The sequence below is a fragment of the Pigmentiphaga sp. genome (assembly GCF_033795525.1).
Lineage (GTDB): Bacteria > Pseudomonadota > Gammaproteobacteria > Burkholderiales > Burkholderiaceae_B > Pigmentiphaga.
Window position 1 is genome coordinate 1 of sequence record NZ_JARYGM010000009.1, and the last position, 55,853, is coordinate 55,853.

54 protein-coding genes (1 of these 54 running past the window's edge) are annotated in these 55,853 nt (G+C 65.4%); 23 read left to right on the forward strand and 31 right to left on the reverse strand.

Annotated elements, in window-relative coordinates; all coding sequences use genetic code 11:
- Positions 1-331, reverse strand: a 331-nt coding sequence (locus tag QHC78_RS16950) for a hypothetical protein (protein WP_319746616.1), incomplete at its 3' end; no start/stop codon positions are given.
- Between QHC78_RS16950 and QHC78_RS21165 the strand changes: the two genes are divergently transcribed.
- The gene (locus QHC78_RS21165; protein ID WP_413816484.1) at positions 321-722 is read left to right on the forward strand and encodes an HNH endonuclease; all 402 of its coding nucleotides are present in this window, start codon (positions 321-323) and stop codon (positions 720-722) included. The genes QHC78_RS16950 and QHC78_RS21165 overlap by 11 nt on opposite strands.
- Positions 723-1,139: 417 nt before the next feature.
- Here the strand turns inward: QHC78_RS21165 and QHC78_RS16955 are convergent, their stop codons facing one another.
- Together QHC78_RS16955 and QHC78_RS16960 are read right to left on the reverse strand one after the other, a co-directional pair.
- A complete protein-coding gene (locus QHC78_RS16955; protein WP_319746618.1) occupies positions 1,140-2,540 on the reverse strand; it encodes a tyrosine-type recombinase/integrase in 1,401 nt (466 codons plus the stop codon).
- A 297-nt stretch (positions 2,541-2,837) separates the two neighbouring features.
- Positions 2,838-3,977, reverse strand: a complete 1,140-nt coding sequence (locus QHC78_RS16960; RefSeq protein WP_319746620.1) for a mechanosensitive ion channel family protein — start codon at positions 3,975-3,977, stop codon at positions 2,838-2,840.
- Positions 3,978-4,206: 229 nt separating this feature from the next.
- Between QHC78_RS16960 and QHC78_RS16965 the strand changes: the two genes are divergently transcribed.
- The gene (locus QHC78_RS16965) at positions 4,207-5,064 is read left to right on the forward strand and encodes a class I SAM-dependent methyltransferase (protein ID WP_319746622.1); all 858 of its coding nucleotides are present in this window, start codon (positions 4,207-4,209) and stop codon (positions 5,062-5,064) included.
- Between the two features lie 31 nt (positions 5,065-5,095).
- Here the strand turns inward: QHC78_RS16965 and QHC78_RS16970 are convergent, their stop codons facing one another.
- A complete protein-coding gene (locus QHC78_RS16970) occupies positions 5,096-5,983 on the reverse strand; it encodes a LysR substrate-binding domain-containing protein (RefSeq protein ID WP_319746624.1) in 888 nt (295 codons plus the stop codon).
- Positions 5,984-6,114: 131 nt separating this feature from the next.
- Between QHC78_RS16970 and QHC78_RS16975 the strand changes: the two genes are divergently transcribed.
- The 3 genes from QHC78_RS16975 to QHC78_RS16985 are packed head-to-tail and all read left to right on the forward strand — an operon-like array spanning position 6,115 to position 9,567.
- On the forward strand, positions 6,115-7,116 hold the full coding sequence (locus QHC78_RS16975; RefSeq protein ID WP_319746626.1) for a Bug family tripartite tricarboxylate transporter substrate binding protein: 1,002 nt from the start codon (positions 6,115-6,117) through the stop codon (positions 7,114-7,116).
- 13 nt (positions 7,117-7,129) lie between these two features.
- On the forward strand, positions 7,130-8,350 hold the full coding sequence (locus tag QHC78_RS16980) for a dipeptidase (RefSeq protein ID WP_319746628.1): 1,221 nt from the start codon (positions 7,130-7,132) through the stop codon (positions 8,348-8,350).
- Complete coding sequence (locus tag QHC78_RS16985) at positions 8,341-9,567, forward strand: NAD(P)/FAD-dependent oxidoreductase (RefSeq protein ID WP_319746630.1); 1,227 nt, start codon at positions 8,341-8,343, stop codon at positions 9,565-9,567. Before QHC78_RS16980 ends, QHC78_RS16985 begins: the two co-directional genes overlap by 10 nt.
- Here QHC78_RS16985 and QHC78_RS16990 read toward each other — a convergent pair.
- The 5 genes from QHC78_RS16990 to QHC78_RS17010 form a co-directional block, all read right to left on the reverse strand.
- Positions 9,564-9,989: a hypothetical protein gene (locus QHC78_RS16990; protein ID WP_319746632.1), complete on the reverse strand. Its 426-nt coding sequence runs from the start codon at positions 9,987-9,989 to the stop codon at positions 9,564-9,566. The genes QHC78_RS16985 and QHC78_RS16990 overlap by 4 nt on opposite strands.
- Positions 9,990-10,038: 49 nt before the next feature.
- On the reverse strand, positions 10,039-11,196 hold the full coding sequence (locus tag QHC78_RS16995; protein WP_319746634.1) for a DUF1501 domain-containing protein: 1,158 nt from the start codon (positions 11,194-11,196) through the stop codon (positions 10,039-10,041).
- Between the two features lie 2 nt (positions 11,197-11,198).
- Entirely contained in the window at positions 11,199-12,605 is a 1,407-nt protein-coding gene (locus QHC78_RS17000; protein WP_319746636.1) for a DUF1800 domain-containing protein, read from the reverse strand.
- A 167-nt stretch (positions 12,606-12,772) separates the two neighbouring features.
- Entirely contained in the window at positions 12,773-13,540 is a 768-nt protein-coding gene (locus QHC78_RS17005) for a citryl-CoA lyase (protein ID WP_319746637.1), read from the reverse strand.
- Positions 13,541-13,574: 34 nt separating this feature from the next.
- Complete coding sequence (locus tag QHC78_RS17010) at positions 13,575-15,167, reverse strand: class I adenylate-forming enzyme family protein (RefSeq protein ID WP_319746639.1); 1,593 nt, start codon at positions 15,165-15,167, stop codon at positions 13,575-13,577.
- 149 nt (positions 15,168-15,316) lie between these two features.
- On the opposite strand from QHC78_RS17010, the gene QHC78_RS17015 reads away from it, so the two are divergent.
- Positions 15,317-16,294 (forward strand): Bug family tripartite tricarboxylate transporter substrate binding protein, encoded by a 978-nt coding sequence (locus QHC78_RS17015; protein WP_319746641.1) that lies wholly within the window; start codon positions 15,317-15,319, stop codon positions 16,292-16,294.
- Positions 16,295-16,304: 10 nt separating this feature from the next.
- On the opposite strand, the gene QHC78_RS17020 is transcribed toward QHC78_RS17015, so the two are convergent.
- From QHC78_RS17020 to QHC78_RS17040, 5 genes are all read right to left on the reverse strand, one after another.
- Entirely contained in the window at positions 16,305-17,276 is a 972-nt protein-coding gene (locus QHC78_RS17020; RefSeq protein ID WP_319746643.1) for a Bug family tripartite tricarboxylate transporter substrate binding protein, read from the reverse strand.
- 41 nt (positions 17,277-17,317) lie between these two features.
- Positions 17,318-18,256 (reverse strand): SMP-30/gluconolactonase/LRE family protein, encoded by a 939-nt coding sequence (locus QHC78_RS17025; protein ID WP_319746826.1) that lies wholly within the window; start codon positions 18,254-18,256, stop codon positions 17,318-17,320.
- The gene (locus QHC78_RS17030; protein WP_319746644.1) at positions 18,249-19,049 is read right to left on the reverse strand and encodes an SDR family NAD(P)-dependent oxidoreductase; all 801 of its coding nucleotides are present in this window, start codon (positions 19,047-19,049) and stop codon (positions 18,249-18,251) included. Before QHC78_RS17030 ends, QHC78_RS17025 begins: the two co-directional genes overlap by 8 nt.
- 38 nt (positions 19,050-19,087) lie before the next feature.
- A complete protein-coding gene (locus QHC78_RS17035) occupies positions 19,088-19,639 on the reverse strand; it encodes a carboxymuconolactone decarboxylase family protein (protein ID WP_319746646.1) in 552 nt (183 codons plus the stop codon).
- A 62-nt stretch (positions 19,640-19,701) separates the two neighbouring features.
- Positions 19,702-20,571, reverse strand: coding sequence for an amidohydrolase family protein (locus QHC78_RS17040; RefSeq protein ID WP_319746648.1), 870 nt, complete (start codon positions 20,569-20,571; stop codon positions 19,702-19,704).
- 107 nt (positions 20,572-20,678) lie between these two features.
- Between QHC78_RS17040 and QHC78_RS17045 the strand changes: the two genes are divergently transcribed.
- Positions 20,679-21,578: a LysR family transcriptional regulator gene (locus tag QHC78_RS17045; RefSeq protein ID WP_319746651.1), complete on the forward strand. Its 900-nt coding sequence runs from the start codon at positions 20,679-20,681 to the stop codon at positions 21,576-21,578.
- A 21-nt stretch (positions 21,579-21,599) separates the two neighbouring features.
- On the opposite strand, the gene hmpA is transcribed toward QHC78_RS17045, so the two are convergent.
- Positions 21,600-22,778: an NO-inducible flavohemoprotein gene (gene hmpA, locus QHC78_RS17050; RefSeq protein WP_319746653.1), complete on the reverse strand. Its 1,179-nt coding sequence runs from the start codon at positions 22,776-22,778 to the stop codon at positions 21,600-21,602.
- Between the two features lie 155 nt (positions 22,779-22,933).
- Here hmpA and norR point away from each other — a divergent pair, with 155 nt between their 5' ends.
- The gene (gene norR / locus QHC78_RS17055) at positions 22,934-24,502 is read left to right on the forward strand and encodes a nitric oxide reductase transcriptional regulator NorR (RefSeq protein WP_319746655.1); all 1,569 of its coding nucleotides are present in this window, start codon (positions 22,934-22,936) and stop codon (positions 24,500-24,502) included.
- Positions 24,503-24,523: 21 nt separating this feature from the next.
- On the opposite strand, the gene QHC78_RS17060 is transcribed toward norR, so the two are convergent.
- Positions 24,524-25,252 (reverse strand): hypothetical protein, encoded by a 729-nt coding sequence (locus tag QHC78_RS17060; protein WP_319746657.1) that lies wholly within the window; start codon positions 25,250-25,252, stop codon positions 24,524-24,526.
- Positions 25,253-25,422: 170 nt separating this feature from the next.
- On the opposite strand from QHC78_RS17060, the gene QHC78_RS17065 reads away from it, so the two are divergent.
- Together QHC78_RS17065 and QHC78_RS17070 are read left to right on the forward strand one after the other, a co-directional pair.
- Complete coding sequence (locus QHC78_RS17065; protein ID WP_319746659.1) at positions 25,423-26,424, forward strand: Bug family tripartite tricarboxylate transporter substrate binding protein; 1,002 nt, start codon at positions 25,423-25,425, stop codon at positions 26,422-26,424.
- A 149-nt stretch (positions 26,425-26,573) separates the two neighbouring features.
- Positions 26,574-27,449, forward strand: coding sequence for a LysR family transcriptional regulator (locus QHC78_RS17070; protein WP_319746661.1), 876 nt, complete (start codon positions 26,574-26,576; stop codon positions 27,447-27,449).
- A gap of 20 nt (positions 27,450-27,469) precedes the next feature.
- Here QHC78_RS17070 and QHC78_RS17075 read toward each other — a convergent pair whose 3' ends face one another.
- The 5 genes from QHC78_RS17075 to QHC78_RS17095 all read right to left on the reverse strand — a co-directional run bounded on the left by QHC78_RS17075 (position 27,470) and on the right by QHC78_RS17095 (position 32,278).
- The gene (locus QHC78_RS17075) at positions 27,470-28,174 is read right to left on the reverse strand and encodes an SDR family oxidoreductase (protein ID WP_319746828.1); all 705 of its coding nucleotides are present in this window, start codon (positions 28,172-28,174) and stop codon (positions 27,470-27,472) included.
- A gap of 2 nt (positions 28,175-28,176) precedes the next feature.
- Positions 28,177-28,983 carry an SDR family NAD(P)-dependent oxidoreductase gene (locus tag QHC78_RS17080; RefSeq protein WP_319746664.1) on the reverse strand — a complete coding sequence of 269 codons (807 nt, stop codon included), beginning with the start codon at positions 28,981-28,983 and terminating at the stop codon, positions 28,177-28,179.
- A 19-nt stretch (positions 28,984-29,002) separates the two neighbouring features.
- The gene (locus QHC78_RS17085; protein ID WP_319746666.1) at positions 29,003-30,010 is read right to left on the reverse strand and encodes a tripartite tricarboxylate transporter substrate binding protein; all 1,008 of its coding nucleotides are present in this window, start codon (positions 30,008-30,010) and stop codon (positions 29,003-29,005) included.
- Positions 30,011-30,164: 154 nt separating this feature from the next.
- Entirely contained in the window at positions 30,165-31,277 is a 1,113-nt protein-coding gene (locus tag QHC78_RS17090; RefSeq protein WP_319746668.1) for a mandelate racemase/muconate lactonizing enzyme family protein, read from the reverse strand.
- Between the two features lie 23 nt (positions 31,278-31,300).
- On the reverse strand, positions 31,301-32,278 hold the full coding sequence (locus QHC78_RS17095) for a Bug family tripartite tricarboxylate transporter substrate binding protein (protein WP_319746670.1): 978 nt from the start codon (positions 32,276-32,278) through the stop codon (positions 31,301-31,303).
- Positions 32,279-32,410: 132 nt separating this feature from the next.
- On the opposite strand from QHC78_RS17095, the gene QHC78_RS17100 reads away from it, so the two are divergent.
- Together QHC78_RS17100 and QHC78_RS17105 are read left to right on the forward strand one after the other, a co-directional pair.
- On the forward strand, positions 32,411-33,352 hold the full coding sequence (locus QHC78_RS17100; RefSeq protein ID WP_319746673.1) for a LysR family transcriptional regulator: 942 nt from the start codon (positions 32,411-32,413) through the stop codon (positions 33,350-33,352).
- Between the two features lie 145 nt (positions 33,353-33,497).
- On the forward strand, positions 33,498-34,355 hold the full coding sequence (locus QHC78_RS17105; protein WP_319746675.1) for a universal stress protein: 858 nt from the start codon (positions 33,498-33,500) through the stop codon (positions 34,353-34,355).
- A gap of 19 nt (positions 34,356-34,374) precedes the next feature.
- On the opposite strand, the gene QHC78_RS17110 is transcribed toward QHC78_RS17105, so the two are convergent.
- The 5 genes from QHC78_RS17110 to QHC78_RS17130 are packed head-to-tail and all read right to left on the reverse strand — an operon-like array spanning position 34,375 to position 38,593.
- Positions 34,375-34,785 carry a RidA family protein gene (locus QHC78_RS17110; RefSeq protein ID WP_319746677.1) on the reverse strand — a complete coding sequence of 137 codons (411 nt, stop codon included), beginning with the start codon at positions 34,783-34,785 and terminating at the stop codon, positions 34,375-34,377.
- Positions 34,786-34,815: 30 nt separating this feature from the next.
- On the reverse strand, positions 34,816-35,349 hold the full coding sequence (locus tag QHC78_RS17115) for an aromatic-ring-hydroxylating dioxygenase subunit beta (RefSeq protein WP_319746678.1): 534 nt from the start codon (positions 35,347-35,349) through the stop codon (positions 34,816-34,818).
- Positions 35,346-36,695, reverse strand: a complete 1,350-nt coding sequence (locus QHC78_RS17120; protein ID WP_319746680.1) for an aromatic ring-hydroxylating oxygenase subunit alpha — start codon at positions 36,693-36,695, stop codon at positions 35,346-35,348. Before QHC78_RS17120 ends, QHC78_RS17115 begins: the two co-directional genes overlap by 4 nt.
- 25 nt (positions 36,696-36,720) lie before the next feature.
- On the reverse strand, positions 36,721-37,689 hold the full coding sequence (locus QHC78_RS17125; RefSeq protein ID WP_319746682.1) for a tripartite tricarboxylate transporter substrate binding protein: 969 nt from the start codon (positions 37,687-37,689) through the stop codon (positions 36,721-36,723).
- 58 nt (positions 37,690-37,747) lie between these two features.
- A complete protein-coding gene (locus QHC78_RS17130) occupies positions 37,748-38,593 on the reverse strand; it encodes an alpha/beta fold hydrolase (RefSeq protein WP_319746684.1) in 846 nt (281 codons plus the stop codon).
- Positions 38,594-38,811: 218 nt separating this feature from the next.
- Between QHC78_RS17130 and QHC78_RS17135 the strand changes: the two genes are divergently transcribed.
- From QHC78_RS17135 to QHC78_RS17170, 8 genes are all read left to right on the forward strand, one after another.
- Complete coding sequence (locus QHC78_RS17135; RefSeq protein WP_319746686.1) at positions 38,812-39,774, forward strand: VOC family protein; 963 nt, start codon at positions 38,812-38,814, stop codon at positions 39,772-39,774.
- A gap of 54 nt (positions 39,775-39,828) precedes the next feature.
- Positions 39,829-40,521 carry a GntR family transcriptional regulator gene (locus QHC78_RS17140; RefSeq protein ID WP_319746688.1) on the forward strand — a complete coding sequence of 231 codons (693 nt, stop codon included), beginning with the start codon at positions 39,829-39,831 and terminating at the stop codon, positions 40,519-40,521.
- Entirely contained in the window at positions 40,515-41,204 is a 690-nt protein-coding gene (locus QHC78_RS17145; protein ID WP_319746690.1) for a GntR family transcriptional regulator, read from the forward strand. Before QHC78_RS17140 ends, QHC78_RS17145 begins: the two co-directional genes overlap by 7 nt.
- Before the next feature lie 18 nt (positions 41,205-41,222).
- A complete protein-coding gene (locus tag QHC78_RS17150; protein WP_319746692.1) occupies positions 41,223-42,122 on the forward strand; it encodes a LysR family transcriptional regulator in 900 nt (299 codons plus the stop codon).
- A gap of 135 nt (positions 42,123-42,257) precedes the next feature.
- Entirely contained in the window at positions 42,258-43,139 is an 882-nt protein-coding gene (locus tag QHC78_RS17155) for a TauD/TfdA dioxygenase family protein (RefSeq protein WP_319746694.1), read from the forward strand.
- 62 nt (positions 43,140-43,201) lie between these two features.
- Positions 43,202-44,242 (forward strand): ABC transporter substrate-binding protein, encoded by a 1,041-nt coding sequence (locus QHC78_RS17160; protein WP_319746695.1) that lies wholly within the window; start codon positions 43,202-43,204, stop codon positions 44,240-44,242.
- A 2-nt stretch (positions 44,243-44,244) separates the two neighbouring features.
- Entirely contained in the window at positions 44,245-45,024 is a 780-nt protein-coding gene (locus tag QHC78_RS17165) for an ABC transporter ATP-binding protein (RefSeq protein ID WP_319746697.1), read from the forward strand.
- A gap of 3 nt (positions 45,025-45,027) precedes the next feature.
- Positions 45,028-45,804: an ABC transporter permease gene (locus QHC78_RS17170; protein WP_319746698.1), complete on the forward strand. Its 777-nt coding sequence runs from the start codon at positions 45,028-45,030 to the stop codon at positions 45,802-45,804.
- A 43-nt stretch (positions 45,805-45,847) separates the two neighbouring features.
- Here the strand turns inward: QHC78_RS17170 and thpR are convergent, their stop codons facing one another.
- Positions 45,848-46,405 carry an RNA 2',3'-cyclic phosphodiesterase gene (gene thpR, locus QHC78_RS17175; protein WP_319746700.1) on the reverse strand — a complete coding sequence of 186 codons (558 nt, stop codon included), beginning with the start codon at positions 46,403-46,405 and terminating at the stop codon, positions 45,848-45,850.
- Between the two features lie 121 nt (positions 46,406-46,526).
- Here thpR and QHC78_RS17180 point away from each other — a divergent pair, with 121 nt between their 5' ends.
- Complete coding sequence (locus QHC78_RS17180; RefSeq protein ID WP_319746702.1) at positions 46,527-47,327, forward strand: hydroxypyruvate isomerase family protein; 801 nt, start codon at positions 46,527-46,529, stop codon at positions 47,325-47,327.
- Here QHC78_RS17180 and cobA read toward each other — a convergent pair.
- Genes cobA through nirB form a run of 4 tightly spaced genes read right to left on the reverse strand, consistent with a single transcriptional unit; the run spans position 47,299 to position 53,562 of the window.
- Positions 47,299-48,045: a uroporphyrinogen-III C-methyltransferase gene (gene cobA / locus QHC78_RS17185; RefSeq protein ID WP_319746704.1), complete on the reverse strand. Its 747-nt coding sequence runs from the start codon at positions 48,043-48,045 to the stop codon at positions 47,299-47,301. The two genes, QHC78_RS17180 and cobA, sit on opposite strands and share 29 nt — an antisense overlap.
- Positions 48,046-48,070: 25 nt before the next feature.
- A complete protein-coding gene (locus tag QHC78_RS17190; protein WP_319746706.1) occupies positions 48,071-50,779 on the reverse strand; it encodes a nitrate reductase in 2,709 nt (902 codons plus the stop codon).
- Positions 50,780-50,794: 15 nt separating this feature from the next.
- A complete protein-coding gene (gene nirD / locus QHC78_RS17195) occupies positions 50,795-51,121 on the reverse strand; it encodes a nitrite reductase small subunit NirD (RefSeq protein WP_319746708.1) in 327 nt (108 codons plus the stop codon).
- The gene (gene nirB, locus QHC78_RS17200) at positions 51,118-53,562 is read right to left on the reverse strand and encodes a nitrite reductase large subunit NirB (RefSeq protein ID WP_319746830.1); all 2,445 of its coding nucleotides are present in this window, start codon (positions 53,560-53,562) and stop codon (positions 51,118-51,120) included. Before nirB ends, nirD begins: the two co-directional genes overlap by 4 nt.
- A 500-nt stretch (positions 53,563-54,062) precedes the next feature.
- Here nirB and QHC78_RS17205 point away from each other — a divergent pair, with 500 nt between their 5' ends.
- Together QHC78_RS17205 and QHC78_RS17210 are read left to right on the forward strand one after the other, a co-directional pair.
- Positions 54,063-55,034, forward strand: a complete 972-nt coding sequence (locus QHC78_RS17205; protein ID WP_319746710.1) for a Bug family tripartite tricarboxylate transporter substrate binding protein — start codon at positions 54,063-54,065, stop codon at positions 55,032-55,034.
- A gap of 163 nt (positions 55,035-55,197) precedes the next feature.
- Positions 55,198-55,853, forward strand: the 5' portion of a protein-coding gene (locus tag QHC78_RS17210; protein ID WP_319746833.1) for a LysR family transcriptional regulator. It continues 271 nt past the right edge of the window; 656 of the gene's 927 nt are visible here — the first part of the coding sequence; it begins with the start codon at positions 55,198-55,200; the stop codon falls past the right edge of the window.

Genomic DNA, 55,853 nt, shown 5'->3' on the forward strand with positions numbered 1-55,853 from the left:
GGCCTGGTGACCGCTTGAATGACAGTCTCGGCGTTCGGAAGCTGTGGCTCTTGGCGGCATGAAACGCACAAATAACCGCTGAAATGAATATTTCAGGGACGACTAAGTAGGCCAGTTCCGAGTATGACACATCGGAGGCACTTTGACATGGTCTGAGCTTCCCCTGAAATATCGCCTTCCATCGGTCGCGTATAAACTCGACGTAAAGGAAGAGAATCACAACCAACCCCAGTCCCTCGGCAACACGGCCGATGCTGTCGACCTCGTCAGCTCGCTTGACGGCCTGCTCCTTGAACTCAGCCGTGTACTCCTGTTTCGGGATGCGCTTCACGTTGTTCTTCCTCTCGTTGTGTCGATCCTACGACGACTACGTTGGAAGACGAAATTCGTGGGGCAGCTCAGTCACCGGCTTGACCCTCGCTGAGGTGCTACGCGCGTCGCATATCAAGCCCTGGGCGGAATGCGAGACCGATGAGGAGCGACTCGACGTATTTAACGGCTTGTTGCTTGCTCCCCATCTCGATGCGCTCTTCGACAAGGGGTTGATCACATTTTCTGACGATGGCCGAATGATCTATTCCAGGCAGTTGGAATATGAGCATAGGCAGCGGTTGGGGCTCGATGACCGGCTACTACGTAATGTTCCATTGTCCGACAGGCATCTCAAGTATCTCGCGTGGCATCGGTCGAAAGTGTTTCGGGGTGACGTCCAGACAGAGTGAGGTCACCGCTCTGTAAGCGGGATCGCCACATCATTGATCTTCTTGTCGTACCCGATCGATTCTAGGGCCTTGAGAAGTACGGGGTTTGACGGGCTCCTGACCCTCACTACCTGGCGAGTATTTTCTGTACGTCGTCCGATGGCCACATCAATCGCCGATTCGGCATCTTTACCGGCCGAATCCCGTTCCAGTTGCCGTTTCGACAATGTGCCGCGACCAGGGATTCCGGCTTAAGGCCAAAAAGCCAGGCGACCTCGGCGGTCGTGAGCCACTTACGGGGAAGTTCAAGCGGGGAATGCGTGGCGGGTGCTTGGTCTGTGTGCTGGACGGAAGTGCGCAACATAGGTACCTCATTCAAGAGGTTCTACGTCTTGCACTCCTGCGCAAGGTAGAACAACGGGTGAATCGTCGCTGCAGCTAGGCGGCAGCTGTTAAGTGTAAGGGAGTCGCCTGATTCTTGGGTGCCTCAGTCTGGGTAGCGGGAGGGTAGATGCCTGCCTCCGTCAGGATCCAGGTTTCGATCTTCGTGTGCCATTGTCGAAGCAGGTCGAGAGGACGACGACGGTAGTGTTTCTCCGCGATGGCGCTGGGTTTGTGCCCTTGAATTTGGGCGATTACACCAGCGGGGGCCTCGACCCATTCGGCGAGGGTACCGAAACTGCGCCGGAGGCCATGCAGCGAAATTGCCGGCAGCCCGCCGATCTTGAGAGCGCGACTATGTGCGTTGCGTGGTTCTTGGATGAACCCACTTGCGGCCGTGCGGCTGGCGAAGACCCACGGCGAGGGCTTCCAGTTTTGCAGGTCATTTTGGATACGCTTGCCGTGGAGAATCCTCCATTCTGGTGGAGGGGTGTCGTTGATCCGCTTGAGCTCTCGGAAAAGCTGGGCAACATAGGGCGTCAGCGGGATTGTGCGCTCGCCTTCCACCTTGTCCCGCAGCGTCAGTCGATTCCATTTGAAATCCACGTCTTCCCAGCGCAGGCTCGCGAGCTCATTCCTACGAGCCCCTGTCAGCAGCAGGGCTTGTAAGTAGGCCGAAATCACGAAGTTGCTGAGCGAGCGAACTGCACTGAACCAATTTGCGAGTTGTTCTCGTTCCAAACAGTCGGTACGGGCCTTGCCTCTGGGTAACGCGCGGGTCAATCCGGTACAGGCGTTTGCGTGTACCTGGTCCTGGTACGCCGGCCGATCCGCGCACCAGGCGATGAACGCTTGCAGCATGGCGAGAGCGCGCTTGGTTGCCTCAGCCCTGATTGCCGCGTTGGCATCCAACCAACGGATCACTTTATCCCGACGGATTTCATTTAACGGCTGCGACAGCAGCTCATGCAGGATGCCGGGCTGGGTCTTGGAGCCCATTCCTGGCCGTCGGCCACGAGTGATCGGTGTCCCGCCGGGGCTTACGGCCCGCCTGTGGTCTTCTGTGTAGCGGGCGGTCCAGTGTGGGGCCCGGGTCTGTACATACTCGTCCCAGGCGACAAGCGCTAGCTGTCGCGCCTGAACTGTCTGTCGGTAGGCCTTTTGTTCGGCGGCGATGCGTTCTGCCTTTTCCTGTCGAGGATCGCGCCCAGCATCTATGATGGCCTTGAGACGACGTGCCTCTTTACGCGCTTCTTCAACGGTCCAGGTCTTGGGGTCGCCGATGCTCATGCGCACGACTTCGCCTGCGAGCTTGCCTTGGAATATGAAGGTCTTGCTGCCGGCGGTCGCGCGCAGTCCGAGTCCTGGCTGTTCCGAGTCTCGTAGGAAGGCCTGTTGTTTGCCGGGCGGACAGGTGAAATCGTCGATACGTTTGGGGGTGAGTCGAACGCGGGACATGGTTCTGTGTACCCTCTGTGTACCCCTAATGTACCCCAAATTGTCCCATTTCGTTCATGTTCGATCAATGTCGATGATGCGGTGTTGCAAATATAAGTCATTGATAAATAACTAATTTATCGATATTTTTCAACGGTCATCAACACCAATCAACGTTCTTATTCTGCCACTTGTAATGAGAAGGTCGAGGGTTCGATTCCTTTCACCGGCACCATGGACCCAAGCACGAAGGCCAGCCCTCAAAAGCTGGCCTTTGTTTTTGCCGGCAGCTGTACGAGTCTGTCGCTGCCTGGCCCTTTATGCGCTCGCCGCCGGCGCCGCTTCCGCGCCCGGCCGCGGGACGGCCGGCAGGGCCGCCGCTTCTGGCAGCGACGCCACGTACAGTGTGCGCGACGGGAAGGCGAACGAGACGCCCAGCTCGTCAAAAGCCTCCATCATGGCAAGATTGATGGCTTGCTGGATGTCCATGTAGAGGTTGTAGCCCGGATCGAGCACGATATAGACGACTTCGAAGTCCAGCGAGCTTTCGCCGAAGCCCTTGAAGTGGGCACGATCGAATCGAGTCTGGTCTTGCTCGCGGATGATCTTCTCGACGATGCCAGGCACTTGCCGCAGCTGCTCGGGCGTGGAGTCGTAGGTCAGGCGGAACTGGAACACGATGCGGCGTTCGCGCAGCCGTTTGTAGTTCTGGATTGTGGCATCGAGCATGCCGGTGTTCGACATGACGATCTGCTCGCCGCTCAGGGCCCGTATGCGCGTGGTTTTCAGGCCGACGTGCTCGACGGTGCCGGCCATGGAGCCGACCACGATGAAATCGCCGACTTCGAAGGGTTTGTCGACCGCGATGGACAGCGATGCGAACAAGTCGCCCAGGATGTTCTGCACGGCCAGGGCGACGGCGATGCCACCCACGCCGAGGCTCGCGACGAAGGCGGTGATGTTGACGCCCATGTTCGAGAGCATCGCCAGCAGCACGATGGTCCAGAGCACCACCTTCGCGGCCCATATCGACAGCGAGGCCATCGCGGTCATCTGCGTGGCTTGGCTGGTGGTGTGCCGGCGGAAGTACGCGCGCAGGCCATGGGTGATCCCGCGATGCGCCCACAATGCCACCTGCAGGATGGCGACGACGAACCAGAGGCTGCTGACGCGACCGCTCCAGCGTTCGGGCAGGTCGAGCACCGTCGCCCCGATGAGCAGCGCGGCCAGGGCGAGCAGGACGTTGCTGGTGGCCGAGACGATATCGGCGATGAGCGCGCTTATGCTGGTGTCCTGCATCTGGGTCAGGGCTTGCAGGCGTCGCCTGACGAAGCGGATGGCCAGGCGCGCCACCACGAACACGACAACGGCGACGATTGCCGCCAGTACCCAATTGGCCAGCGGGATGCCGAGAAACCGGATTTCGCCGAAGAAAGCGCCGAAGGGCGTGTCGGACATGCAGATCCTCCTTTTGGTATAGCCATAGGTAGACAGGCCGCGCGCCGCCGAGTAGCCGAGGCCTCTTTATAGGGTAACAGCCGTTCCTGTAGGCTGTAGCCCCGTTAACGTAACAACCGCGTATTTCAGCGGTTCGGCAAGTGCCGCGGGGCGCTACACTGAAGCGTCGCGGCAGGGCCCGGAGCGCCCGTTATGGCGCGCCCGCGGCGCCGAAGAGGAGGGGAAGAGGGTGGACCAGACGACAGGACAGCCAGACAGTACGGCCATACGCGTGGCCTTGTGGCGTGCCTTGCATCTCAAAGTCGACCGGCCGCCGCATGTGCTGGCCGACGACGTGGGCGTGAAGCTGGTGGCTCCGGAGCCCGGCTGGCAAAGCCGTCCCGATATGCACCCTGAAGGGACGCGGCTGTTTCGCGCGTCTATTCTCGCTCGCGCCCGTTTCGTCGAGGATCTGGTCATTGAGCAGACGGCACGCGGTGTGGATCAATACGTACTTCTCGGCGCCGGCCTGGACAGCTTCGCCCAACGCCGGCCGGAGATGGCGGGACGACTCACGGTATTCGAGGTCGACCAGCCGGGCCCGCAGGCATGGAAGCGCGAACGGCTGCAGGCGCTCGGCCTGGGTATCCCGGATTGGCTGCGCTTCGCGCCGGTCGATTTCGAGAAAGGGGGCTCCTGGCGGGAGGCGTTGCTGGCCGCCGGTTTCGACGCCCGCAAGCCGGCGGTGATCGCCTCGACCGGCGTCAGCATGTACTTGACCCGGGGTGCGGTATTGGCCATGTTGCGCGACGCGGCGAGCCTGGCGCCCGGCTCCACCTTGGCCATGACTTTCCTGCTTCCGCTCGAATTGGCAGACCCCGAGGTGCGGCCCGGATTCGAGATGGCCGCACGGGGCGCGCGCGCCAGCGGGACGCCTTTCCTGAGTTTCTTTACGGCGGCGGAAATGCTCGCCGCGGCACGGGACGCCGGTTTCAAGGATGCCCGGCACGTCTCCGGCGAGGACCTCGCCCGGCGTTATTTCGCGGGCAGGACGGACGGCTTGCGCCCGCCCAGGAGCGGCGAGGAATTACTGGTCGCTTCCAACTGACGCCTTCCCGGCCCCCGATTTGGGCAGGGCGCTAGTCGTAGTCCTTCAGAAACTTGGCAACTAGGCGCACGAACGCCTGCGTGACGAGCGAGCGCGGTTTGCCCGCCGGAAACAGCATGGCGAAATCATTGAAGAACGCTGGCTCGAACCGGCGTGCGACCAGGCCGCGGCCGGAGAAGTCATGGGCCGTGACGGGATCGACAATGCTGTAGCCCACGCCTTCGGTCACGAACGCACACATCGACGCGAACAGCGGCGTCTCGACCTTGATGGACAGGGTGGCGCCGTTTTCGGCGAACAACTCTTGCAGGCGCTGCGTACGGATGTGGTCGCGCGGCGCGGTCACGATGGGCTGTCCGCTCAAATCGGCCGGACGTATCACCTCGTTGCGAGCCAGCGGATGCTGCGCCGGCACGACGCAGACGCAGCGCAGGCGCAGCTTTTCGGCGTCCACCCAGCCAGGATCGTACGCCGTCTCGGAAAATCCGATGTCGAACTGCTGCGTGGTGACCAGGGTCACCACCGTGGGCGAGCTGCGTGCCTGCAACGTGACGTGGACATCGGGATAGTCCCGTATGAAATGCGCAGCGACGCGCGGCAGGAACTCGAGCGCCAACATCGGGAGCGCGGCGATCCGCAGGCTGCCCGCCTTTGCATCGCGGATGTCGGCCGCGAGCTGCTCTATGCTGCCCAGCCCCTGTAGCCCGGCCACTACCGCGCCGTGGAGATACTTGGCCTCATCGGTGGGCTGCAGGCGGCTCTTCTCGCGTACGAACAGGCTGAAGCCGAGGTCGGACTCCAGCCCCGCGATCAGGGTGCTGATAGCGGGCTGCGACAGCCCGAGCCGGACGGCAGCACCTGTCACGGTCCCCGCGACCATTACTGCGTGGAAAGCCTCGAGCTGACGCACTTTGAACATGGCGGGATGGGTATATGAGATTTTTATAGGTTCAGAAAAAAACAGGATTGGATCGGGTATCTCGGCGTCGGTATGCTGGGGACAGCAGCGCATCCACGGAAATGATAGTGCTCGAAACCGGGGGAAGGATCATGAAACATGCAACAGCGTGGAGCTTGAAGTTCTCTCTGGAGGTATCGATGGCCGCTGTCCTGGCGGGCGGGCTGGCCTTCGCGCCCGGCGCGGGCGCGGTCGACGACTACCCCAGCCGGCCGATCCGCATGTTGGTCGGATTCTCCGCCGGCGGCGCCACAGACCTGTCCGCGCGCATGATCGCCCAGCACTTGTCCGAGCGACTCGGGCAATCGGTCATCGTGGAGAACCGTCCCGGCGCCGGTGGCAGCATCGCGGCCAGTGCCGTGGCCAAGGCGCCCGCCGACGGCTACACCATCCTGTACACCTCGGCGGCCCATGCTATCAACGCTGCGCTCTACAAGTCTCTGCCCTTCGATCCCGTGGCCGACTTCCAGCCCATCACCACGGTGACCACCACGCTCAACGCGCTGATCGTCCACCCATCCCTGCCCGTGCGTGGCGCAGCTGAGTTCATCGCGTACGCAAAGGCGAACCCGGGAGGGGTCACCATGGCTTCGACCGGCATCGGTTCGTCCAGCCATATGGCGCAGGTCTTGTTCACCAGCATGGCGGGCATCAAGGTGAATCACGTGCCCTACAAGGGTACGGGCGAAGCCATTCGCGATATCGCTTCGGGAGAGGTCAAAGCGTCCATCGACGCGGTTACCGCCTACCTGCCCTACCTGAGAAACGGCAATCTCAAGGTGGTCTGCCTGGGCGACGTCCGGCACAGCGCGCTGCTGCCCGATGCGCCGACCTGCGACGAAACGGGTCTGCCAGGCTACGCGGTCAGGAGCTGGCAAGGCGTGCTCACGACGGCCGATGTCCCGCGCAGTATCGTGGATCGGCTCAACCGCGAGATCAACGCGATCCTGAAATCTCCCGAGACGATCCGGCAGATGCAGGCAGCGGGCGCCCGTCCGCTGGGCGGCACGCCGGAGGAGTACGCGGCGATCATCAAGCAGGACATCACGAAGCTGAAGGAGCTGGTTTCCTTGGCCGGCATCCAACCGCAATGACACGGGGGCACCCATGAACAGACCGACTCCCACGGCGGCGCAGGCAGAGGAGACCGCCCGCCGCATTCACGCCGAACACATCGTCATCGATTCGCTTGCGCCCAGCTTCGTTGACGAATGGGCGCTGACGCCTGCCATGCTCGAGGTCGGCAAGGCCGTGCAGGCTCAGGGCGGCTCGCGCCCCGCGATCAAGAAGGCCATGGCCGAACACCTCATCGCCCAGTGCGCGCACGATGCGGAAACACGCGAAACCTATCTTTCGTACTGGCGGCGCTCGGGTGTCACGGCATGCAACTACACTCTCTACGCATCGGGTCCGCCCGACACCGCCCTGGATGCGACCATCGCCAGCGCGCGGCGCGCCGAAACCCTCATGGCCGCGCTGGGCGGACAGGTGACGCTGGCCACCGATGCCTCGCAACTCGAGGCCGCGCATCGCGACGGCCGCCACGCGGTCATGTACAACCTGCAGAATGCCGAACCGGTCGGGGCCGACCTCGACCGGGTGGAAGTCCTGCACGGACTGGGCGTGCGTAGCATGCAGCTCACCTACAACCTGCGTACACGCTTCGGCGATGGCTGCCTGGAGACGAACGACGGCGGTCTCAGCCGCTTCGGCGCAGCGCTGATCGAAAAGATGAATGCGCAGCGCATGATGGTCGACCTCTCGCACGCCAGCGCGAACACCGCACGCGATGCCGTTGCCGCGTCCAAGGCGCCGGTCGTGGCTACCCATACCGCCGCCCGCGCGCTGAGCGGACATCCCCGCGGTCTGCCCGACGATGTCCTGAAGGGCATTGCCGATAGCGGAGGCTACGCCGGCGTGGTGACGCTGCCGGCCTTCATCTTGCCTGCCGAGGGCGACGGCCGCGCCGAGAAGTACGGCAAGCCGCCCACCTGGGCCACGCTCGACACCGTCGTCGACCACCTCCAGCACCTGGTCGACGTGATGGGCGAAGACCATGTCGGCATCGGCACCGATTGGGGCAAGCCCTACTACAACGCGCTGGCCTGGACGCCGTCGATGATCAGGCCCGAGAGCGGCAGTTTCAACTGGGTGGGTTGGCGTCCGCAGGACCGCTTCGACCCGAACGCCCAGACCCTGGACATGGAAACCTGGGACAAGTGGCCTAACCTGACCGCGGCCATGCTGCGCCGGGGTATGGCTGAATCCACCGTCGTCAAGATCGTCGGCGCGAACTACTTGCGCGTGTTCCGCGAGATATGCGGATAGCAGCTGCCGCATCGCCTGGCCCGGAACAGCGCATCGCGGTGGTAGGTGCCGGCATCGTCGGCGCTTGTATCGCTTATGCCTTGCGCCGTCGTGGCGCCGACGTCGTGCTGATCGACCGTGACGAACCGGGCCGCGGCTGCAGCTTCGGCAACCTGGGCGCGATCAGCATGAGCTCTGTCGCCCCGCTGGCCATGCCCGGCGTTCTGGCTTCGCTACCGAGCATGCTGCGCGATCCCGAAAGCCCGCTCTTCCTGCCTCTTGCCTACCTGCCTCGTGCACTACCCTGGCTGCTCCGGTTCCTGGCGTCGGCCCGCGCCGCGAAGATCGCGGAAGCGTCGTGCACGCTGGCGCGCCTGCACGCTGGCGCCGTCAGGGCGCACCAAGCCCTTGCTCGCGAGGTCGGTGTCCCGGAGCTTATTCTGCAGCGTGGCCAGCTGCATCTCTACCCTGACAGCCGTGCCCATGCCAAGGATGATGCCGCGTGGCGGTTGCGTGCTTCGCACGGCCTCCCCTTCACGCTGCTCGACCGCCCGGGCATCCTGGAACTGGAACCGCATGTGGGTGAGCGCTATAAGGTCGGCGTGTTTTTGCCCAACGATGGCACCATCCTCAATCCGCTGCGCTACGTCCAAGCCATCGTGCGCGCGTTCGCCACCTGCGGTGGCGAGGTCCGGCGCGACGAGGTGCGCATGCTCAAGCGCGGGGGGGAAGGCTGGGAGCTGATTTCCGGGCGCGGCAGCGAACGGTTTTCCAGGATAGTGGTGGCGGCCGGCGCGTGGTCGGCACGCCTGCTGGATCCGCTCGGGGTACGGCTGCCGCTGGAGAGCCAGCGCGGCTACCATGCGCAGTTCACGGGCTGCGCCGGATTGGTATCCCGTTCAGTGGTTCTGGCCGACCGGAAGATATTCCTCGCTCCCATGGAGGACGGGCTGCGAGTGGGCGGCACGGTGGAAATCGCGGGCCTCGAGCGCCCCCCGGATATGCGCCGCGCCAGCCTGCTCGAACACATAGTTCGTGCAAGCTTCGACGGGCTGCATGCCGCGACGGCGACGTACTGGATGGGCCATCGGCCCTGCATGCCCGACTCGATACCCGTCATCGGACCGGCAGCTGTGCCGGGACTTTGGCTGGCTGTCGGCCACGGCCATCTCGGCATGACCGACTCGGCCAATACCGCGCAGCGGATCGCGGATGGCATGCTGGGCCCGCTCGCCTAGACACGGGGGCGATTGTTTGACCGGCCCGTCGCGCGCGGCTTGGGCTCTACGCCCACGCGCGGATCGCCGGCCAGCACGAGTTCCGCCACCCGGGCCGCGATCGTTTCGAATGCCGCGTCGTCCTGGGGCAGGTAGAGCCACTTGGGCAGCACGGGGTGGGGCCGCAGGGCCGGCATTTCCTGCCTCAGCGATGCGTGGTGGTCGTGGGACGTACATACCAGCAGGCCATTCCACGGGTCGCCCCGGTCGGCTGCCACCAGGCACAGCCGCCCTTCTAGATACGCTGCCTGGCAGCCGAACATGGGCTTGAGCAGGTAGCTCGGGTTCCGCTCCAGGGGATCGAAGATCCACAGGAGCGTATTGCGCCTGGATGCGGCTTGCCTCTTGGGCGGCGCGAAGGGCATGGAGCGGTCGTTCGGCATGGCAGGAATCCGGGCGGAAGATCCCGATTCTATCCTTCGGCATACCGGCTCACGCTTTCAGCAGCCGGGGAAGCCGGTCTTCCGCCGCTATTCCGGGGAAAAGCGTGCGCGAGGCTTGCTGCGCCTCCAGGCCATAGCATTCGGCGGCTGCGTGAGCGATCAGCGTATGCAGGCCGAGGGTGGGGCGCAGGTCCCTGGCCTCGCGAAGATTTGCCTTGTCCAGTCCCGGCCAATCGGCGATGATCCGGCCCCCTTGTACCGCGCCGCCTATCAGCATGGCAGCCGAGCCCGTGCCATGGTCGGTGCCGCCGGTTCCGTTCGCGGCCGCGGTGCGGCCGAATTCGGTCGCCACCAGGATGACGGTCTGGTTCCATGCCGCGCCGAGATGCTCCTTCAACGCCGCGATCAGCGTATCGAGATTTTTCAGTTGCGCCGCGAGGCGGGCGTTCTGCCCGGCATGCGTATCCCAGCCTCCCGTCTCTATCATCGCAACGCGGGGTCCGTCGGGACGCGCAAGGAAAGTGGCGGCGAGCTTGCCGAGTTCGGCCGGGTTCTGGCGTGCCTTGGTCTCGCCGGCCATGTCGCGCGCCTGCATGGCGGCGGTCCATAGCTTGTGCAGTTGCGTGTCCGACTCGTATAGCGCCTCTACGCGCAGCAACAGGTCATCGGGAGGTGGCGGCAGGGCCGAGGGCGCGTAGGATGCGACCCGGCCCTGGCCGCGCAGCGCGAGGGGAACGGTTGGCGCCAGGGCGACCGCTTCGGCATCCTGTTTGGGAAGCAGGCCAAGCAGCCGGTTCAACCATCCGTCCTTGCGCTGGTAGGGGCGGCTGCCTCCGGTTTCCAGCACATTCTGCCCGTCGAAATGGGAACGTTCGCGGTAGGGAGACGCCACGGCATGCACGAACAGCGCTTCACCGCTCTGGTAGAGGCCGGCAGTCGAAGCCAGCGAGGCGTGCAACGCAAAGGTGCCGTCCAGCTTGGTGGCGGAATCCGCCGCGATCGCCAGTTCACGGCGTAGCGAGGCATAGGCCGGGTCGGCATAGGGGATGACCGTGTTCAAGCCATCTGCCGCGCCGCGTTGGATGATGAAGATGAAACGCCGGTCGGTCTGCGCCCGCGCGAAGACCATGCGCGGCGCGAGCAGGGCGGCCGCGGCGCCCAAGGACGCCTGTTGCAGCCAGCGGCGCCGGGAATATACGAAGGTCATTCCTACCTCCTGAGGAAGTCGGGGGATACGAGCAGCAGCGCCATGGCCGTCGTCCCGGATTCGGCGCGTCCCAGTGCCGTGGCGGTTGCTTCGCTCAGCGTGCCGGGAAGCAGCTGCGGAGCCAGGCGGCGGGCGTCGATACCGGTTTCCGCCTGGCTGGCCAATCGTCCGGCAAGCTCTACCCGGCGCATGAGCGCATCGGGCGCGGCCCAGCTGGCGGCAATGTCGTCGTAGCCGGCCGGCGAGCCCGGCCGCCACAGCGGCTGGCCCAACTGTTGCATCAAAGCCGGCATCCTCAGGCCATGCAGGTCGGTCCTGCCCAGCCCGCGCAGCGAAGAAATCATCCATTCCCAAGGCGTCTTGAACTTGGCGGCCTCCGGGCGCCAGGCCTCGGGCGATTCGACCAGTGCCCGATAGACGGGGACCAGTTCCCCATCATGGTCCAGATAGGCCCGGGCCAGGCGTTCCACCATCGCGGGTGGCGGATTGTCGCCGGCAAAGTGCCGGGCCAGTTTGGTGGCCACGTGGCGGGCCGTGGCGGGCGAGCGGGCCAGGTCCTGGAGGACGGCGGCTGCCTGCCGTTGACCCGCTTGGTCGTAACGGCGGCCCATGATTTTCCGGCTGCCGGGCTCGTGGCGGTCGGCATGGAAGGCGTAGCCCGTGTCTTCGTTCAGCGCCACCCCCGGCTTTGCGGTGTCAGGCGCGCCCATGCCGGCCACCGACCACCCGGTCAGGGCCCGCGCGAGTTCCGTGACGTCGGCCTGGCTGTAGCCGCTGCGCACGCCCAGCGTGTGCAGCTCCATGATTTCACGGGCGAGGTTCTCGTTCAGCCCGCGCTGCTGCCCGGGGTTGCGGCGGGCGTTCCTGGCCGCCACCTTGCTATTCGGACCCATAGAGGTATTCTGGTTCAGGAACAGCAACATTGCCGGATGGCGTTCCACGGCCAGCAGCATATCCTCGAAACGGCCCAGGACATGGGGCCGGATGGCATCGGCTTCGAAGCTGCCGGCCAGCATCGATACGGCCGGGTTATCGGCCGAGATGGCGAAGTGGTTGGACCAGAAGTGCACCAGCCGCTCGACAAAAGGCGCACGCGCCTCCAGGGCTGATAACGTCCGCATGTCTATGGCGTCCAGATAGCGCTGGCGCTGCGCTTTGCGCAAGGCTTCGCGCGCCGCGGGCTGAGCGTCCTGGCTGGTAGTCCGGAGTTCCCGTTGCCGGGGAACGTATTCGCCGATGATGCGGCCGCTGGGCGGCTGCGCCCTCCAGGGGCCGGGACGCGCGTCATACTGATCGAATTGCGCGAACAGCCAGTCTTTCGAGGCGGCAGGCGGCGGCTCGGACGGCCGCGCGCCCAAGCCAAAACGATTCAAGGCGATGCCGGGCATCGCGGCGTCATGCGAAGCCATGCTTACTCCTGTTGCTTGGCTTATTAGACCCGCGGCAAGGCAAACTTTCCGCTACGGCACGCGGCAGGCTGTAAGCGCGTGTAAGGCTGCCTCCCGCCTCCCGTTAGTGCGGACGGCCGGGCGGCAGGCGTGCGACCGGCCGCTTGCTCCGCTCGCCAACGGTGCGCTCAGCGCAGGTGCGCGGTTGCCTGCTCTTCCACCATGGCTTTGATGTCGCGCGCCATGGGGTTGCGGAGTTCTTCCAGCACGTGCGCCACCAGCCCGATCGCGCGCGACATCACGCCTATGCCGCGGACGACTTTCCAGGGGATGCCCAGCTCGCTGGCCACGGCGGCGATGGCACCGGTTGCGTTCACAGGCAGGTTCTTGCCCAGCCTCGCGGTCGCGGTATCGGCCACGGCTTTCATCAGGGCGACGTAGGGGCCGTCGTAGCCATTCTCGGCAGCGATCTCGAATAGGCGCGGCGCACGCGGGTCCTGCGGCTTGTGGATGTGGTGGCCGATGCCGGGAATTGTGCGCTTGGCGTGGTCGTCGACGATGCGGTCGGCCAGGGCCTGGATGTCGCCAGGGGAGGACGGATCCGGAATGGCTTCCTGCAGGATGCGCGCGGCGTTTTCCATGCTGCCGACGAAGACGCTGCCCAGCCCGCTCAGGCCCGCGGCGACGGCGGCCTGCATGGCTTCGGGGGCGCCGGACAGGGTCATGCGGGTGACGATGGCGCTGGGCGTCATGCCATGTTCGACCAGGATGACCGCCAGGGCATTGAAGACTCGCGATTCGCGCTCGTTGGGCAGGCGGTCGGTCAGTTCCAGGAAGGCCATGTCGCCGAGCGAGACCTTGCCCATGACGTCCTGGCACAGGTCCAGGCCCTTGATGGTGATCGTCTTCTCGGTGCTCCAGCAGATGTCGGTCCTGAGGGGTTTGCGTGCGGCCATGGCGGTGTTCTCCGGATATCGTTGCGTCGATCGTTCAAGCCTGCAGGTCGATCGTGGCGGCCTTGACGCGCGGGTCGTCCCGCAGCAGGTTCTTGGCGATCTTGTGCGTGGGGGTGTGGGGCAGTTCGGGTATCAGGGCCACGTAGCGCGGCACCTTGATCGCGGCCAGCCGCTCGCGGCACCAGCCGGCGATGTCGGCGGCGGCCAATGCGGCGCCCGGGCGCGGCGCGACCACGACCAGGATTTCGTCTTCGCCCAGTTCGGAGGGCACGGCCAGCGCGGCGCTTTCGAACACCGACGGGTGTTCGTTGATTACCATTTCCAGTTCGGCGGCGGCGATGTTTTCGCCGCGCCTGCGGATGATGTCTTTCTTGCGCGAGATATGGAAGAAAAAGCCGTCGGCATCGCGCCGCACCAGGTCGCCGGTCTTGAGCCATTCGCCTTCGAACGCCTGGGCGGTCTGTTCGGGGTCGCGGAAATAGCCTTGCATGACGATGGGCGTGGCGACCCAGAGTTCCCCGACTTCATCCACGCCCACATCGTTGCCGGCATCGTCGACCACGCGGCATCGCGCCCATGGACGCGATGGATCCGGATGCGAGGCGACCACGCCCATGCTGCCGACCTTGTCGGGGCCATCGTAGGGATTGCAGGTCACGCCAGGGATCTCGGTCATGCCGAAGCCGGAGAACAGATGGGCAATGCCGAATTCCTCGCGGAACACCGGCGCGGACTTCTTGCGTATGCCGTAGACCACGCGCAACCGGTGGTCCGGCCGGTACTCGCTGCGGTCGCGGGCCACCAGGATGGTGCCGATGGCCTCGATGATGTTGACCACGGTAGCGCCATGGTCCGCCGCCGTATGCCAGAAGGAGGAGGCGGAAAACCGCGGCACGACGATCAGGCTGGCGCCCGAGGCCAGCGCACCGCCCACGGAGTAGAACAGGGCGTTCATGTGGAAAAAAGGCAGGATGACCATGATGCGGTCCTGCGGCTGCAGATGGACACGTTCGACGTTGGCTTCGCCCGCCGTCACCAGGTTGAACTGGCTATGCATGACGCCCTTGGGAAAACCCGTGGTGCCCGAGGTATAGATGATGACGCAGGTATCGGCCGGACTGCCGGGCGCGGGCAATGCCTGCAGGGCCGCCGCCGCCATGGCCGCGATCATGGATGCGGGATCATCGGCAGGGCCATCGGTGGTCATCACCCAGGCCGGAGCGGGAAGCGTTGCGGCGATCGGCTCGACACGGTCCTTCAGCTGCTGTGCGACCAATACGCCGTGTACCTCGGCATGCCGCAGCGCATAGTCCATTTCGCGCGGGCCGAATTCGGGGTTGACCGGCACCATGATGGCGCCTAGACGGGACAGGGCGAACAAGGCGAGCACGTGCGCCTTGTCGTTGCGGCCCACCACCGCCACGCGCATGCCGTGGCCTATTCCGCGCGCGGCCAGGGCGCGCGCCAGCCGTTCGTAGCGCACGCCGAACTCGCGCCAGGTCCAGCGCGTGCCGTCCTGCACCAGGAACAGCTCTTCCGCGCGCACTTCGCAGCGGCTTTGGAAAGCATCGTGCAAAGTCCCGTCGTGGGGCCGATAGCTGTTCAAAACCTCGAGCGGAGCTTTCATGATTGCGCTATTTACTTGCCGGGTCTGGTGGCGCACAATTGTGCCCAGGAAAAGTTGTTTTCGTCCACTATTTGGATGTAATCGTCCACTATTTTGGATTTTTTGGCTTTTCAATCGAGGCGGCAGGCAGCCGCTCACCAGGAGACGAGATGAAAACCCTCATTGCCGCGGCGTGCCTGGCCGGGTTGGCGTGGCCGCTTCACGCCGCACCGGCCGACAACTATCCCGATCGCCCCATACGCATCGTGGTGCCCTTTGCCGCCGGCGGCGGAGGCGATTTCATTGCCCGTGCGTTTGCCGACAAGCTTTCGGCCACGCTCAAGCAGCCCGTCATCATCGACAACCGGGGCGGCGGCAATACCGTTACCGGCACCGAGGCGGTGGCCAAGGCGGACCCGGACGGCTACACATTGTTGATCGCCAGTCCGGCGCTGGCCACCAACCCCACGCTGCTGCCCAGCCTGCCCTACAAGACGCCCGACGATTTTGCGCCGGTGGGTTTGGTCATCACTTATGCGATGGGGCTGGCGGCGCGATCGTCGCTGCCGGTCAACGACATTCCCCAATTGCTCGAGCTGGCGCGCAAGCAGCCGGGAAAGGTGAGCATTGCCACGTCGGGGGAAGGGTCCGCCACGCATTTGGCGATGGTGTTGTTTCGCGAGGCGACGCAGGCAAACCTGCTCGAGGTTCCCTATCGCGGCGCGGGTCCGGCGATGCTGGCGGTGGCCAGTGGACAGGTCGATCTCGCTTTCACCGGGTTGTCGCAAATAAAGCCGCATCTGGACAGCGGCCGCGCCAAGCTGGTGGCGACGTCGGGCTTGCGGCGACTGCAGTCGGCGCCGGACGTCAAGACCATCGACGAGCAAGGGGTGAAGAATTTCGAGGCGGTGGTCTGGTGGGGCGTTCTCGCACCGGCCGGTACGCCCCGGCCTATCATTGACAAGATCAATGGCGCATTGCGCACCAGCTTGGCTGATCCGGAAGTAGCCAAGCGGCTCGAGGTCATCGATGGCGAAGTGCGGGTGTCGTCTCCGGAAGAATTCGACAATTTTCTCCGCGAAGAGATCACCCGCTGGAGCAAGCTGCTCAAGCCTTCGGCCTCGAATGCCCGAAGCGGTCCGGCCTGAGGCTTGCCGATTACTCGTTTGCCGTAATCCCTTCGGCGCGTATCAGGTCGCCCCACTTCTTGGTGTCCTCGGCGATCATGTCGCCGAACTCCTGCGGCGTCGTGGGGGAGAGTTCCACGCCGCTCGCATCGGCATAGGCCTTGAGTTCGGGCGAAGACATCACCTTTTGCACCGCGGCGTTCAGCGAGGCGATCTTGTCGGCAGGTGTGTTCTTCGGGGCGAACAGGCCATACCAGTTGTTGGCATAGACGTTGGGCACGCCCAGTTCGTCGAAGGTCGGCACGTCGGGCAGCAGCCTCGAGCGCTTGGGCGCGGCGATGGCCAGCGCCTTGACCTTGCCCGCCTTGATGTTGGACATCAGGCCCGATATGTCGCCGATGAAACCGTCCACCTGTCCACCGATGGTATCGGTGATGGCGGGCGCGGCGCCCTTGTAGGGAACGTGCAGGACATTGGCCTGGGTGGACAGCTTCAGTTGCACGATGGCCATGTGCGGCATGCTGCCCACGCCGGACGAAGCCATGGTGACGCCCTTCTGGGACTTGGCACGCGCGACGAAGTCCTTGGCCGTCTTGCTGGGGCTGCCCGGTCCGACGATCAGCACTTCGGGTGTGGAGACCAGCAGCGACACCGGGGCGAAGTCCTTGGCGGGGTCGTAGATCAGCTTGGGGTAAAGGGCCGGGTTGATCGAGATCGCGCCTACGGAGCTGAGGAACAGCGTCTGCCCATCGGGGCGGGCGCGGGCGACCTGGCTGGCCGCGATGGCGCCGTTGCCGCCGGGCTTGTTCTCGACGACCACGGTCTGCTTGAGCTCCTTCTCCAGCTGCGTAGCCACGACGCGCGCCAGCGAGTCGGCCGGCCCGCCCGGCGGGAAGGCGACGACGAGGCTGGTGACGGACTGGGCCTGAGCGCCAAACGCGGCCAGGCCGAGGAGGGCCGCCGCGAGCGGGCCCATGATGCGGAATCGGTTCGGATGGAACATGGTGTTCTCCTTTATCGTTTTGAAGATCCGGGCACCGGCGTTCAACCGCCGGCCGCGCCCTGGGTATTGACGAACAATGAATAAATCGACGTGCACGACGCCATGAACAGGCGGTTGCGGTGCTTGCCGCCGAAGCAGAGGTTGGCGCAGCGTTCGGGCAGCGCGATGCGGCCCAGCAGCTCGCCATGGGGTGAATAGATACGCACGCCGTCGAGTTCGGGCGTGCCCATGCCCCAGCCGCACCACAGGTTGCCTTCCACGTCGACACGGAAGCCATCGGGTGTGCCTTCGCCGGCATCGAACAGCACGCGCTGGGGGCCCAGGCTGCGGCCTTCATCGGCCACGTCGAATACCAGCACATTGCGCGGGCGGGAGCGCGATTCGATGACGTAGAGGCGTTTTTCGTCGGGCGAGAATGCCAGGCCGTTGGGACCATTGACGGTGTCGCACACCAGTGCGATTTCGCCGCTGTCCGGATCGATCCGGTAGATGGCGGCCGGCAGTTCCTGTTCCGCCTTTTCGCCCTGGTAGTAGCCGATGATGCCGAAGGGCGGGTCGGTGAACCAGATCGAGCCGTCGGACTTGACCACCACGTCGTTGGGAGAGTTCAGGCGTTTGCCGCGGTAGCGCTCGGCCAGCACGGTAATGCGGCCGTCGTGCTCGGTGCGGGTCACCCGGCGCCCCTGGTGTTCGCAGGTAATCAGCCGCCCCTGGCGATCGCGGGTATTGCCGTTCGCGTGTCCCGACACGGGCCGCCAGACATGGGTCTGGCCGGTGATTTCGTCCCAGCGCATGATGCGGTCGTTGGGCACGTCGCTCCAGAGCAGGTAGCGGCCATCGCCGAACCATACCGGGCCTTCGGCCCAGCGGCATCCGGTCGCCAGGCGTTCGACCGCCGCCAGCGGCAGCACGAGCTTTTCGAAGCGCGGGTCCAGCGCGATGACGGCGGGATCCGGGTAGCGGGTAGGTGCGTCAGTCACAGCGAGCACTCATGCCTCCATCGACGACGATCTCGGCCGCGGTGATGAACCGGGCCTCGTTCGATGCCAGGAACAGCGCGGCGTTGGCCGTATCGATGCCGTCGCCCATGAAGGGCAGCGGGATGCGTGCCTGGCGCTGCGCCAGGAGTTTATCGACGTCGCCGCCTGCGCGCTGGCCGGCCAGCCGCACCTCGACCATAGGCGTGTGCATCTGGCCGGGGATGACGGTATTGCAGCGGATGTTCTTCTTGGCGTATTCGAGCGCGACCACGCGCGACAACTGGATCACGCCGGCCTTGGCACTGGAATAGCCGACCTGGGCCGAGCCGGTCCAGCGTATGCCCGAGGTCGAGGCGATGTTGACGATCGCGCCGCCTCCCTGTTCCTCCATCACCGGCAGCACATGGCGGCAGCACAGGTAGACGCTCTTGAGGTTGAAGTCGATTTGCGCGTCCCAGGCCGCCTCGTCCAGGTCGACCGGGCCGCCCTTGCGGGAGCCGCCCACGTTGTTGACCAGGATGTCCACGCCGCCCCAGGTATCGACGCATGCGCGCACCATGTCGCGCACGGCGTCCGAAGACGTCACGTCCGCGCGCCAGATGGCGATTTCCCCGCCGATCTCGCGCACGCGCGACACGGTTTCTTCCATGGCGGCCGGGTCCAGGTCCACGGCGAAAACCCGCGCGCCTTCCTGGGCGAACCGGTACGCGATCGCGCGGCCGTTGCCCCAGCCGGGGCCCACGCTCCCGGCACCGGTCACGATTGCAATCTTGCCTTCCAATCGGCCTGTCATAGTCTGTCCTTCGCGTCTCGTCGTTGTATGGGAGGGGTTCAGCGGCCGAACTCGACGGTGCTGCCGTCGGGCGGCGGAATCTCGAACACGCTGAGCGTCATCGATATCAGCGTGTAGTAGCCCGCCATGCCGACCAGGTCGACGACGCTGTCCGTGCCCAGCACCTCGACGGCTTCCTGGTACAGCGCGTCCGATACCTGGCGCGTTTCCACCAGCTCATGCACGAAGCGGTACACGACCGATTCGTCGCGCTGCGAGAACACGGGCGTGATGCCGGCCCGGATCTGTTCGGCGATGGCGGGGTCCAGTCCGGCTTTCAGCGCGATCGGATGGTGCGCCCACCACTCGAAGGGCGCGCGCCACAGCGCGGCCATGGTGAGGATGGCCAACTCGGACAGCCGCGGCGGCAGGCTGGAGTCGTAGCGGCAGTACTGGCCCAACGCCTGCGCGTGTTCAGCGAGGCCGGGTCGATGCAGCCAGATCGCCAGCGGTCCGCGCACCTTGCCACGCGGGCCCGACGCGATTGCGTCGTAGACGCGGCGCTGGTGGTCGGACATCTGCTCGAGCTCGGGCGGGTGGAGTCGGGACATTCAGGTCTCCTGTTTATCTGTGCCACGCGGAACAGGGTCCGCTGGGCAAGTGGTGAATTCGTTCAGGGCGCGAAACGGTAGAGCCGGTCGGGGTTGTCGACCAGGACTTGCCGTTGCATGGCCGGATCCGGGCAAAGCCGCAGAAAGGTGTTGAGCAATTCGCCGTCGTCCGGCATGTCGCCGCGCACGTTGGGGTGAGGCCAATCGGTGCCCCACAGCAGGCGGTCGGGCATGGTCTCGAGCAAGGCCGCCATCAGCGGTTCGGCGTCGCGGAAGGGGCGCGCACCGGTGCTGGAGGCCCGGTCCAGACCCGATATCTTGATCCAGGCGCCGGGATGGCCGCGCAAGGCCAGCAGCGCACGAAAGGCTTCGCCGCCGGTGCCTTCGGCTGCCGCTACCCGTCCCATATGGTCGATCACGAACGGGACCGGCAAGGTGCGCAGGCGAGGCAGCAGGCCCAGCAGCGAGGCCTGATCCGAATGGATGCATACATGCCAGCCGAAGGGCGCGATACGCGGCGCGATCCGTTCGAGTTCATCCCAACCGGCATTGGCCAGGTGGGCCACGAAATTGAAGCGCACGGCGCGTACGCCACGGCGATCGAGCTCGGCGATCCGGGCTTCGTCGACATCGGGCTCGAGCAGGGCCACGGCCCGGTATTGGCCCTCGCCGCGGTCCAGCGCATCCAGCGTGACCGACATGTCGTAGCCATGGCAACCGGGGTGCACGATTACCCCGCGGCGGAATCCGAGGCGCTGATGCAAAGCGCGCAGTTGTTCGAACGGCGCATCGGGCGGGGTATACGGGCGGTCGTCGGCATACGGGAAGACGGCCGCGGGCCCGAAGACGTGGAAGTGGCTATCGCACGCATTCGCCGGCAGGGCTTGGCTCGGCGGCGTGATCTGGGCAAGCGGAGGTGCGCAATCAGGCATGGGCGGAGAACGAGAGCTCTTGAACCCGGCATCATGCGCAAGCGGTGCCTTGCGTGCAATGCGGCTGTGCTGACTTCTGATATAGAAAAAACGTATACCATTGGCGCATGGATCTCAGGCAAATCCGGTACTTCATCGTGGTATGCGAAATGCGCAGCCTCTCCCGGGCGGGAGAGGTGCTCGGCGTTTCTCAGCCCTCGCTCAGCCGCCAGATCCAATTGCTCGAAGGCGAATTGCGCCACCACCTGCTGGTGCGAACCGGGCGGGGCGTCGAACCGACCGAGGCCGGGCTACGCTTCCTGGAACATGCCAAGGCCATCGATGCGCTGGCCCAGCACGCCAGGCAGGACATGCGCGCGTTTCGTGCGCCGTTGCAGAACAAGGTGCGGCTGGGCATGCCGCACCGCGTGGCGCGCAGGATGGCGCCGCACATCGTGCAGGCGTTCCGCCGCCAGCATGCCGACGCCGCCTTGACGCTGGCCGAAGGCCTCAGTTCGGAAATGAACGAATGGCTGGTCAAGGATAGGGTGGACCTGGCCCTGCTGTACGACCCGCCGCCTTCCACCCTGGTGCGGTATGAGTCGATTTATCGGGAGGACCTGGTCCTCGCCTATGGAAAAGCCTGCCGGCCGGTCCCGCCGCCCCACGTCCGCGCGGGGGACCTCGGCGCCTACCCGCTGGTGCTGCCGAGTGCGCCCAATACGATACGGGCGTTGGTGGACCGGACCTGCCGCGCACTGAACGTGACCCTGAACATCGTGGCCGAGGTCGACGTCGTCCACACCATCCTCGAAACCATGACCGAGGAAAGCATGTTCACCATCATCCCGCGCTCTGCGCTCAGCGACATGCAGGGCCAGGACTACCTGACGTTTTCCACCATCGTCGACCCGACCATCATGAACAACCTGACGCTGGCCACGCCTGCCAGCGGACCGCTGCCGCCGCTGGTGGAGGCGACGGCGCAGATCATCCGCGGGCTCGACATGGCACGGCTGTTCGCCTGAGCGCCTGGACAGCTGTTTTTTTTATAGAGCCGAGGCCGGTCCGAAGAACTCGTAGCGGCTTTGGGCTTCCGGCACGTTGAGTTCCTTCAGGTAGCGCCGTACGTTACGCATGAAAGGCTGGGGGCCGAGGAAATAGACGTCGATGTCGCGTTCCCGGGGCAGCCATTGCTCCAACTGTTCCCGCGTCAGCCAGCCGGTCGCGTCGGGACGCTGCGCGGCGGAATCATATTCGTCGTAGCAGTAGAAGCGCTTGAGCCGCGGGAACTTGGCGGCGGCCGCGTCCACGTAGTCCCGGAACGCATGGACCGCACGATTGCGCGCGCAGTGAATGAAGTGGATCGGGCGCGAGGTCCGCAGCGCAGCGTCCAGCATGGCCAGGGTCGGGGTAATGCCGACGCCGCCGCTGATCAGCACCAGCGGCTTGTCGCTCGCCTGCAGCGTGAAATTGCCCGACGGCGGGAAGACTTCGATGGTGTCTCCTGCGCCCACGTGGTCATGGAGATAATTGGAGGCCACGCCGTCGCCCACGCGCTTGACGCTGATGCGGTATTCGCGTCCATTGGGCGGCGCCGACAGGGAATAATTGCGGCGGATTTCCGTGCCGTCGATCGACAGCTTCAGGCCGATGTACTGGCCGGGCGTGAAATCCAGCAAGGCGCCGCCGTCGGCGGGTACGAGATAGAACGAGGTGATTTCGGCGCTCTCGGCCTCCTTGCGGGCCACGCGGAAAGCACGGGCGCCGCGCCAGCCGCCAGGGGCCTTCGCCTGGGCGGCATAGCATTGTTCTTCCGCGCCGATCAGCAGCGATGCCAATTGCTGGTAGGCCGCCCCCCAGGCCGCCAGCACTTCGTCCGTCGCGACGTCCGGACCGAGGACTTCGCGGATGGCGCGCAGCAGGCAGGCGCCGACGATGGGATAGTGTTCCGGCAGGATCTGCAGACCGACGTGCTTGTTCACGACCTGGCCGACCAGGCCGCCCAGCGGGGTAAGGTCGTCGATGTGGCGTGCGTAGGCCAGCACGCCGTTGGCCAGCGCGCGCGGCTGGGCGCCGCTCGCTTGGTGGGCCTGGTTGAAGAGCGGCCGCACTTCCGGATGTTCGGCCAGCATGAGACGGTAGAAGTGCGTGGTCAGCGCCTCGCCGCCGGTTTCCAGAAGCGGGACGGTGGCTTTGACGATGGCGCGGTGTTGGTCGGACAGCATAAGGACTCCCAAGAGAAACTGCCGGGGCAGTGCACTTCTTCCTACTCAAGATGCGTGCCATGGCCAGGGCCGGCGAGAATGCTGGGAGCAAGGGGCGTATTGAGTCATAATGACAGCAACGTAACTGTGTCGAAACGACACGTAAACGAGTCGTTATGACTGCTACTGCCTTGCTGCGCGCGCTCGTGCCTTTGGTTGACGACCTGGCGCGCGATCTGCCGGAAGGGGAACGCTACCGCCGGCTACTGGATGCCGTTCGCACCTGGGTCCCGTGCGATGCCACGGCATTGCTGCGCCTGGAAGGAGATTGGCTGGTGCCGCTGGCGGTCGATGGCTTGAGCCGCGACACGCTGGGTCGCCGTTTCCGGCTCGCCGACCACCCTCGGCTGCGGCTTTTGCTGCAGGCCGAGGGACCGACGCGCTTTCCGTCGAACATCGACCTGCCGGATCCCTACGATGGCCTGATCGAAGGTCTGCACGAGGGGCTTGAAGTCCACGATTGCATGGGCTGCGTGCTGCGCGTGGGCGAGCGCCGCTGGGGATTGCTGACCCTCGATGCGTTGGACGCCGACCGGTTCTCGCCTGGCGACCTGGAAACGCTGCAGGCGTTCGCCAGCCTGGCCTCGGCCACCGTCAGCGTGGCCGACCGCTTGCAGCAACTCGCCAGCCAGGCGCGCGACGAGCGCCAGCGGGCCGAGTTGTTCCGCACGGCGGGGCAGCCGGCGCAGCGTCCGTTGCTGGGGCATAGCGCGGAAATCGAGCGCTTGCTGGAAGAGGTGCGCGTGGTGGGCAATAGCGACCTGACGGTACTCATCACCGGGGAAACCGGGGTCGGCAAGGAGCTGGTCGCGCAGGCGCTGCACGCAGCGTCGCCGCGGGCGGCGCGTCCCTTGGTCTCCATCAACTGCGCCGCCTTGCCCGAAGCCTTGGTCGAGAGCGAACTGTTCGGCCACGTCAAGGGCGCATTTTCGGGCGCGGCGGGCGACAGGCAAGGAAAGTTCGAGCTCGCCGACGGCGGGACCTTGCTGCTCGACGAAGTGGGGGAACTGCCGCTGACCGTACAGGCCAAGCTGCTGCGGGTATTGCAGAGCGGCCAATTGCAGCGGCTGGGCTCGGACCGCGAGCATCGCGTCGACGTGCGCCTGATCGCGGCGACCAATCGCGACCTGGCCCAGGAGGTGCGCAAGGGACGATTCCGCGCCGACCTCTATCACCGGCTGAGCGTCTATCCGTTGCGTGTGCCGCCCCTGCGCGAGCGAGGCAAAGACGTACTGCTGCTCGCGGGCGCTTTCCTGGAAGAAAACCGGTCGCGTCTGGGGCTGAACAATCTGCGCCTGGCCGCCGACGCCCAGGCGGCGCTGTTGGCCTACGCCTGGCCTGGCAACGTGCGCGAACTGGAACACCTGATCAGCCGGAGTGCCTTGAAAGCGCTGGCCAAGCAGGCTCGGAGGCCCGCCATTCTGACGCTGACGGCAGCCGACCTCGGGCTGGATCCCGACACCCGCATCGAGCCGCCGCCCAGTCCGCCCGAGCCTTTCCCGGGCGCATCGCCCGGCCCGGTGCATGCACCCACCTTGCGCCATGCAGTGGAGGATTACCAACGCGGCTTGATTGCCTCCGCGCTGCGCAGGCATCGCAACAACTGGGCCGCAACGGCGCGCGAACTGGGATTGGATCGCGCCAACCTGATCCGGCTGGCCGGCCGGCTGGGACTGAAATCCTGAGCAGACCCGGGAAGTCCCGCCTCAGCCTTCCACCCTGGGGAATTGCAGAAACAGGAGCTCGACGCCTGCCGGCCCGGCAAGCAGCGTGAGCGGGTCCTCTCCGGCTTCTACGAATACGGTGGAGCGGGGACCATAGGCCGCGCCGGCATGCTGCAGCGTGCCCGTCAGGACCAGAAAGTAATGGCCGCCCCCCAACGTGGGGTCGGGACCGGTAATCGTCGCGCCGGCACCCAGCCGGTAAACGCCAGCTTCCACGCCGTCGTCGTGACGGTCGATCAGGGATTCGACCCGGCTCTCGCCGGCGGCGGGAATGGTGGCCGCCTCGGCGGTGGCCAGGAGGAACCGGCGGCGCGACGGGCGCATCTGCTCGCGCGCGCCGGGTTGCGTCATATAGGTCGGACCCGGGTCGCCCAGCGGCCGCAGGGTCATGTAGACCATGGGCTGTTCGGCGGCCACCAGTGGCCCGTAGCCCGTATAGGGGTCGCTGTAGTGAATCGCGTAGGGCCGCGTCGGATGCCGTCCGATCCGCCCGTTCCCGCTCAGGAACACCTGGTACTGGGGCACGCGGTGGTAATGCGCGCCCACTTCCTGCAGCGGATGCATTTCGATCGTGAATGCCTGGGGGAGGCTGGCTCCGCCGCGATGCGGGTGGGCACCCATGTACTCGGTACGGTGCGCGGGGATGACGCCCTCGCGGATACGCGGTGCGGACTGTGCGACGGCGGATTCGTGGGATACGGCAACAACCATGCGATGCTCCTTGCCGGACATTCGATGGGAAGGGTTCAGGGCGATTCCTGATGGGTTGAGTATATTCTTTCTGGCGGGAAATATATTTTCAAGGCTGGATAAATATATTTTAATTGACTTGCGTACCTGAAGGGCTCCCAATACCGATTACACCTAGCGGGGGATTCGGTATGTATACATTTTCTTTGCGAACCGCCGGCCAGCGGTTCCGGCTGTGGGGGGCAGGCGTTGCCGCGGCGGCAGCGCTGTTGACGGGGCCGGCTCCGGCCCAGGCGCAATATCCCGACCACGCGATCAAGCTGATCGTGCCATTTGCGCCCGGTGGCACCAGCGACGTGGTTGCCCGCCTCGTCAGCAAGGTCGCGTCCGAACACTTGCGCCAGACCATCGTCGTGGAAAACCGGGGCGGTGCCGGGTCCATCATCGGAACCGACGCAGGCGCCAAGGCGGCCCCCGATGGCTACACCCTGGTGCTGACCAATGGCGCCGCCATCACTACCGGACCCATGATCGGCCAGAAGATCAGCTACGACCCGATTAAGGATTTCACGCACATGCTGTGGCTGGGCACGTTCCCGAACGGCCTCATCGTCCGTCACGACCATCCCGCGCGCAGTTTCGAAGAGTTCGTGAAGCTGGCCCGGGCCGCGGGCGACAAGTACAGCTACGGTTCGGCCGGTGTCGGCTCCGCCGGCTTCCTGGCCGGCGAGCTGCTCAAGCTCAAGGCCGGCCTGAAAATGGTCCACATTCCCTACAAGGGCACGGGTGCCGCGATCAACGACCTGGTAGGCGGACAGCTGGATGCGATCTTCAACAATCCCGGGGTGGCCGCTGCCCAGGTCCGGGCCGGCAATGCGCGCATCCTGGCCGTCAGCGGCGCCCGGCGCATACCGACCCTGCCCGACGTCCCGACCATGGACGAAGTCGTGCCTGGCGCCGTGGGCGAGGCCTGGTTCGGCATCTCGGGCCCGGCCGGGCTGCCGCCATCGGTCATCGCACCCCTCGTGGCGGCGTTCGAGCAAGCCATGAAAAGCGAGGACCTGCAGGCCAAGCTGATCGAGCAGGGCTTCACGCCCGATTTCGGCGGGCCCGAAGTGTTCGCGCGCAATCTGCAATCGGAAATCGCGAAATGGGGTCCGGTGATCAAGGCGGCGGATATCAAGCTCGAATGAAGGCGGCCGCGGCCGACGGGACGCGGTGGCTTATCCAGGCATGCCCGTAGGGCCATAGGCGCGCCCACGCTTTCCGGAAGGGATCCGTTACCCTTTCCCCTTTCTTGCTGGCTGCGACGAGGCTCGGGGCCTCGTCCATGGAGGAAGGGATGGATTTTCAAAGCTTGAAGACTTTCGTCGCATGCGTCGACGAAAAGAGCCTGAGCCGCTGCGCCGAAAAGTTGAACGTGGTGGCGTCGGCGGTCAGCAAGCGTATCGCCGAACTGGAACGGGAGCACGGCGTTTGCCTGCTGAGGCGCACCGGCCGCGGGGTTGCCCCGACCGCCGCTGGGCAGGCCCTGTATCGCCACGCCAAGCCGCTACTGACCGCCGCCCGGCAGCTCGAGCGGACGCTCGCCAGCTTCCGCGGCGACGGCGAACACCACATCCGCATAGCGGCCTGCCGCTCCGTGGTACTTCAGTACCTGCCCCGCGCTATCAGTATGTTCAGACGGGAGTGTCGCGGCTACCGTATCGACATCGTCGAGGCGCCGAGTTTCGAGATCCCCGCATTGCTGGCCCAGGGCGAAGCCGAGATCGGCATCTATCATGCGCCGTTCCCGGCGCCGGGCCTGCATTGTGTGGAATATTGCCGGGATCGCGTGGCGCTGGTGGTTCCACGGGGCCATCCGCTTTCGGGACACCGGCCGGTCGCTTTCTTCGACACCTTGGACTACGACTATGTCGGGTACTTCCCACGCCACGACCTGGCCAATTTCCAGCGGTTGATCGGCGAGAACCTGCCCAAGCCCATCAGTGTGAGCGCGCAGGTCTCCAATCCTGAGGCGCGTTGCATGCTGGTGCGCGAGGGCATGGGCTTGGCATTGATGGCAGAACGCCTGGCTTGGGCCTATGCCGAGCGGACCGGCGTGGACGTGATCGAACTCAAGGATGCGTGGGCCAGCCGGCAGATATGGATGGCTTGCGCGGATCCGGAAGCATTGCCCGCCGGAGCCAAGCGCTTCTTCGAGCATTCCGCGGCGTGATGCCTCGCGGCTCGGGACGCTCAGGAGGCAAGCCGGCTGGTGCCGCCATCGATGGGAACCACGGCGCCATTGATATAACTCGATGCGGGCGATGCCAGGAAGAGTACCGCGCGGGCCACTTCCTCGGGCGAGGCTGGCCGCCCCAACGCTGTGTCCGCGCCGGCATTCCCTGCGCGCTGGCGCAGCCGTTCCGTCAGTACCACGCCCGGATTCAGCCCGTTGACGCGTACCCCATGACGGGCATAGGCGGCCCCCAGTCCGGCGGTGGCGAGCATCAGCGCCGCGTTGGCCGATCCGCCGGCAAGGTGGTCCGGATTGGCGATCCGGCCGCCCATGCCGATGACATTGACGACGGCGCCGCGTCCGCGTATCGCCATACGCTTGATGACCGGGTCGATGACATGAATGTAGCTAAAGAACTTGGACTCCAGCGCGTCTCGCCATGCTGCGGGATCCAGATCGGCGGCGGGCATGCGTTTGGCGGCCCCCGCACAGTTGACCAGGATATCGACCGCTCCGATGTCGGCTTCGAGCTGTTCCACCGCAGTTCGTGCCGCGGCGGCGTCGCGCAGATCGACAGCGTAGGCCCGTCCGTGTGGTGCGGACGTGCGCGCAAAGACGCTGACCGTGGAGCCCTCCTCGAGGAACGCCTTGACGCAGGCCAGGCCGATGCCACGGCTCCCGCCGGCTACCAGCACGTGGCAGCCCCGCAGTCCGAGGTCCATCATCAGCCTCTTTTGAGCAGCAGGCCGCCGTCCACCGGCAGCAGCACTCCTGTGATATAGCGTGCTTCGTCCGATGCCAGGAATACTGCGGCATTGGCCACGTCGGCGGCCTCGCCCATATGCCCTATCGGTACCAGCGCATCCCGTTCGCGCCGGATGACGTCGCGCGGTACGCCGGTCTCCTCCGCACGCCGTTCGATGGCCATCGGCGTGTCGATGAGGCCCGGCAGGATGGCGTTGGCGCGCACGCCGTGCCGGGCATGCTCGTAGGCAATATGCTGTGTCAGCGTGTTGACCGCGCCCTTGCTGGTCTTGTAGGTGACCGTTGGGCGGGCCGCCAGCGACGATGTCGACGAGACGTTGATGATGCTTCCCGACTGCTGGCGCACCATATGCGGCAGCGCATGCTTGCACATCAGGAACATGCCGGTGAGGTTGGCATTCATGATGCGCTGCCAGGAATCGAGCGATAGCTCTGCGGTTTTGGCATCGCCCTTGGAAAAGCCGACGTTGTTATGAAGAATGTCGACACGTCCCCAGCGTGCGAGGCAGGTTTCCACGACTTGCCGGCAGTTTGCTTCGTCAGTGATGTCGGCTATCGCCACTTCGGCCTCGGCGCCGATGCGGCGCACGGCCGCCCGCGTATCTTCCGCCCAGTCGGGGTTGATATCGACCAGGAGCAGCGAGGCGCCTTCCTCGGCGAAGCGCTCCGCCGTCGCGCGTCCGTTGCCCGGCGTCGCGCCGGGCCGCTGGCCCGCGCCGACAATAATGGCGATCTTGCCGGCCAGTCGTTGGCTAGTCGTTGTCATGATTCGTCCTGTGTTCTTTTCAAGTGGTCGTGATCTTGCCGTCGCGGATAACGTCGCGCCATCGCGCTTGTTCGTCCAGCCTGAAGGTGCGCATCTCCTCCGGCGAGCCGGCCGCGACCTTCATGCCGTCAGCCGCGACCCGGGCCTTGTAGGCGGGATCGTTGGCGGCCTTGTTCAGCGCTTCGTTGAGTTTGGCGGTGATGGGCCGTGGGGTGCCTGCGGGCGCAAGGATGGCGTACCAGACTTCGGCTGAATAGCCGGGTACGAATTCGGCAATGGTAGGGACCCCTTCGTATGCGGGGGTGCGTTCCTTGGAAGTCAGCGCGACCGCCTGCAGCGTTCCGTCGTCCACGTACTTGGCGACGCCGCCCGCAGTGGCGAAAACGAAGTCGAGACGTCCTCCGGCCAGGTCGGTATAGGCCTGGGCAGCACCCTTGTAAGGAATGTGGGTCATCGTGATGCCGGCTTTCATCTGGAAGAGCTCCGCCGCGAGATGCACTGCCGATCCATTACCCGAAGACCCGTAGGTCAACTTGCCGGGGTTCGCCTTCGCAAAACGAATGAGCGCGTCCACCGTTTTGATGCGGCCTTTAGGATGCGTAACCACCACATTCGGGCCGACGCAAATCAGGCCGACGTCGCTGAAGTCGCGGCTGGTGTCGTAAGGCAAGTCTTTGATGAGGGCATCGTTGATGGCCAGCGCCGTGGTAGTCAGCAGCAGCGTGTAACCGTCCGGCTTGGCCTTGGCGACGATGTTGGTACCGATGACGGTGCCGCCACCCGGCCGGTTGTCGACCACGATGGACTGGCCCAGCGCTTCGGACATTGCCGCAGCAAGCGAACGACCCACGACATCCGTACCGCCACCGGGTGTGAACGGGACCACCAGCCGAAGGGGCCGCGTGGGAAAGGCCTTATCGCCCGCGGACTCTGCCGCCCAGGCCATGCGGCTTTCAAGCGTGCCGTAGGCGGCGGTGGCTCCCAGCATGCCAAGTATGCGTCGACGGCCGTTCGAGGTTTGGCTCATGCGTGCCTCCTATGATGCGTTGTTCTAGTGAGCGCATGATAGGAGGCAGGTCGGCGAGCGAGTTGAAATCCGGGAACGGGAGCGATTCCAGTATTTCACTGGCCGAGGCGCGGTGCCGGTTTGGGGCACTATGCGAGGCGCATTGCTCCGGCGGTCAGTCGGTCCGGTGCCGCTCGATGAATTCCGGATCGAAGTCGACGCCCCAGCCGGGCGCCTGGGGCAGCTGGTAGTAGCCGTTCTCGATGGCGCCGCGGCCGATCAGCATCTGGTGGAAGACAGGGTCGCGATCGGGATGGTGGGTTTCGACGTAGGTACCGTTCTCCACCGCAGCGAGCAGGTGCGAGCCCACGGTCGGTTCGCCGTGATGGCCCATTTGTACGCCGAAGCACGCCGCCATGCGGGCCACCCGCAGCCAGGCCGTGGGACCGCCGCCCCAGCTGGCGTCCAGGTTGCATACGTCGATCGCGGCATCCAGCATCAGGTCGCGGCAGTCTTGCACGGTGATTTCCGATTGCCCGGCGGCGATCGGCATGCCGGTCTGGGCGCGCAACAATGCGAGGTCGCGGCGATCGTCGTCCCAATGGCAGGGTTCCTCGAACCAGCGCAGGCCCAAGTCCGTCGCCTGCCGGCAGAAGGACAGCGCCTGGGGGCGGCTCCAGCCCCGGTTGGCATCGACGAACAGCAGGAAGTCGTCGCCGCCTGCCGCACGGGCGGCCTGCGTGCGGGCCAGGTCTTCCTCGACGCTGCGGCCTCCGATCTTGAACTTGCAGCCGGCCAGGCCCAGCGCGCGGTACTCCCTCATTTCCTCGCCGTAGTCCTGCGGCGAATAGCCGTCGTGGTACTGGCCGCCAATGGCGACGATGGGCAGCGCGTCCCGTGCGCCGCCCCATAACTGGTAGAGGGGCAGGCCCGCCCGCTTGCCCAGCAGGTCCCACAAGGCGCTGTCCACGCAGGCGACCGCCCGTACGGCCGCCCATTTGTCGCGGTTGCCCCGATGCGTGGCCGTCCACATCCGGGCCCACAGCGTCTCGATGGCACGGGGATCCTGGCCGACCACCATGGGAGCCAGTTCCTGGTCAATGATGTCGCGGGCCACCCGGTGCACGTCGAAGCTGCCCTCTCCGTTGACGCAATGCCCCACCAGCCCTTCGTCGGTATGGACGCGGGTGATGATGGCATTCTTGCGCGGCACGCTGTAGACGCTGCCACGGTAGTCGCGATTCAGGGCGACACTCAGCAGGATGGTTTCGATGCGGGTGATCTTCATGGCGGGACGGAGTCGGGCAAAGGTTATTGCTTGGGAATGCCGGCGCGTTCGACCAGCTCGGTGTACATCCGTGCTTCGTTCGGAATCATCTGTGCGAGCTGCTCGCCGTCGAGGACCTGGGCCTCGCCGAAGGTTTCGCTGAGCTTGCCGACGTTGTCGGGGCTCGCCATGACCGATTTGGTCGTGCGGCGCAGTGTCGCCAGCACTTCGGCCGGGGTGCCGGCCGGCGCAAACAGGCTGATCCAGTTGACGACTTCGATACCCGGCACGCCGGCTTCCGCCGCGGTCGGGACGTCGGGCAGCTTGCGGTCGCGCTTAGTGCGCATGATGGCCAGCGGCCGGACCTTGCCGGCTTCAATGTTGCGCAGCTGGTTGGTGAGCGAGTCGAACATGATCTGTACGTGACCGCCGGCCAGGTCCGTGGCCGCAGGCGCGCCGCCGCGGTAGGGAACGTGGACCAGCTTGGTGCCGGTACGCGCCTGGAACAGTTCGCCGCCGAAGTGCTGCACCGTTCCTATCCCCGACGACGCATAAGACAGCTTGCCGGGATTGGCCTTGGCGTAGGCAACCAGATCCGGCAGGGTGCGCACCGGCAACTGGCTATTGACCACGACCACCTGTCCCGGGGTGACGATGCCCCATACGGGAGCCAGATCCTTGACGGGATCGTAGGGCAGTTTCTCGTATAGCGCGGCGGCGAAGGAAATGGGCGAGGCAGTGGTGACCAGGAGGGTATGGCCATCGGGCGGCGATTTGGCGACGTAGTTGGCCCCGACTGTGCCGCCGGCCCCAGAACGGCTTTCGACGATCACATACTTGCCCCAGGCCTGTTCCAGGTTCTGGGCCAGTAGCCGTCCCAGGTATTCCACCGGAGACCCCGGCGGGAAGGGGTTGATGACATGGACCCCCTTGGCGGGGAACTCGGCTTGCGGCTGGGCATGCGCAGCGCCGCTTGCCAGCAGCGCGGAAAGCACCAGCATGGGCGCCAGCAAACGTTTCATGGAAGGTCTCCTCTAGTCGTCGGGCGCGTCGGCGGCGCCTTGCCAGCCTGGCAGTATCATCGTCGTGGCGGGCCGGTGCAACGGGCCTCCAACCTATATGGGATATAGGCAATAACCTATCGGAGACATCCCATGATCAAGCTTTCCCCACGTGGCCTCGAGGTACTGGTGGCGGTCGCCGAGACGGGCAGCTTCGCCGGCGCCGCGCAGCGGCTCGACATTGCCCAGCCATCGGTGAGCCAGCATATCCAGGCGCTGGAACGGCGGGCGGGAACCGCGCTGTTCCAGCGGCGCCGGGGCCGGCCTGCGATGTTGACCGATGCGGGCGCGCGTGTGCTGGCCCATGCTCGGGCGGTACTGGGCGATACGGCCCGCCTATCCGCCGAGCTCGATGGCGAAAGGCGTGCCGGTGATCGCCGCATCGTTTTTGCGTGCCAGCGTCCGGTGGCCAACGCGGTGCTGCCGCCGGCCCTGGCGGGCTTCGCGCGCGAGCATCCCGAATACGAACTGGCCCTGCTTGCCGGGACACTGGACGAGGTGGTTGCACACCTGCGCGACGGCACGGCCGATCTGGGATGTTTCCTGAGCCGCGGGCCTGTGGACGGCCTCGCGAGCCGCACGATCGGTGTCGAACGATTCGCGTTGGTGGCGGCACCGTCTCATCCCCTGGCGGGACGTGGGGCCGTTTCGCCGGAAGTCCTGGCGAGCCAGAAGTTCGTGCGCGCCGCGCATCGATCCGGCTTTTCGGCGCAGATGGCGGATATGCTGCGCGCGGCCGGGATCGAACGGACACCGGTGGCTTCGCGCGCCACGGAGTCGGCCATGGTGCGCGAACTGACGGCAGCAGGCGTCGGCATCTGGTGCACACTGGCCAAGACCGTCCGGCGCGACGTCGAAGCCGGCTTGCTGGTCGAATTGCCGGTCGGCGGTACGCCGATGACCATGGACCTCAGGTTGGCCTACGGGCGGCGCCCGCCTTCGCCCGGCGCGCGATTGCTTGGCGATTCCATCGAAGCGATTCTTGCTCGACCATACCTGCCGGTCGAGCAATCTGCGGCCTGCGCACCGCTGTAATTGGCAGGCGCCCCATCCGTTGGTATAGTAGGCCGCAAGGGAGCTCACGCGCGCCGTGCGCTCCCGGCACTGCCCGGGATCGTCACCACAACGCGGCCCAAGCAGCCTGCACGGCAGGCGCGCCGGCCACACCAGGGAGATCAGCATGGAAAGTGTATCCGCCGAGACCTTGCGCTGCATTCTGCTCGCGACCGACTTGAGCGCCCGGTGCGACCGGGCCCTGGACCGTGCCGTGCAATTGGCCAGGGAGCACAACGCGAAGCTGGTGGCCGTATGCGCCATCGAAACCTCCCTGGGCGACGTGCTGACTGCACGGCGCAGCCAAGTGGTGGACCGGAACACAGCCGAGCGCCGCTTCAAGGAAAGCCTGGGCGATGCCGACGTCCCGGTGGAGCTGGTCCTGGAATCGGGCCACGCCGTGGATGTCATCGTGAAGACCGCGGCGGCGCGCCAATGCGATCTCATCGTGACCGGCGTCGCCCGCGACGAAACGCTGGGCCGTCTGCTGCTGGGTACGACCGTGGAAAAGCTCGCGCGGGAAGCGTCCATACCCATTCTCATCGTGCGCGAGCGGCCCCATCATGCGTATCGCAACCTGCTCGCGGCCGTCGATTTTTCCGAGGGGGCCCGCCAGGCGTTGAAGACGGCGCTGCGACTGTTCCCCGATGCCCATCCGCTGCTTTACCACGCTTTCACCACCACGAAGGTCAATGCCGAGGGAGCGGTGGTCGAGCGGGCGCGGCAGGCAGCGGAGAACGAAGTGACGGGCTTCATGAAGCAGAACGCCACGCTGCTGAACCGTCCCGACATCGAGTGGAAGATCGAGCACGGCCTGGCTGAAGACGTGCTGCCCGATTATGTCGCGCGCCACCCCACGGAATTGCTCGTGGTCGGCACCCACGGCCGCACCGGCATCCTGCGTACCGCGATCGGCAGCGTGGCCGAGCAACTGATCCAGCACACCCCGTGCGACGTGCTGATCGTGCGGCAGCGCGAGCCTTGATGGCGGGCGCGGACGACCCTCATTCCAGCGCCACGACCGCCTCGACCTCGATGAGGAATTCTTCCTTCACCAGCCTGTCGACCATGAGCAGGGTGTTGGGCGGATACACGGCGGTCGGGAACAGGGTGGGGAAGAGCTCCTTCCGAAGCTTCATGAAGCTGTCGATGTCCTGGCTGTGCACCATATAGGTCGTGAACTTGATCACATGGTCGAAGTCCGCCCCCAGGCCTTTCAGCACGTCGCCCAGGTTGTCGAACACCTGCCGGAACTGGGCGGCAAAGTCGTTCTTGCCGAAGACCGCGCCGTCCGCGCCAACCGCAAGTTGGCCGGCCACGAAGGCCAGCCGGCCGCCGGATACCACGCCTGCGTGCGAGTAGAGTCCTTGGGCCGGCGCCGCGCCGACGGGATTTTCATAGGTGACTCGTGTCATTCGATTCTCTTTGTCAATGGACGGGGATGGTCAGATGGGAACGCCGATGTTCCAGAGCACGGTGTCGCAGTTGACCAGGTGCACGACTTTGCGCTGGATCTTCCAGGTGTCGTTCTGCTTGGCCAGCACATGCTGGTAGGTCCCGCCGAACGTCCGCTGCTCGCGAAGACGATGCTCGAACATGATGAACTTGGTGCGCAGGCGCAAGCGGTCGCCGGACGCTTCTTCGACCAGCGGCGTAGACAGCACCCGCACTTGCCGCGCCGGCGGGTTCTGGGAAAACATCTTGGGATGGCCCAGGCGCCATATCCGGTCTTCGAGGATCGAGCGATCGTCGTAGAACAGCGATACGCGCCGCGACGGATCGCTCTCGCCGTGTTCGGCCGGTACCCAGTAGATGGCATCGGCGGTATAGAGCTCCAGCCATGCGTCGAAGGACCGCGAGTCGAGCAGGTCCGCTTCGAACATCAGGAAGGCCTGTGCGTCGGCCGGCGCCGCCTGCAAAGGCGCCGATGCGCCCGTCGCCTGCGCAACGTTCCTCTCCGGGGAGGAGACAGTATTCATGGCTTGTTCTCCGTCATGAGTTCCTTCCAATAGCGGAACTGCGCCCGCATGCCCGTTTCCCAGGTGGCCAGCCCCACTTTCTCGTCCGGATACGGACCCTCCCAGTCCATGCCCATTCCGCGTGCCAGCATGACCCACTCCGGCTTGCCCGCCTGCAGTCCTTCGTAGACCCGCTCGAACACTTCCAGGTCGTCGGTCTGGACGAAAGAGCTGACCGATACGTGTACGTTGGCATAGCGAATGATGCCGTCGTTGATGTTGTCGGCGACGCCCTTGATCCGGATCGGCCAGACCAGCACTTCCGTCAGCCCGACCGAGACCGGCCGTACCACCCGGATGTGCATGTTGCCGGTCACGCGCATGATCACGCTGGGATAGAAAACCGCATTGCTCATGTTGCTGTTGGCGATAAGCGCGAGGGCTTTCTGTTCGCCATGCCGCTCGATCAGCATCGCCCGGTAGGCCGGGTCTTCCAGCTCGCTTCGCCGCGTCGCGTCGGGAATCGTCAGGTAGGCCTGGCCATAGCGCGCGCCATGCACTTCGCCGTGGTCATAGTGCGACCGCGCGTCGGCCTGGTTCGGGTCGCTGCCGGCCAGTACCTTGAAGCCGCCCTTGGCACCGTAGGAGCGCTGGACCTGCTGGCCATCCGGCTTGACGGTGGACGCATGGGAGAAAGGCGGGTGGTATTCGTCCAGGCCGTTTTCCATCTGCATCTTCCAGTTGCCCTTGTAGGCGTATTGGTGCACGCCCGCCGACACCTCGATCTCCCCGGTGGGAGAACGATCCAGCAAGTTGTCGAGCCCATCCTTCAGCGGACCCATGAACTCGATCAGGGTAGGCCCGTGCTCGGCAATACTGGCGAAAATGAAGCCGCGGTAGTTCTCCACCCGCGCAACGCGGGCCATCGACAGGTCCTCGTTCTTCAGGAATTCTTCCGGGTAACCGGAGCGGAAGGGCACGCCGGTGATTTCGCCCGTAGTCCGGAAACTCCAGCCGTGATACGGGCAGGCAAAATGATGGACGTTGCCTTCCGGTTCGCGGCACAGCAGCGCGCCGCGGTGAGGGCACCGGTTGTACAGCACGTTGATCCGGCCCTTCGAATCCCGCACCACAATGATCGGCTGGCGGCCGATACGCGTGGTGACGAAGTCGCCGGCCCGTGGGAGCTGGCTTTCGTGGGCCATGAAGATCCAGGCCCGCTCGAAGATCCGCTCCATCTCCATAGCGAAGATGGCCGGGTCGGTATAGACCTGGGCATGGACCCGGTCTTCCTGCACCAGCCGTCCCACGTCCGACGGATCGGTATCCGCCGCAACGCCGGGACGCAGGGTGGTGACTGTCTGCATGACGTTCCTCCTGGTATTGCCTTTATCAATCCTTCTCGATCATCCCTTCCGGCAAGCGCGCCCATTTTTCGATCTCGTCCCCCAGGAAGCGGGTGAGATAGGCGGGATCGCTTCCCACCGGCACCAGTCCCGAGTCGCGCATGCGCTGATTGATGGCGGGTTCGGCGATGACGGCCTCGACGTCGGTGGCCAGCCGTTTCTGGATATCGGCCGGCACTTCGGCGCGGACGAACATGGCCCACCACGACGCAGCCGAGAAACCCTTCAGCGTTTCGCCGACGGTAGGCAGGTCGGGCGTGCCCGCGTTGCGCTTGTCGCCGGTGGTCGCAAGCGCCCGCAGTTGGCCCGCCTTGATCTGTCCGTCCACGGCAGGAAAGCCCGAGAACGCGTATAGCGAGCTGTTGCCCAGCACCGCGGTGATGGCCGGCGCCGTGCCGCGGTAGGGAACGTGCAATACATCGACGCCGGCCTGGTAGCGGAACAGCTCCGCCATCAGATGGTGCGGCGTTTTCGGGCCGGACGATGCATAGGAGTACTTGCCCGGCGCTGCTTTCAAGTACGCGATCAGTTCAGGGACGCTATGGACCGGTGTGGCGGCGTTGACGACCAACTTGAAGTCGATGAGCGCCAGCAGGCTGATGGGCGCGAACACGACGCGCGGGTCGGGAGGCGGCGACTTCATCATCGATTGATTGATCGCCGTGCTGTCGTTCGACATGTAGATGGTGTAGCCGTTAGGCGGGGCGCCCAGGACCTGGTTGCTGGCGAGCAGCCCGCTGGCCCCGCTCTTGTTCTCCACGACGACGGTTTGTTTCCATTTCTCGGATAGCCGTTGGGCGACCAGGCGAGCCAGCATGTCCCCCGAGGAGCCCGGGGCGGCACCGACCACGATGGTGACCATGCGTTCAGGATAGGCGGCCGTGGCGGGGGCCGCTGTCGCGACAAGGAGCGCCGCGGCGGCGGCCAGGCGGGCGATCAATCTCGATTTCATCATGCCTCCTTCCGATAGGCTTGGGAATGGAAAGCGGGGCGGGCGCGGCATGCGGGCTCGCTCATGGCCGGTCACCGACGTCGTCGCCGGCGAGGAACCGCAGTACGGCATCGTTGAATGCCGCGGGATGTTCGAGGAAGGGAAGGTGGCCGCACTCGTCGAACACCAGAAGGCGGGCGTCTGCCATTCTCGACGCGCCAGCGTGGTGGCTTGCGTAGGAAGTGCGGGAGTCGTCGCGGCCGATGATGATGAGAGTGCGCGCGCGGATCCGTTCGAGATGCGGGTACGCCGTGGCATCAGGATCGGCCATGGAGGCCGACAGCGCTTCCATCATGGCTTGGTAGTGGTCTGCGGCGCCGGGCAGCGCATAGGCGGTGAGGTGCGCGGCCAGGATGTCATCGGCTTCGGGAGGCCGGAAACAGGTATTGGCGATGCGTGCCCGCAAGGTCTCGGTATCAGGATCGCGGTAAACGCGAGAGCCGTTGGCGTACACGGTTTCCAGCACAGCGGGCTGGCCGGCTGGGTCATTGAAGACGGAACCGGTGCCGATAAGCACAAGGTCCTGGACCCGGCTGGGCGCTTGGAGCGCCGCCATCGCGGCGACCAGCCCGCCCAGCGAACTGCCAGCGATTGAAAGGACGTCGAACCCGAGGTGCGTGGCGAGGGCGAGAACGTGTCTTGCCGCGCTCACCTGCGGCGGCTGCGTCCAGCCGGCGGGTCCCTGGCTGTATCCCTGGCCGGGCAGATCGGGAGCGACTACGGTGAAGCGTCCAGCCAGCGCATCGATATTGCGGCGAAAGACGTCCGCGGGATAACCGATGGGGTGCACCAACACCAGCAACGGCCCGCTGCCAGCCATGAGGTAGCGGGTCTGCAACCCTTCCAAGGTGACGAATGCCGCTCGCATCTTCCCGCCCCCGCGATGATGAAGTTATGCTGGCTCCAAATTTTGTATTCAAAATACATAAGAGTCAACCGAAAAGTCGCCTCGAACCTTGGGGGAAACGCGCGGTTTAGCGAGGATATAGGTTATTTTGGCGTATCTCCGAATTCCGTTGACATGTATTTTGAATTCAGAACACAATGTTTTTGGAGGTGGCGATCAGTTCAACAGCAGAGGACACCATGACAAAAGTCGAATTCCGGCCCCGCAGGCTTGGCCACGTCAACCTGTACGTTTCCAGCCTGCAGAAGTCGCTGGATTTCTATGAGCGGTGCTGCGGACTCGCCCGGGTCCGCATGGAAAGCGAAATCAATGCCGGTTTCCTCTCGAACGGCAATACCCACCACGACCTGGGGTTGATCGAGATATCCCGTGGCAAGGACAGGCATGGCCGCGATGGGCACGTACAGATCCGCTCGTCACGGGGCACGCAGCCCGGTCTCAACCATCTCGGGTGGGAAATGGAAAACCAGGCCGAGCTTGTCGCGGCCTATCGGCGCATGCAAGCCGCCGGCATGGCTCCGCATGCCTTGTACGATCACATCATTTCGCATGCTGTCTATGTGGCCGACCCCGATGGCAACGTGCACGAGTTCTATGCGGACGCCCGTCGCGACTGGCAATCGGTCTTCAATCTCGAGCACGACGACCTGGTGACGGCGCAATGGGATCCGCTGGGCGCGCCTCCCTCCACCGAGGCCAACTACACCGACAATCCACCGTTGCGCCCGCATCGGCCTGGCGAGATTCCCACTCGCCACGTGACGGGCGCCTCGCTGGCGACCCGGCGCTACGACGACATGGTGCGCTTCATGCGGGACGTTGCCGGATTTACCGTCCTGTCGGAGCAGCAACAGCCTGCACGCGTCGCCATCTTCGGGGGATCGACGGGACGTCCGGACCTGAGGCTGACCGAGGTGGGCCCGAACGAGCCAACGGGCTTTCGCATGTTCTCGTTGCTGGTCGGTCCTTCCAGTGCCGCGGGCACGCCGCTCTCGCCTTCGCCCGGTGTCTCCTCGCGCCAGGTCGCCGACCACGAGCGGGAATCGCTGCTCCTGTCCGATCCGGACGGCTTCATGGTGGAACTGTACCGGCCGCGCAGGGAGGCCTTCTTGCCGCCCTTGGCGCTGTCGCGCGCCGCGTAGCAAGGCGGTCGGCCGCTGGACCGGGCTCGACGGGATTCTGAATACAATTCCAGGATGAACGCCATCCTGCTCGCGCCTGCTCTCGATAATCGCACGCCGCTTCCGGAACTGATCTACCGGCAGCTACGGATGAACATCCTGGACGGCACCCTCGCTCCGGGCGCTGTCTTGCGACAGGAGGAAGTCGCCAAGCTGTTCAATGTCAGCCGGGTACCCGTGCGCGAGGCCATGGGCCGCCTGGAGACGGACGGACTGGTGGTGCTTCGGCCGCGACGAGGCTATGCAGTGGCCGAACTGAGGCAAGACGAGATCGTCGAGATATTCGAGCTTCGCATGGTCATCGAAGAGCACGCCGCGATGATATCCGCGCGGGCGCGGACCGAGGACGACATCGAGGCGGTAGAAGAGATGATCCTGAGGATGGAAGACCTCGCGGCCCACTCGTCCGACTACAGCGCGGAGTGGGCCCACTTAAACCGCGATTTCCATTCCCGGCTCGTTGCTGCCAGCCGCCGCAAGCGCCTGACCGGCATCGCGGATAATTTGCGGGACACGGTAGAGGCCTATGTGCGGATGGAAATGCGCATGACAGGTGGCGTCAAGCAGGCGCTCAAGGAGCACCGGGAGCTATTCGAAGCGTTCAAAGCGGGAGACGCAACAGGGCTGGCTTTGCTTAGCCGCCGCCATGTCGAGGCCACCGCGCGCCGGTTGCTGGATGGTTTGAGGCAGAGAGGTAGTCAGTGCTGAAAATCGATACTACTCGCCTCGCGGCTCGCAAGAGCCTGTCCAGGGAGATTTACGAGTCACTCGAAACCGCCATAGTCGAGGCGCGGATCCTGCCCGGTACGCGGCTGGCCGAGGATGTCCTGTCCGAAACTTTCGGTGTCAGCCGCTCACCGGTGCGCGAGGCGATCAGCGAACTGCAGCGGGTGGGATTCGCAGAGCGGGCCGCGGCACGCGATCGCCGTGTGACCGTCCCGACCGAGCAGTTCATCATCGATTGCTTTGACGTGTGGATTCTGCTGGAAAGCGAGCGTCTATACGAGTCCAGCCTCCGGAGTTCGCCCGCAGCCATCAAGAAGATACGCCAGCTTCTGGAGCAGCTCGGGCAGTCGTCCGAGCCGGATTCCCCGCTGCTGCACGAATTCCACGCAGCGCTTCGCGCGGATTGCCGAAACCAGCAGCTGCAGCGCGTGGGGGACGATTGGTCGAAATATGTCAGGTGGCTTCGCAATCTGTACTTCACCTACGATCCGTCCCTGGGCAATGCCCAGGAAGAACATCGCCGGCTGGTCGAACTCTATGAAGCCCGGCAACGCGATCAACTGACCGAAGCGCTCCGGCGGCACGTCAGCTGGCAGCGCGACCGGATAGTGGAGCAGTGGCGGCGGTCGCAGGCTGGCCCCGAGCCGGGACGCCGGCTGGCCTGACGAACCGAAGGAATCCCCGTGCTACCCCGCGTATTCGTTTACGTCGATGCCATCGCCCGCGCCGGCTCCATCCGCAAGGCCGCCGAGCAAGTCCATGTGGCCGCATCGGCCTTGAACCGGCAGCTGCTGGACCTGGAACAAGAGCTCGGCGTCGAATTGTTCGAACGGCTGCCGCGCGGCATGCGGGCCACCGCCGCCGGCGAATTGCTGCTGGCCCATATCCGCAAGCAGGAACGCGAGTTCGAGCTGCTGCGCTCCCAGCTCGATAACCTGCGCGGGCTGCGACGCGGGCACATCCGCATCACGGCGCACGAAACGGCCACGCGCGAGCTGCTGTCGCGCGCGATCTCGGCCTTCCGGACCGAATATCCCGGCGTCTCGTTCACGGTCAACATGGGTACCACGGCGCGCACGTTCGATGAGCTGCAGGACGATACCGTGGAACTCGGCTTGTTGTTCAATCCACCATCGAATGCGCTGCTCACCCGCCTGGTGGAGGTCAAGACGCCACTGCACGCGGTCGTCGCGGCCAGCCATCCGCTGGCGCGCCGCAAGTCGCTGCGCCTGAGCGATTGCCTGGCCTATCCGCTCGCGCTGACGAATTCGTCGGCGGCAGGCGGGCGCAACCTGATCGAGGCATTGGCGCGTCAATCCGGCCACGTCATCAATCCGGCGCTGCAGACCGACAGCTTCGAACTGATGGGGCAGTTCGCCCGGCAGTCCGGGGGCATCTTCTTCCAATTGGCCGTAGGCGTGGCGGCGGAAGTGGCGCGCGGCGAACTCGTGGCCATTCCACTGGCCGACCCCGTCCTGGCCCGTGGGCGGCTGGTGCTGCTGGCACGGCGCGGCCGCACCTTGTCGGTGCCCACGTCGCGTTTCGTGCACTACTTGGCGGAGCATATGCACGCTTTGGTGTAGCGCACGCGTTACACGCTATCCGTTCTGAAAAAGCGTACGCTTCGCACGCAATTTGCTGATTTTCATCTGGCGGCCGTATTCCTAGGATGGTGCTTTGCCGAGCGATCGGTGCACCTTTGACGAGGAGTACGAGAAGTGGATACCCCTGCATGGTATTTCGAGCCGATTGCCGGTGCGCCCTTGGGCGCGGTGGCACACGGTGTCGACGTGGCCAACGCCGGCGAGGCGTTCTTTGAGGAACTGCCCCGCCAGCTCGCCCGCCACGGCGTGATCGTTTTCCGCGACCAGCATCTGACGCCCGAAGCCATCCAGGCCGTGGCAACCCGCCTCGGGCCGCTGGAGCCCAATGTGCTGGACCAGTTCTGCATGCCGGGCCACCCGTTCATCTACATCCTGTCCAACATCGTGGAGAACGGCCGTCCCATCGGGTCGTCCACCGATGGGTATGGCTGGCACACCGACCAGGCGTACTACGCGCATCCCACCGCGTACACTTTGCTGTACGGCATCGAGGTGCCGCCCGAAGGCGCGGACACGCAGTTCGCCAATACCCGCCTGGCCTACGAGGCCCTGCCGCCGGAGCGCCAGTCAGCGCTGCAGAAGCTCCGGACGGAACACTCGTACATGAAGATGATGATAGACCGGGCCAAGAAACCCGAGTTCGCCGGCAAGGTGCCGATGCCGACCCCCGAGCAGCAGGCCAAGGTGCCTGACGTGGTCCAGCCGCTTATCCGCCGTCATCCTGTCGACGACTCGCTGAGCCTGTATCCGGGCGGCCAGACCGTCAAGCGCGTGGCGGGTATCGATGATGATGCTGCTGGCGTTGCGTTGGTACAGGAATTGCTTGATTGGTGCACGAACGAGCGCTTCCAGTATCGGCATGTCTGGTCCGCGCGCGACCTCGTCATCTGGGACAACCGCTGCACCGTGCATCGCGCCACGCCCTACGACAAGGAGCGTCATCGGCGCCTGATGTGGCGCCTGAGCGTGACCGGGGAACGGCCTCTGGGCCCGTGAGAAACGACCGCCTCGCCGGCATGGGCCGGCGCCAACCGCATTGATTCGTCACCGAGGCCATCATGAAGAAATTGTTGTCGGGCGTCTGGGCCGCCTTTGTCCCATCCTTGTCGCTTGCCGGGCTACGCGCCGCGGCGTTGGCTGGAGCCGCCATGCTGTCGGTGGCGACCGCTTCTGCCGCGGACCGCGTGGTCGCGCAAATCGATTGGCTGCCATCGGGCGACAAGGCACCGTTCTATGTAGCGCTGCATGAGGGTTTCTTCGCCCAGGAAGGGCTGGAGGTGACCTTGCAGACCGGCCGCGGTTCGGCCGATGCGCTCACCAAGGTTGCCACGGGCGTGGCCGATATCGCCAGCTCGGGGCTCAGTGCGGTGCTGAGCGCAGCCGCCAAGGATCCGATCCCGCTCAAGGTCGTATACACGGTTTATACCGAGGCGCCCGATTCGTTCTTCGTCGTCAAGGGCAGCGGCATCCGTACGCTCAAGGACCTGCAGGGCCGCGCCGTGGCCGCCACGGCGCTGTCGACGTCGCGTGTCCTGATGCCGCTGGTGCTGGAGCGCAACGGGTTGTCGATGGACCAGATGAAGCTGCAACTGGTCGATGCCAACGTGCTCATGCCCATGCTGGCGTCCGGCCGGGTAGACGCCATTTCGAGTTTCCGTACCCAGCTGCCGCTGGCCAATTCGCTGCTCAAGCCACGCGGCAAGGAAGTCGAGGCGCTGCCGTGGTCGTCGTTCGGGCTGGAGACCTATGGCATGGTGCTGGCGGCGTCGGACACCATGATCAAGGAACGGCCCGAGGTGCTCAAGCGCTTCTTGCGTGCGTTCCACAAGGCAGTGCTGCTGTCCCTGAAGGACCCTGCCGTGGCGGGGCGGGCTTTGAAGAAGTCGGCACCGGAGATCGATCCGGCTGTTGCCGAAGCGCAGTTCCGCGCATCGATGCCGTTGATCGACAACGCCATCAGCCAGCGCGATGGCATCGGGACGATCGAGCCCGGCCTGCTCAAGAAAAGCTGGGGCTGGGTCGCGGCATCCGAGCACTATCCGGCGGACAAGATCGATCCTGAAAAAGTCGTGTCGCGCATCAAGTGGGCGGACAACTGACGATGGACGCCCCGGTTATCGAGCTGCAAGGGGCGGGCAAGACCTTCGTATCGAGCGATGGTGCCCAGACGACGGCGCTCCAGGATATCGACCTGACAATAGGCAGGCATGAGTTCGTCGCGCTGATCGGGCCATCGGGCTGCGGCAAGTCGACGCTGTTGCGGCTGGTGGCAGGGCTGCTGCCGGTGTCGTCGGGCACGGTCAGCATTTATCGCCAGCCCGTGGTCGAACCGCGCGACGAGATCGGTATCGTCTTCCAGCGCCCCACCTTGCTGCCCTGGCTGAATGTCGTGGACAACGTTGCGTTCCCGGTCAAGCTCAAGACCGGACGGGTGGACGCGGGGACCCGCGAGCGCGCCCGGGAGCTGGTCAGGATGGTGGGGCTGGCGGAGTTCGAGCATCGCCTGCCCGACGAGTTGTCGGGCGGCATGCAGCAGCGGGTCGGCATTGCGCGTTCGCTGCTGCACGACCCCGACATCCTGCTGATGGACGAACCTTTCTCCGCGTTGGACGCATTGACGCGGGACGAGATGAGCCTGGAGCTGTTGCGCATCTTGCGCGATACGCCCAAGACCGTGGTTTTCGTGACGCACTCCATTCCCGAGGCGCTGTTGCTGGCTGATCGCATCGTGGTCATGCAGTCGCGGCCGGGCCGGGTGCACGAGGTTATCCCGGTGCCGTTTCCGCGGCCGCGTTCGCTCGATACGCTCATGGACCCGCGGTTCAACAGAATGGCCAACGACATCCGCGCGCAGGTGTTCACCCGAAGGACGGAAAGCTAGACCATGCCCGTGTTGCTCAGATTCGCCCACCGCTATGCGCCGCTGATAACTGCCATCGGCCTGGTCATCGCCTGGGAGCTGGTGTGCCGCATCTTTTCCGTGCCGTCCTACGTGTTTCCGTCGCCGTCCGAGATCGTCCAGGCGGCCGGTACGTTTACGGGGCCACAGCTTTTCAATCACTTCCGCAGCACGGTGGAAGTGGTGATCGTCGGGTTCCTGGCGTCGATCGCGATCAGCTTCCCCGTGGCCGTGATGATTACCCACTCGCCGCTGCTGTCGCGCACCATGGTGCCCATCCTGGTGGTGATTCACTCCACGCCTATCGTCGCCGTCGCACCCATTATCGTGGTGGCGCTGGGCGCGGGGGTCCTGCCGCGCGTGGTGATTACCTGCCTGATCACGTTCTTTCCGCTGGTGATTTCGCTGGTGACCGGGTTGCGGTCCACGCCGCCCGAGATCCTGGAACTGTCGCGCTCGCTGCGCGCGTCGCGCAACCGGGAGTTGTGGTTCATTCGCATGCCCTTCGCCGTCCCGTACATCTTCAGCGCCTTGAAAGTCTGTATCACCTTGGCGGTGATCGGGGCCGTGGTGGGCGAGTTCGTCACCGCCGAGAGCGGCCTGGGCTATCTGATCCTGTTCTCGACGTCGATGATGAAAATGCCGCAATCCTTTGTGGCGTTGGCCATCCTGGTGGTCCTGAGCCTGGTCCTCTACCAGCTGATCGAAGTGGTGGAGCGGCGCTGGTTCGCCTGGAGCCTGCCCAAGCGCGAGAACGCTTGATCATGCCGGGAGCGCCGCCGGCGGCGGCATCCCGGCCCCGCGATCAGTGGAGGTCCAGGCGGAACAGCGCCTGGTAGCGCACGCCCGTGCCTGGGGCGGCGGTGCAATACAGGCCCAGGGTATCGAACCGTGCCGAGGGAAAGGGGCCGGCCGGGGCCGGCAGGGCCGGCGCCGGCTGGCCCGGTTTGAAGCGGGCCAGCGTGACGTGAGGGCGGAACGGGCGGCCTTCCACCGGCAGCGCCATGTCGCGCAACAGCGCGCGCGTTGCGCCGACCAGCTGCCGCAGCGGATCGGGCAAGGCGAATCCGGCTACCGCCACGCGTGGGCGGGCCGGGTGGGGCCACAGTTCCAGCGACGTCAATGCCAGGTCCGGCAGGCGGTGGGCCATGGGCGTCAACGCGGCGTGCAAATGCGCTTCGTGGTCGGCCGTCAAGGTGCCCAGGAAGGCCACCGTCAGGTGCAGATCGGCCGGGTGCAGCCGTGCCGGGGGCAGGCCGGCACCCAGTTCGGCCAGCCAGGCCCGGGTAGGGGCGTCCGGCCCTAGAGCGATGAAGCAGCGGGACCGGGTTGCGGGCGCTTGGCGTGGGAAGGGCGTCGGCATGGCGGGGATCAGAAGGCTAGCGCATCATTCTTGCATGAACGCCCAGGCCGTGGCGCGGGGAGCTGGGCGCCCGAGGCCCTTAGCTCGTAAACTGCCGCCTAGTCGTCCACGGTGCATAGCCATGATCCGATTCTCGGCCAATCTTTCCATGTTGTTTCGCGAAGTCCCCGAGCTGGAGCGGCCGGCGGCGGCCCGCCGTGCCGGATTCGAGGCGGTCGAGATGCAGTTTCCCTATGACCACGAGGCCGTGCAATGGCGGGCGGCGCTCGATACGGCAGGGGTGGAGCTGGTTCTGTACAACATTCCCGCCGGCGACTTCATGACCGGGGGCCAGGGGCTGGCCGGCGTGCCGGGCCGGGAAGACGCTTTCCGCGAGGCGGTGGCCCAGGCCGCGCAAGCCGCGCGCGTGCTGCGGCCGCGCAATGTCAATGTGCTGGCGGGATGCCCGGGCCCCGAGCACGATCGCGAGCGCTGCCTGGATACCTTGGCGGCGAACCTGCAATATGCTGCCCGAGTAATGGCCGATATCGGGGTGGGTGTCGTGATCGAAGCCATCAATTCGGTCGACCGCCCGGGGTACTTGATCGACCGGACGCAGGCCGCGCTGGCGGCTATCGACCGGGCCGGGCATCCCAACCTGCGCCTGCAGTACGACATCTACCATATGCAGGTCATGGAAGGTGATTTGATCCGCACGCTTCGTACCCATTGCGCGCGCATCGGCCACATCCAGTTCGCGGACAACCCGGGACGGCACGAACCCGGTACGGGCGAGATCCATTTCGGCCATGTATTTGCCGCGCTGGACCAACTGCCGTACGACGGATTCGTCGGCGCCGAATACCTGCCGTCGCGGCGCACCGAGGACACGCTGGATTGGCTGCAGGGCGGCTTCAGGCGCTCTGCCGAAACGGCACGGTAGCGCGGGCCCGGGCCAGGCCTACCGCATCGCCCACCAGGATGATCGCGGGGCTGCCCATCCCTGCCTGGCGGGCTTGCGCCGCTAGCCCGTCGAGCCGGCTGACCAGGGTCGTTTCGCGCGGGGTCGACGCCCACTGCACCACGGCGGCCGGCGTGGATGCCGGCATATGCGCGAGCAGTTCCGTGGCGATTTGCTCGATGCGCTGCATGCCCATGTAGATCACCAGGGTGGTCCGGCTCCGGGCCAGCGCCGACCAGTCGGGCGATGCGCCGTCCTGGGTATGGGCGGTGACGAAGCTGACACCGTGGCAGTAATCGCGATGGGTGAGGGAGATGCCCAGGGAGGTTGCGGCCGCCAGGCCGGAGCTGATGCCGTTGACCAGTTCGACCTCGATGCCGGCCGCCTCCAGGAACGCGATTTCCTCGCCTGCGCGGCCGAACAGCAGCGCCTCGCCGCCTTTCACTCGCACCACGGTCTTGCCTTGCAGCGCGTAGCGGCGCATCAGGCGCTGGATGAAGGCCTGCGGCGTGGAACGGCAGCCGCCGCGCTTGCCCACTCGCAGCACGCGCGCGCGCGGGGCCAGTTCGACGATGTCGGCGCAGACCAGCTCGTCCAGCAGCAGTATGTCGGCAGCCAGCAGCGCGCGCACCGCTTTGCGGGTCAGCAGCTCCAGATCGCCCGGCCCGGCCCCCAGCAGTATCACTCGTCCTTTGTCCATGTTCCTATCCTTGTCCTTTCATCGTTCAGGCCGACAGCCGCGATCCGGCGCATAGGCGCGACAGCTCGGGAACGCAAGATCCGCACACCGTGCCGCAGCCCAGCGTCATCTTGAGCGCCGGCACGTCGGCGCCTCGGGTGATGGCCGCCTGGATGGCCGATTCCGGCACGCCTTGGCATTGGCAGACGATGCGATCGCGTATCCCGCCATTGCTGTCCGGAGTGAAGACGCGCAGGCGCGACCCTGTCCATGCCGCGCCGTCCAGCAGCCGTTGCGCGAGCGCGTCCGCCTGGCTCACATCCCCGGCAAGGAAGAAGGCGTCGAGGCGGTCTCCCTGCCACCGGGCGGCTTTGCGTACGCCCCGGCGTCCGTCGCGGTATTCGAGGACGTCGGGGCTGGCGTCCATGTCCAGCGCTTGCGCCACCGCTTCCAGCCAGGCCTCGTCGACCGTGGCCAATGCGGCAGTCAGGGTCAGCACCGCACGCTGCATGTCGCCACGCATGCCCAGCGCGGCATAGCCGCACGGCGCCAGCAAGGGCTGCAGCCGCGCGCGGCGGGCCAGGGCCTGCGCTTGGCCGTCGACACGGATGGCCGCGCGGACCCGCCAGCCGAGCTCGGTTTTCTCGATCCTGACTGCGCTGTGCTTGAGCTCGGGCTGGAACGAACGTGGGTCGACGGCGGCGTTGCATACTTCGTTGACCCCGCCGCTGTTCAAGAACTGACCGTTCCAGTGCATGGCGGCGAATACGCTGCCCGAAGGCAGGTCCTCGGTCAGCCGCAATGGCAGCACCAGGACGCCATCGCGGCTTTGTATGCGCACCAGTTCGCCTTCGGCCAGGCCACGGCGGGCGGCGTCCGCCGGGTGCATGTCCAGGGTCGGTTCGGGCGCATGCGAGAAGGCCGGCGCGATCCGGCCCGTGCGGCTCATGCCGTGCCATTGATCGCGCAGCCGCCCGGTCGTCAGGTGAAAAGGATGCCGGGCGCTGGTTGCCGCCGCCACGGGGCGGTAGGCCACGGGCTGGAAGCATGCGCGGCCCGACGCGGTGGCGTAGCGGCCATCGGTGTAGCGCCGCGCGAGTCCTTGCGATGCGCCGGCCGGATACGGCCATTGCTGCGGCCCTTGCGTTTCCAGCAGGCCGTAGTCCAGGCCTCCGATGTCGAGGTCGCGGCCGCGCGTCAGGGCACGGTGTTCCTCGAAAATCCGGCCCGGGTGCTCGTACGGAAACAAGTCGGGGGTGCCGGGCTTGAGCAACGCCTGCATGCGCCGCCCGATTTCCGCCGCGATCCGCCAGTCGGGCCGGGCCTCGCCGGGCGGCGGCACCGCCGGCCGGACGCGGGAGATGCGCCGCTCCGAGTTCGTGACGGTACCTTCCTTCTCGCCCCAGCTGGCGGCCGGCAGCAGCACGTCTGCGAAGGCCACCGTATCGGTATCGGCATAGGCCTCCTGCACGATGACCAGTTCGGCACGGCGCAGCGCCTGCCGCACGGCTTCCAGGCGCGGCAGGGAATGCGCCGGGTTGGTACATACGATCCAGACCGCCTTGACCTGGCCCGCGGCAAGGGCGTCGAACATGTCGACGGCGGTCAGCCCCGTGCGTCCCGATACCTGGTCCACGCCCCAGAAGGCGGCGACTTCGGCGCGGTGGGCCTCGTTGGCAATGTCGCGGTGGGCGGCAAGCATGGTGGCCATGCCGCCCACTTCCCGTCCTCCCATGGCGTTGGGCTGGCCGGTCAGCGAGAAGGGGCCGGCCCCCGGACGGCCGATCTGCCCGGTCGCCAGATGCAGGTTGATGAGCGCCAGATTCTTGTCCGTACCGCGGGCCGACTGGTTCAGGCCCATGCAGTAGAGCGACAGCGTGGCCGGGCTGCGGGCGAACCACTCGGCGGCATCGCACAGGTCTCGTTCGCGTATGCCGCACACCGCGGCGGCGGCAGCGGGCGTGGTATCGCGTACCAGGCGCTTGACGGCATCGAAGCCTTCGGTGTGATCGGCGATGTGGGCTGGGTTTAGCCAGCCCTCCCAGATCAGGTGGTGCAGCATGCCGTTGAACAGCGCAACGTCGGTCCCGGGCTGTATCTGCAAATGCAGGTCGGCCATCGCTGCGGTGTCGGTCCGCCGCGGGTCCACGACGATCCAGCGCGTGCCGGGCCGCGCCTCGCGTGCCGCTTCCAGCCGGCGATACAGGACGGGGTGGGCGTAGGCCATGTTGCTGCCCGCGATCAGCACCGTATGCGCATGGTCCAGGTCTTCATAGCAGGTGGGCGGGCCGTCGGCGCCGAGCGCGAGCTTGTAGGCGGTGACCGCGCTCGACATGCAGAGCCGGGAATTGGTGTCGATGTTGTTCGTGCCCACCAGCCCCTTGGCCAGCTTGTTGAAGACGTAGTAGTCCTCGGTCAGCAACTGGCCCGAGACATAGAAGGCGACCGCGTCGGGACCGTGGCGGCGCACGATGTCGGCCAGGCGCGTGGCCACGTGGTCGTACGCCGCGTCCCAGTCCACGGGCTGGAGCGGCGCATCCCGCTGCGGGCGCCAGGACGGAACCAGTGCCCGCCCGGCATGGCTTTGCGCAGTCTGCGCCAGCGAGAGGCCTTTCGAGCAGAGGCGGCCCGCATTGGCCGGATGGTCGGGGTCGCCCCGTACGCCCACAATGCGGTCGCCGACACTGTCGATCAGCACTCCGCAGCCGACGCCGCAGTAGCAGCAGGTCGATGCGGTGGTACGCGGTTGGTCCATGGGATGCTCCACCGTTCAGCTCAGGTCCAGATAGACGATGCCCTCGTGCACCCGCACGGGGAAGCGGCGCACGCAGCCTTCGTCGGGCGCCTTGGCCTGTCCGTCCTCGAGCCCGATCTGCCAGCCATGCAGCGGACACGTGACCGACTCACCGTGCACGATGCCTTGCGACAGCGGCCCGTTCTTGTGCGGACAGCTGTCCTGCACGGCGAACACCTTGTCCTGCGCGGTGCGGAATACCGCGAGGTTGCCGCTCGGGCGTTCCACCACGCGGCTGCCCAGCCGGGGAATCTCGTCCACCTCGCACAGGCGGATCCAGGGTGCGTTGGCGGCATTCATCATGCAACCTCTTCGGAAGCCAGTTTCAGGGGGATGTATTCGCGTGCGGCCTTGCCCTGGACCCGTTCTGCCCATGGGTCGCGCAAGCCTTCCAGGGCATAGAGCAGGCGCTCATACAGCGCCTTGCGGCCGGCGGCATCCTCGACGATCCGGCGCTTGACGTAGTCCAGCCCCACCCGGCCGATGTAGTGCACCGTGCGGTCCAGGTAATAGGCTTCTTCCCGATACAGCTGCAGGAAGGCGCCGGTGTACTCCTTGACCTCTTCCGGCGTCTTGACCTTGGCCAGGAACTGGGCGACTTCGGTCTTGATGCCGCCGTTGCCCCCCACGTAGAGTTCCCAGCCGCTGTCGACGGCGATCACGCCGACGTCCTTGATGCCCGACTCCGCGCAGTTGCGCGGGCAGCCCGATACGGCCAGCTTGACCTTGTGCGGGCTCCACATGTTGGCCAGCATGGTTTCGAGTTCTATGCCCATTTGCGTGCTGTTCTGCGTGCCGAAGCGGCAGAACTCCATGCCGACGCAGGTTTTCACGGTGCGGATCGATTTACCGTAGGCGTGGCCCGAGTTCATGCCCAGGTCGCGCCACACCGAGACCAGGTCTTCCTTCTTCACGCCCAGGAGGTCGATGCGCTGGCCGCCGGTGACCTTGATCATCGGGACCGCGTACTTGTCGGCCACGTCCGCGATGCGGCGCAGCTCGTCCGAATTCGTTACGCCGCCTTTCATCTGCGGAACGACCGAGAAGGTGCCGTCCTTCTGGATGTTGGCGTGCGCCCGTTCGTTGATGAAGCGGCTTTGCGGGTCGTCCACCGCTTCGCGCGGCCAAGTGGAGATCAGGTAGTAGTTGATCGCGGGGCGGCAGGTGGCGCAGCCGTTGGGCGTGCGCCAATCCATGAAGGCATAGACCTCGGCATGGCTGAGCAGCTTGTGCTCCCGGATGGCCTGCCGAAGTGCCTGGTGGCTATGGTCGGTACACCCGCATACCGCGCGCGTCTTGGGCGCTTCCTGGAAGTTGGAGCCCAGGGTGTTCATCAGTATCTGTTCGACCAGCCCCGTGCACGAGCCGCAGGAGCTCGCGGCCTTGGTGTACTTCTTGACGTCGTCCACGGTGAACAGGCCCTGGTCCTGGATGGCCCGCACAATGGTGCCCTTGCAGACGCCGTTGCAGCCGCACACCTCGTCGCTATCCTGCATGGCCGCGGCGCGGCTCTGTCCCTGTACGCCGGTATCGCCCACGCTGGATTCGCCGAACATCAGGCGGTCCCGCAAATCGCCGACGGCGCGGCCTTCACGCAGCAGCTTGAAGTACCAGGCGCCATCCACGGTGTCTCCATAGAGGCACGCGCCCACCAGCTTGTCGTCCTTGATCACCAGACGCTTGTAGACACCGCCGGCGGGATCCGAGAGCACGATGTCCTCGGTATCCTTGCCGCCGCTGAAATCGCCGGCGGAAAAAAGGTCTATGCCGGTTACCTTGAGCTTGGTCGACAGCACCGAGCCCTTGTAGCTGCCGTAGCCCAGCTCGGCCAGGTGGTTGGCGGCGACCTTGGCCATCTCGAACAGCGGCGCGACCAGCCCATAGGCGGTCCCGCGATGATTGACGCATTCGCCCACGGCGTAGATGCGCGGATCGAAGGTCTGCAGCACGTCGTTGACCACGATGCCGTTGCGGCAGTGCAGGCCCGCAGCTTCCGCCAGCGCCGTATTGGGCCGGATGCCCACGGCCATGACCACCAGTTCGGCCTCCACTTCCTCGCCATCCTTGAAGCGCACGCCCCGTACCCGCCCCGCATCGTCCCCCAGGATCTCGCTGGTCGAGCGCCCAAGCAGGAAGTTCAAGCCGCGCGCCGCCAGGGATGCTTCCAGCATCTTGCCGGCGGTGCGGTCGAGCTGCCGTTCCAGCAGCCATTCGCCCAGGTGCACCACGCTGACGTCCATGCCGCGCAGCTTCAGGCCGTTGGCGGCTTCCAGGCCGAGCAGCCCGCCACCGATGACGACCGCCCGCCGCTTGGTCCGCGCCGCGGCGATCATTTCTTCGGTGTCGTGGATGTCCCGATACGTAATCACGCCGTCCAGCTCCTTGCCAGGAATCGGCAGGATGAAGGGGTTCGATCCGGTTGCCAGCAGCAGCCGGTCGTAGGCAGATTCGTCGCCGTTGGCGGCCACCACCACGCGCCGGCGGCGGTCGATGCGGACGACCGGCTGCCCAGTATGCAGCGTGATGCCGTTCTCCTCGTACCATGCCAAGGGGTTGAGTACGATGTCCTGGAAGCTCTGCTCGCCCGCGAGCACGGGTGAAAGCAGGATGCGGTTGTAGTTGGGATGCGGCTCGGCGCCGTAGACCGTGATGTCGTATCGGTCGGGCGCGAGTGCCAGCAGTTCCTCCAGCGTGCGGATGCCGGCCATGCCGTTGCCCACCACAACCAGTTTCGATCTGTTCATCATGTTCGACTCGGTCAGACAGTTCCGGAAACGAAAACGGCGTCCCGCCGCAGCCATGCTGCGAGGGGACGCCGTTGTCCTGGTGCGGGCCGCCGGCTGCGCCGTGACCCTGGGTTCGATCGCGGCACGCATGGTGCCGCTAGCTGGGTTAAGCAAGGGGCGTGCCGGATTTTGAAGGCAGGGGCGTGGGCCGGGAGCACCAGCCTAGTGCGATAGCAGCAGGTATCGCACTGCGGCAGGGCAGTGCCGCACAGCGAATGTGCCGGCAGGTGCTTGGGGGCATGCAGGGAGGCCGGCGGCCATTTGTTGAGTTGAACTTAAGGCCGGATTAACTGCGACTGCGTTGCAGGAGCGCGATCAGCGGGCAAAATCCTCCTTCGACGCCTGGACCCGTGTGATGAAACAGCGGGCCATGAAAAACAGACCGCCGTAAAAACGGCGGCGTGCGGCAGAACCGGGACGTTGTTCCGCTGTGCTGCCGCAGGAACAGGAGACAAAGAATGCTGCAATTGAAGCGCCGCCCGGCCATTGCGCTGGCGGCCCTGTGCATGCTGGCACCGCTGTCCGCTCTGGCGGACTATCCTTCGCGCCCCCTGACGTTCATCGTCAATTTTCCCGCGGGCGGCGCGTCGGACAGGATGGCCCGCATCTTCGGCCAGGCCCTGGCCGAAGAGCTGCGACAGACCGTTGTCATCGAGAACAAGCCAGGGGCCGCCGGTGCCATCGGCATGGTGGCCGCGGCGCGGGCCGAGCCGGACGGCTATACCTTCACGCTGGGTGCCTTGTCGACGTCGATCACCCAGCCGCTGATCACGAAAACACCGTACGACATGAAGCGCGATTTCACCCCGATTTCGCTGATTGCGCTGGCGCCATCGGTGCTGGTCGTCCCGGCCGCGTCGCCGTTCAAAACCGTGGACGATATCGTGGCGGCAGCCAAGGCCGCGCCGGGAAAACTCAATTTCGGGTCCGGCGGGATAGGCACCTTTGCCCAGCTGACCGGAGAAATGCTCAACCAGGTCGCTGGCATTCAGACCACGCATATTCCCTACAAGGGAGGCGGCGAGGCCTTGAAAGACGTCATCGCCAACCGGATCGACATGATTACGCTGGAACCCCCCAACGCCATGCCTCAGCTGCGCGCGGGCACCCTGCGTGCCATCGCCTATACCGGCGCGCGGCGCAGCCCGTTGCTGCCTGACGTGCCGACCTTTATTGAAAGCGGCTACAAGGACCTGGTAGGAACCAACTCGTGGGCTGTCTACATGCCGGCCGGGGTTCCCGGAGCGGTTGTCGAGACGTTCCACAAGGCGCTGGTCAAGGCCATGGAAAACCCGCGGCTGGTCGCCCAATTTGCCGAATTGGGAGCAGAGGCCGTGCACACCACTCCTGGCGAGCTACGAGAGTTTGTCGCAGCCGAGACTGCCCGTTACGCCGCGATCATCAAGAAAGCCAAGATCCATGCGGACTGAACGACTTGTGACGGCTGAGGGGCCGGACCGGCGGCTCCCGGCTGTATTGGCCCCTGGCGGCATGGGCGGCGATAGCGGCCCCGGCCATGCCTCTCCATGGACAGGGTGTGACCGCGCCACTAGAGTTCACGTTCACTTACGTGAACTCTATCAGCGACAGACCATGGGCAGCGAAATTCAACCGGCAGATCTCGGCTTCTTCTCTACTTTGGTCAGCGCGGGAAGCCTCAGTGCCGCTGCGCGGGAACTGAGCATCACGACAGCCGCTGTGAGCAAGCGGCTCGCTCAAATCGAGGCGCGCGCGGGGCTGCTGCTCGTCAACCGCACCACGCGCCGGCGTATGAGCCTGACTCCCGAGGGCGAGCTCTACCTGAAGCACGCCCGCCGCATCCTGAGCGAGATCGACGACATGGCCGAGTTGCTCAGCGGCGCCAAGGCTTCGCCCAAGGGACTGCTTCGCGTCAATGCGACGCTGGGTTTCGGCCGCCGCCATGTCGCTCCCCTGGTTTCCAAGTTCGTTCGCGCGCATCCGGACGTCGAGGTCCAGCTTCAGCTATCCGTTCACCCGCCGGCGCAGAACGACGATTTCGATGTCAGCATCCGGTTTGGCGCGCCGCCTGAAACCCGGGTCATCGCCAAGCATCTGGGCCCCAACCACAGGGTGCTGTGCGCGTCACCCGCCTATATCGCCAAGCATGGCATGCCAAGGACACTGGAGGATCTGTCCCGGCACAATTGCATTGGCCTGAGGCAGGGGGACAAGGGTTACGGCATCTGGCTTCTCGCCCATAATCGCGCCGAAAAGAACGAAGCACCCCT

Coding starts and splice junctions, on each gene's coding strand:
- QHC78_RS16975 (WP_319746626.1), top strand. CDS start 6,115: ATGAAACATGCAACAGCGTGGAGCTTGAAGTTCTCTCTGGAGGTATCG.
- QHC78_RS17045 (WP_319746651.1), top strand. CDS start 20,679: ATGGATCTCAGGCAAATCCGGTACTTCATCGTGGTATGCGAAATGCGC.
- norR (WP_319746655.1), top strand. CDS start 22,934: ATGACTGCTACTGCCTTGCTGCGCGCGCTCGTGCCTTTGGTTGACGAC.
- QHC78_RS17135 (WP_319746686.1), top strand. CDS start 38,812: ATGACAAAAGTCGAATTCCGGCCCCGCAGGCTTGGCCACGTCAACCTG.
- QHC78_RS17120 (WP_319746680.1), bottom strand. CDS start 36,695: ATGCAGACAGTCACCACCCTGCGTCCCGGCGTTGCGGCGGATACCGAT.
- QHC78_RS17030 (WP_319746644.1), bottom strand. CDS start 19,049: ATGACAGGCCGATTGGAAGGCAAGATTGCAATCGTGACCGGTGCCGGG.
- QHC78_RS17105 (WP_319746675.1), top strand. CDS start 33,498: ATGGAAAGTGTATCCGCCGAGACCTTGCGCTGCATTCTGCTCGCGACC.
- QHC78_RS16990 (WP_319746632.1), bottom strand. CDS start 9,989: ATGCCGAACGACCGCTCCATGCCCTTCGCGCCGCCCAAGAGGCAAGCC.
- QHC78_RS17085 (WP_319746666.1), bottom strand. CDS start 30,010: ATGAGCCAAACCTCGAACGGCCGTCGACGCATACTTGGCATGCTGGGA.
- QHC78_RS17100 (WP_319746673.1), top strand. CDS start 32,411: ATGATCAAGCTTTCCCCACGTGGCCTCGAGGTACTGGTGGCGGTCGCC.
- hmpA (WP_319746653.1), bottom strand. CDS start 22,778: ATGCTGTCCGACCAACACCGCGCCATCGTCAAAGCCACCGTCCCGCTT.
- QHC78_RS17010 (WP_319746639.1), bottom strand. CDS start 15,167: ATGAAAGCTCCGCTCGAGGTTTTGAACAGCTATCGGCCCCACGACGGG.
- QHC78_RS17190 (WP_319746706.1), bottom strand. CDS start 50,779: ATGGACCAACCGCGTACCACCGCATCGACCTGCTGCTACTGCGGCGTC.
- QHC78_RS17115 (WP_319746678.1), bottom strand. CDS start 35,349: ATGAATACTGTCTCCTCCCCGGAGAGGAACGTTGCGCAGGCGACGGGC.
- QHC78_RS16985 (WP_319746630.1), top strand. CDS start 8,341: ATGCGGATAGCAGCTGCCGCATCGCCTGGCCCGGAACAGCGCATCGCG.
- QHC78_RS16955 (WP_319746618.1), bottom strand. CDS start 2,540: ATGTCCCGCGTTCGACTCACCCCCAAACGTATCGACGATTTCACCTGT.
- QHC78_RS17005 (WP_319746637.1), bottom strand. CDS start 13,540: ATGGCCGCACGCAAACCCCTCAGGACCGACATCTGCTGGAGCACCGAG.
- QHC78_RS17170 (WP_319746698.1), top strand. CDS start 45,028: ATGCCCGTGTTGCTCAGATTCGCCCACCGCTATGCGCCGCTGATAACT.
- QHC78_RS17095 (WP_319746670.1), bottom strand. CDS start 32,278: ATGAAACGTTTGCTGGCGCCCATGCTGGTGCTTTCCGCGCTGCTGGCA.
- QHC78_RS17065 (WP_319746659.1), top strand. CDS start 25,423: ATGTATACATTTTCTTTGCGAACCGCCGGCCAGCGGTTCCGGCTGTGG.
- QHC78_RS16995 (WP_319746634.1), bottom strand. CDS start 11,196: ATGACCTTCGTATATTCCCGGCGCCGCTGGCTGCAACAGGCGTCCTTG.
- QHC78_RS17130 (WP_319746684.1), bottom strand. CDS start 38,593: ATGCGAGCGGCATTCGTCACCTTGGAAGGGTTGCAGACCCGCTACCTC.
- QHC78_RS17020 (WP_319746643.1), bottom strand. CDS start 17,276: ATGTTCCATCCGAACCGATTCCGCATCATGGGCCCGCTCGCGGCGGCC.
- thpR (WP_319746700.1), bottom strand. CDS start 46,405: ATGCCGACGCCCTTCCCACGCCAAGCGCCCGCAACCCGGTCCCGCTGC.
- QHC78_RS17060 (WP_319746657.1), bottom strand. CDS start 25,252: ATGGTTGTTGCCGTATCCCACGAATCCGCCGTCGCACAGTCCGCACCG.
- QHC78_RS17000 (WP_319746636.1), bottom strand. CDS start 12,605: ATGGCTTCGCATGACGCCGCGATGCCCGGCATCGCCTTGAATCGTTTT.
- QHC78_RS17140 (WP_319746688.1), top strand. CDS start 39,829: ATGAACGCCATCCTGCTCGCGCCTGCTCTCGATAATCGCACGCCGCTT.
- QHC78_RS17015 (WP_319746641.1), top strand. CDS start 15,317: ATGAAAACCCTCATTGCCGCGGCGTGCCTGGCCGGGTTGGCGTGGCCG.
- nirD (WP_319746708.1), bottom strand. CDS start 51,121: ATGATGAATGCCGCCAACGCACCCTGGATCCGCCTGTGCGAGGTGGAC.
- QHC78_RS17165 (WP_319746697.1), top strand. CDS start 44,245: ATGGACGCCCCGGTTATCGAGCTGCAAGGGGCGGGCAAGACCTTCGTA.
- cobA (WP_319746704.1), bottom strand. CDS start 48,045: ATGGACAAAGGACGAGTGATACTGCTGGGGGCCGGGCCGGGCGATCTG.
- QHC78_RS16970 (WP_319746624.1), bottom strand. CDS start 5,983: ATGTTCAAAGTGCGTCAGCTCGAGGCTTTCCACGCAGTAATGGTCGCG.
- QHC78_RS17180 (WP_319746702.1), top strand. CDS start 46,527: ATGATCCGATTCTCGGCCAATCTTTCCATGTTGTTTCGCGAAGTCCCC.
- QHC78_RS16960 (WP_319746620.1), bottom strand. CDS start 3,977: ATGTCCGACACGCCCTTCGGCGCTTTCTTCGGCGAAATCCGGTTTCTC.
- QHC78_RS17160 (WP_319746695.1), top strand. CDS start 43,202: ATGAAGAAATTGTTGTCGGGCGTCTGGGCCGCCTTTGTCCCATCCTTG.
- QHC78_RS17110 (WP_319746677.1), bottom strand. CDS start 34,785: ATGACACGAGTCACCTATGAAAATCCCGTCGGCGCGGCGCCGGCCCAA.
- QHC78_RS17080 (WP_319746664.1), bottom strand. CDS start 28,983: ATGACAACGACTAGCCAACGACTGGCCGGCAAGATCGCCATTATTGTC.
- QHC78_RS17070 (WP_319746661.1), top strand. CDS start 26,574: ATGGATTTTCAAAGCTTGAAGACTTTCGTCGCATGCGTCGACGAAAAG.
- QHC78_RS17125 (WP_319746682.1), bottom strand. CDS start 37,689: ATGATGAAATCGAGATTGATCGCCCGCCTGGCCGCCGCCGCGGCGCTC.
- nirB (WP_319746830.1), bottom strand. CDS start 53,562: ATGAACAGATCGAAACTGGTTGTGGTGGGCAACGGCATGGCCGGCATC.
- QHC78_RS17090 (WP_319746668.1), bottom strand. CDS start 31,277: ATGAAGATCACCCGCATCGAAACCATCCTGCTGAGTGTCGCCCTGAAT.
- QHC78_RS17205 (WP_319746710.1), top strand. CDS start 54,063: ATGCTGCAATTGAAGCGCCGCCCGGCCATTGCGCTGGCGGCCCTGTGC.
- QHC78_RS21165 (WP_413816484.1), top strand. CDS start 321: ATGCGCTTCACGTTGTTCTTCCTCTCGTTGTGTCGATCCTACGACGAC.
- QHC78_RS17035 (WP_319746646.1), bottom strand. CDS start 19,639: ATGTCCCGACTCCACCCGCCCGAGCTCGAGCAGATGTCCGACCACCAG.
- QHC78_RS17040 (WP_319746648.1), bottom strand. CDS start 20,571: ATGCCTGATTGCGCACCTCCGCTTGCCCAGATCACGCCGCCGAGCCAA.
- QHC78_RS16980 (WP_319746628.1), top strand. CDS start 7,130: ATGAACAGACCGACTCCCACGGCGGCGCAGGCAGAGGAGACCGCCCGC.
- QHC78_RS17075 (WP_319746828.1), bottom strand. CDS start 28,174: ATGGACCTCGGACTGCGGGGCTGCCACGTGCTGGTAGCCGGCGGGAGC.